The 54,517-nt window shown below is 72.5% G+C and carries 56 protein-coding genes, 4 tRNA genes and 1 pseudogene (1 of these 61 cut by a window edge); 33 read left to right on the top strand and 28 right to left on the bottom strand.

What is annotated here, in order from left to right; translation table 11 throughout:
• The 3 genes from ABD976_RS23980 to ABD976_RS23970 all read left to right on the top strand — a co-directional run.
• A protein-coding gene (locus ABD976_RS23980; RefSeq protein WP_345367000.1) for an oxidoreductase crosses the window boundary here: on the top strand, positions 1-898 show its 3' portion. 8 nt of this gene lie to the left of the window's left edge; 898 of the gene's 906 nt are visible here — the last part of the coding sequence; its start codon lies beyond the left edge, outside the window; its stop codon occupies positions 896-898.
• Between the two features lie 387 nt (positions 899-1,285).
• Positions 1,286-2,095 carry an SAM-dependent methyltransferase gene (locus tag ABD976_RS23975; protein ID WP_345366997.1) on the top strand — a complete coding sequence of 270 codons (810 nt, stop codon included), beginning with the start codon at positions 1,286-1,288 and terminating at the stop codon, positions 2,093-2,095.
• 37 nt (positions 2,096-2,132) lie between these two features.
• On the top strand, positions 2,133-4,283 hold the full coding sequence (locus tag ABD976_RS23970) for a putative bifunctional diguanylate cyclase/phosphodiesterase (protein ID WP_345366995.1): 2,151 nt from the start codon (positions 2,133-2,135) through the stop codon (positions 4,281-4,283).
• 63 nt (positions 4,284-4,346) lie between these two features.
• Here ABD976_RS23970 and ABD976_RS23965 read toward each other — a convergent pair whose 3' ends face one another.
• Entirely contained in the window at positions 4,347-4,493 is a 147-nt protein-coding gene (locus ABD976_RS23965) for a hypothetical protein (RefSeq protein WP_345366993.1), read from the bottom strand.
• A 164-nt stretch (positions 4,494-4,657) separates the two neighbouring features.
• Here ABD976_RS23965 and ABD976_RS23960 point away from each other — a divergent pair, with 164 nt between their 5' ends.
• Both ABD976_RS23960 and ABD976_RS23955 read left to right on the top strand, forming a co-directional pair.
• Positions 4,658-5,407: a DddA-like double-stranded DNA deaminase toxin gene (locus tag ABD976_RS23960; protein WP_345366991.1), complete on the top strand. Its 750-nt coding sequence runs from the start codon at positions 4,658-4,660 to the stop codon at positions 5,405-5,407.
• Positions 5,404-5,868 (top strand): Imm1 family immunity protein, encoded by a 465-nt coding sequence (locus tag ABD976_RS23955; protein ID WP_345366989.1) that lies wholly within the window; start codon positions 5,404-5,406, stop codon positions 5,866-5,868. The genes ABD976_RS23960 and ABD976_RS23955 overlap by 4 nt, the downstream gene beginning before the upstream one ends.
• A gap of 129 nt (positions 5,869-5,997) precedes the next feature.
• Here ABD976_RS23955 and ABD976_RS23950 read toward each other — a convergent pair whose 3' ends face one another.
• Complete coding sequence (locus ABD976_RS23950) at positions 5,998-6,192, bottom strand: DUF397 domain-containing protein (RefSeq protein WP_345366987.1); 195 nt, start codon at positions 6,190-6,192, stop codon at positions 5,998-6,000.
• Positions 6,189-7,004 (bottom strand): helix-turn-helix domain-containing protein, encoded by an 816-nt coding sequence (locus ABD976_RS23945; protein ID WP_345366985.1) that lies wholly within the window; start codon positions 7,002-7,004, stop codon positions 6,189-6,191. The genes ABD976_RS23950 and ABD976_RS23945 overlap by 4 nt, the downstream gene beginning before the upstream one ends.
• A gap of 192 nt (positions 7,005-7,196) precedes the next feature.
• Between ABD976_RS23945 and ABD976_RS23940 the strand changes: the two genes are divergently transcribed.
• The 5 genes from ABD976_RS23940 (at position 7,197) to ABD976_RS23920 (ending at position 9,733) form a co-directional block, all read left to right on the top strand.
• Positions 7,197-7,457 carry an HC3 family zinc finger protein gene (locus ABD976_RS23940; RefSeq protein WP_345366983.1) on the top strand — a complete coding sequence of 87 codons (261 nt, stop codon included), beginning with the start codon at positions 7,197-7,199 and terminating at the stop codon, positions 7,455-7,457.
• A complete protein-coding gene (locus tag ABD976_RS23935) occupies positions 7,454-7,627 on the top strand; it encodes a hypothetical protein (RefSeq protein ID WP_345366981.1) in 174 nt (57 codons plus the stop codon). Before ABD976_RS23940 ends, ABD976_RS23935 begins: the two co-directional genes overlap by 4 nt.
• Positions 7,624-8,238 (top strand): hypothetical protein, encoded by a 615-nt coding sequence (locus ABD976_RS23930; RefSeq protein ID WP_345366979.1) that lies wholly within the window; start codon positions 7,624-7,626, stop codon positions 8,236-8,238. Before ABD976_RS23935 ends, ABD976_RS23930 begins: the two co-directional genes overlap by 4 nt.
• Positions 8,239-8,528: 290 nt before the next feature.
• Positions 8,529-9,278: a DddA-like double-stranded DNA deaminase toxin gene (locus ABD976_RS23925; RefSeq protein ID WP_345366977.1), complete on the top strand. Its 750-nt coding sequence runs from the start codon at positions 8,529-8,531 to the stop codon at positions 9,276-9,278.
• Complete coding sequence (locus ABD976_RS23920) at positions 9,275-9,733, top strand: Imm1 family immunity protein (protein WP_345366975.1); 459 nt, start codon at positions 9,275-9,277, stop codon at positions 9,731-9,733. Before ABD976_RS23925 ends, ABD976_RS23920 begins: the two co-directional genes overlap by 4 nt.
• An 85-nt stretch (positions 9,734-9,818) precedes the next feature.
• Here the strand turns inward: ABD976_RS23920 and ABD976_RS23915 are convergent, their stop codons facing one another.
• The gene (locus ABD976_RS23915; RefSeq protein WP_345367087.1) at positions 9,819-11,270 is read right to left on the bottom strand and encodes an LVIVD repeat-containing protein; all 1,452 of its coding nucleotides are present in this window, start codon (positions 11,268-11,270) and stop codon (positions 9,819-9,821) included.
• A gap of 156 nt (positions 11,271-11,426) precedes the next feature.
• On the opposite strand from ABD976_RS23915, the gene ABD976_RS23910 reads away from it, so the two are divergent.
• Positions 11,427-12,071 (top strand): DUF305 domain-containing protein, encoded by a 645-nt coding sequence (locus tag ABD976_RS23910; protein ID WP_345366973.1) that lies wholly within the window; start codon positions 11,427-11,429, stop codon positions 12,069-12,071.
• 228 nt (positions 12,072-12,299) lie between these two features.
• Here ABD976_RS23910 and ABD976_RS23905 read toward each other — a convergent pair whose 3' ends face one another.
• The 5 genes from ABD976_RS23905 to ABD976_RS23885 form a co-directional block, all read right to left on the bottom strand.
• The gene (locus ABD976_RS23905; protein ID WP_345366971.1) at positions 12,300-12,656 is read right to left on the bottom strand and encodes a GntR family transcriptional regulator; all 357 of its coding nucleotides are present in this window, start codon (positions 12,654-12,656) and stop codon (positions 12,300-12,302) included.
• Between the two features lie 2 nt (positions 12,657-12,658).
• Positions 12,659-13,645 (bottom strand): methylmalonyl Co-A mutase-associated GTPase MeaB, encoded by a 987-nt coding sequence (gene meaB / locus ABD976_RS23900; protein WP_345366969.1) that lies wholly within the window; start codon positions 13,643-13,645, stop codon positions 12,659-12,661.
• 7 nt (positions 13,646-13,652) lie between these two features.
• Positions 13,653-15,857, bottom strand: coding sequence for a methylmalonyl-CoA mutase (scpA, locus tag ABD976_RS23895; RefSeq protein ID WP_345366967.1), 2,205 nt, complete (start codon positions 15,855-15,857; stop codon positions 13,653-13,655).
• Positions 15,854-17,710: a methylmalonyl-CoA mutase family protein gene (locus ABD976_RS23890; RefSeq protein WP_345366965.1), complete on the bottom strand. Its 1,857-nt coding sequence runs from the start codon at positions 17,708-17,710 to the stop codon at positions 15,854-15,856. The genes scpA and ABD976_RS23890 overlap by 4 nt, the downstream gene beginning before the upstream one ends.
• A 359-nt stretch (positions 17,711-18,069) precedes the next feature.
• Positions 18,070-18,270: a hypothetical protein gene (locus ABD976_RS23885; RefSeq protein WP_345366963.1), complete on the bottom strand. Its 201-nt coding sequence runs from the start codon at positions 18,268-18,270 to the stop codon at positions 18,070-18,072.
• A gap of 491 nt (positions 18,271-18,761) precedes the next feature.
• Between ABD976_RS23885 and ABD976_RS23880 the strand changes: the two genes are divergently transcribed.
• Together ABD976_RS23880 and ABD976_RS23875 are read left to right on the top strand one after the other, a co-directional pair.
• Positions 18,762-21,287, top strand: a complete 2,526-nt coding sequence (locus ABD976_RS23880) for a DEAD/DEAH box helicase (RefSeq protein WP_345366961.1) — start codon at positions 18,762-18,764, stop codon at positions 21,285-21,287.
• Positions 21,288-21,398: 111 nt separating this feature from the next.
• Positions 21,399-21,812 carry a universal stress protein gene (locus ABD976_RS23875; RefSeq protein ID WP_345366959.1) on the top strand — a complete coding sequence of 138 codons (414 nt, stop codon included), beginning with the start codon at positions 21,399-21,401 and terminating at the stop codon, positions 21,810-21,812.
• Positions 21,813-21,970: 158 nt separating this feature from the next.
• On the opposite strand, the gene ABD976_RS23870 is transcribed toward ABD976_RS23875, so the two are convergent.
• Complete coding sequence (locus ABD976_RS23870; RefSeq protein ID WP_345366957.1) at positions 21,971-22,519, bottom strand: hypothetical protein; 549 nt, start codon at positions 22,517-22,519, stop codon at positions 21,971-21,973.
• Positions 22,520-23,160: 641 nt separating this feature from the next.
• Positions 23,161-23,931: a cupin domain-containing protein gene (locus ABD976_RS23865; protein WP_345366955.1), complete on the bottom strand. Its 771-nt coding sequence runs from the start codon at positions 23,929-23,931 to the stop codon at positions 23,161-23,163.
• Between the two features lie 119 nt (positions 23,932-24,050).
• On the opposite strand from ABD976_RS23865, the gene ABD976_RS23860 reads away from it, so the two are divergent.
• A complete protein-coding gene (locus ABD976_RS23860; RefSeq protein WP_345367085.1) occupies positions 24,051-25,019 on the top strand; it encodes a D-2-hydroxyacid dehydrogenase family protein in 969 nt (322 codons plus the stop codon).
• 103 nt (positions 25,020-25,122) lie between these two features.
• Positions 25,123-26,430, top strand: a complete 1,308-nt coding sequence (locus ABD976_RS23855; protein ID WP_345366953.1) for an MFS transporter — start codon at positions 25,123-25,125, stop codon at positions 26,428-26,430.
• Positions 26,431-26,536: 106 nt separating this feature from the next.
• Here the strand turns inward: ABD976_RS23855 and ABD976_RS23850 are convergent, their stop codons facing one another.
• Entirely contained in the window at positions 26,537-27,583 is a 1,047-nt protein-coding gene (locus ABD976_RS23850; protein WP_345366951.1) for an LLM class F420-dependent oxidoreductase, read from the bottom strand.
• A 227-nt stretch (positions 27,584-27,810) separates the two neighbouring features.
• Here ABD976_RS23850 and ABD976_RS23845 point away from each other — a divergent pair, with 227 nt between their 5' ends.
• Positions 27,811-28,788 carry a Ppx/GppA phosphatase family protein gene (locus ABD976_RS23845; protein ID WP_345366949.1) on the top strand — a complete coding sequence of 326 codons (978 nt, stop codon included), beginning with the start codon at positions 27,811-27,813 and terminating at the stop codon, positions 28,786-28,788.
• Between the two features lie 124 nt (positions 28,789-28,912).
• On the opposite strand, the gene ABD976_RS23840 is transcribed toward ABD976_RS23845, so the two are convergent.
• Complete coding sequence (locus ABD976_RS23840; RefSeq protein WP_345366947.1) at positions 28,913-30,106, bottom strand: FAD-dependent oxidoreductase; 1,194 nt, start codon at positions 30,104-30,106, stop codon at positions 28,913-28,915.
• Positions 30,107-30,207: 101 nt separating this feature from the next.
• Here ABD976_RS23840 and ABD976_RS23835 point away from each other — a divergent pair, with 101 nt between their 5' ends.
• The 4 genes from ABD976_RS23835 to ABD976_RS23820 all read left to right on the top strand — a co-directional run bounded on the left by ABD976_RS23835 (position 30,208) and on the right by ABD976_RS23820 (position 33,772).
• Positions 30,208-30,771 (top strand): TetR/AcrR family transcriptional regulator, encoded by a 564-nt coding sequence (locus tag ABD976_RS23835; protein ID WP_345366945.1) that lies wholly within the window; start codon positions 30,208-30,210, stop codon positions 30,769-30,771.
• Positions 30,768-32,306 carry an MFS transporter gene (locus ABD976_RS23830; protein WP_345366943.1) on the top strand — a complete coding sequence of 513 codons (1,539 nt, stop codon included), beginning with the start codon at positions 30,768-30,770 and terminating at the stop codon, positions 32,304-32,306. Before ABD976_RS23835 ends, ABD976_RS23830 begins: the two co-directional genes overlap by 4 nt.
• 359 nt (positions 32,307-32,665) lie before the next feature.
• Complete coding sequence (locus ABD976_RS23825) at positions 32,666-33,055, top strand: phage holin family protein (protein WP_345366941.1); 390 nt, start codon at positions 32,666-32,668, stop codon at positions 33,053-33,055.
• 3 nt (positions 33,056-33,058) lie between these two features.
• The gene (locus tag ABD976_RS23820) at positions 33,059-33,772 is read left to right on the top strand and encodes an ESX secretion-associated protein EspG (RefSeq protein ID WP_345366939.1); all 714 of its coding nucleotides are present in this window, start codon (positions 33,059-33,061) and stop codon (positions 33,770-33,772) included.
• A 77-nt stretch (positions 33,773-33,849) separates the two neighbouring features.
• Here the strand turns inward: ABD976_RS23820 and ABD976_RS23815 are convergent, their stop codons facing one another.
• The 3 genes from ABD976_RS23815 to ABD976_RS23805 all read right to left on the bottom strand — a co-directional run bounded on the left by ABD976_RS23815 (position 33,850) and on the right by ABD976_RS23805 (position 36,566).
• Positions 33,850-34,344, bottom strand: coding sequence for a hemerythrin domain-containing protein (locus ABD976_RS23815; protein WP_345366937.1), 495 nt, complete (start codon positions 34,342-34,344; stop codon positions 33,850-33,852).
• 75 nt (positions 34,345-34,419) lie between these two features.
• Positions 34,420-35,760, bottom strand: a complete 1,341-nt coding sequence (locus ABD976_RS23810) for a diacylglycerol/lipid kinase family protein (RefSeq protein WP_345366935.1) — start codon at positions 35,758-35,760, stop codon at positions 34,420-34,422.
• Positions 35,761-35,822: 62 nt separating this feature from the next.
• Positions 35,823-36,566, bottom strand: a complete 744-nt coding sequence (locus ABD976_RS23805) for a phosphatase PAP2 family protein (protein ID WP_345366933.1) — start codon at positions 36,564-36,566, stop codon at positions 35,823-35,825.
• Positions 36,567-36,958: 392 nt separating this feature from the next.
• Between ABD976_RS23805 and ABD976_RS23800 the strand changes: the two genes are divergently transcribed.
• Complete coding sequence (locus ABD976_RS23800; RefSeq protein WP_345366931.1) at positions 36,959-38,185, top strand: PP2C family protein-serine/threonine phosphatase; 1,227 nt, start codon at positions 36,959-36,961, stop codon at positions 38,183-38,185.
• Positions 38,186-38,197: 12 nt separating this feature from the next.
• Here the strand turns inward: ABD976_RS23800 and ABD976_RS23795 are convergent, their stop codons facing one another.
• A complete protein-coding gene (locus ABD976_RS23795) occupies positions 38,198-38,626 on the bottom strand; it encodes an ATP-binding protein (protein ID WP_345366929.1) in 429 nt (142 codons plus the stop codon).
• 118 nt (positions 38,627-38,744) lie between these two features.
• On the bottom strand, positions 38,745-39,125 hold the full coding sequence (locus tag ABD976_RS23790) for an STAS domain-containing protein (protein WP_345366927.1): 381 nt from the start codon (positions 39,123-39,125) through the stop codon (positions 38,745-38,747).
• 184 nt (positions 39,126-39,309) lie between these two features.
• On the opposite strand from ABD976_RS23790, the gene ABD976_RS23785 reads away from it, so the two are divergent.
• The gene (locus ABD976_RS23785) at positions 39,310-40,467 is read left to right on the top strand and encodes a 5,10-methylene-tetrahydrofolate dehydrogenase (RefSeq protein ID WP_345366925.1); all 1,158 of its coding nucleotides are present in this window, start codon (positions 39,310-39,312) and stop codon (positions 40,465-40,467) included.
• Here ABD976_RS23785 and ABD976_RS23780 read toward each other — a convergent pair.
• A complete protein-coding gene (locus ABD976_RS23780; protein ID WP_345366923.1) occupies positions 40,464-40,844 on the bottom strand; it encodes an STAS domain-containing protein in 381 nt (126 codons plus the stop codon). The genes ABD976_RS23785 and ABD976_RS23780 overlap by 4 nt on opposite strands.
• A 183-nt stretch (positions 40,845-41,027) precedes the next feature.
• Here ABD976_RS23780 and ABD976_RS23775 point away from each other — a divergent pair, with 183 nt between their 5' ends.
• Positions 41,028-41,348 (top strand): hypothetical protein, encoded by a 321-nt coding sequence (locus tag ABD976_RS23775; RefSeq protein WP_345366921.1) that lies wholly within the window; start codon positions 41,028-41,030, stop codon positions 41,346-41,348.
• A 51-nt stretch (positions 41,349-41,399) separates the two neighbouring features.
• On the opposite strand, the gene ABD976_RS23770 is transcribed toward ABD976_RS23775, so the two are convergent.
• Together ABD976_RS23770 and ABD976_RS23765 are read right to left on the bottom strand one after the other, a co-directional pair.
• Positions 41,400-41,879 (bottom strand): STAS domain-containing protein, encoded by a 480-nt coding sequence (locus tag ABD976_RS23770; protein ID WP_345366919.1) that lies wholly within the window; start codon positions 41,877-41,879, stop codon positions 41,400-41,402.
• Positions 41,880-42,290: 411 nt separating this feature from the next.
• Complete coding sequence (locus ABD976_RS23765; protein WP_345366917.1) at positions 42,291-42,551, bottom strand: GlsB/YeaQ/YmgE family stress response membrane protein; 261 nt, start codon at positions 42,549-42,551, stop codon at positions 42,291-42,293.
• Positions 42,552-42,873: 322 nt separating this feature from the next.
• Between ABD976_RS23765 and ABD976_RS23760 the strand changes: the two genes are divergently transcribed.
• The gene (locus ABD976_RS23760) at positions 42,874-43,284 is read left to right on the top strand and encodes an ATP-binding protein (protein ID WP_345366915.1); all 411 of its coding nucleotides are present in this window, start codon (positions 42,874-42,876) and stop codon (positions 43,282-43,284) included.
• Positions 43,281-44,042: a SigB/SigF/SigG family RNA polymerase sigma factor gene (locus ABD976_RS23755; protein ID WP_345366913.1), complete on the top strand. Its 762-nt coding sequence runs from the start codon at positions 43,281-43,283 to the stop codon at positions 44,040-44,042. The genes ABD976_RS23760 and ABD976_RS23755 overlap by 4 nt, the downstream gene beginning before the upstream one ends.
• Before the next feature lie 33 nt (positions 44,043-44,075).
• Here the strand turns inward: ABD976_RS23755 and ABD976_RS23750 are convergent, their stop codons facing one another.
• Positions 44,076-44,582 carry a MarR family transcriptional regulator gene (locus tag ABD976_RS23750; RefSeq protein ID WP_345366911.1) on the bottom strand — a complete coding sequence of 169 codons (507 nt, stop codon included), beginning with the start codon at positions 44,580-44,582 and terminating at the stop codon, positions 44,076-44,078.
• Between the two features lie 469 nt (positions 44,583-45,051).
• Here ABD976_RS23750 and ABD976_RS23745 point away from each other — a divergent pair, with 469 nt between their 5' ends.
• The 4 genes from ABD976_RS23745 to ABD976_RS23730 are packed head-to-tail and all read left to right on the top strand — an operon-like array spanning position 45,052 to position 48,669.
• Positions 45,052-47,259, top strand: coding sequence for a sensor histidine kinase (locus ABD976_RS23745; protein WP_345366909.1), 2,208 nt, complete (start codon positions 45,052-45,054; stop codon positions 47,257-47,259).
• Positions 47,260-47,272: 13 nt separating this feature from the next.
• On the top strand, positions 47,273-47,704 hold the full coding sequence (locus tag ABD976_RS23740; RefSeq protein ID WP_345366907.1) for a roadblock/LC7 domain-containing protein: 432 nt from the start codon (positions 47,273-47,275) through the stop codon (positions 47,702-47,704).
• A gap of 10 nt (positions 47,705-47,714) precedes the next feature.
• The gene (locus tag ABD976_RS23735; protein WP_345366905.1) at positions 47,715-48,089 is read left to right on the top strand and encodes a DUF742 domain-containing protein; all 375 of its coding nucleotides are present in this window, start codon (positions 47,715-47,717) and stop codon (positions 48,087-48,089) included.
• Complete coding sequence (locus ABD976_RS23730) at positions 48,070-48,669, top strand: GTP-binding protein (protein WP_369775044.1); 600 nt, start codon at positions 48,070-48,072, stop codon at positions 48,667-48,669. The genes ABD976_RS23735 and ABD976_RS23730 overlap by 20 nt, the downstream gene beginning before the upstream one ends.
• Positions 48,670-48,839: 170 nt before the next feature.
• On the opposite strand, the gene ABD976_RS23725 is transcribed toward ABD976_RS23730, so the two are convergent.
• From ABD976_RS23725 to ABD976_RS23715, 3 genes are all read right to left on the bottom strand, one after another.
• Positions 48,840-50,027, bottom strand: coding sequence for a DUF418 domain-containing protein (locus ABD976_RS23725; protein ID WP_345366901.1), 1,188 nt, complete (start codon positions 50,025-50,027; stop codon positions 48,840-48,842).
• 267 nt (positions 50,028-50,294) lie between these two features.
• A tRNA-Val gene (locus ABD976_RS23720) sits at positions 50,295-50,366 on the bottom strand.
• A gap of 48 nt (positions 50,367-50,414) precedes the next feature.
• Positions 50,415-50,939: a TIGR02611 family protein gene (locus tag ABD976_RS23715; protein ID WP_345366899.1), complete on the bottom strand. Its 525-nt coding sequence runs from the start codon at positions 50,937-50,939 to the stop codon at positions 50,415-50,417.
• 819 nt (positions 50,940-51,758) lie between these two features.
• On the opposite strand from ABD976_RS23715, the gene ABD976_RS23710 reads away from it, so the two are divergent.
• The 4 genes from ABD976_RS23710 to ABD976_RS23695 all read left to right on the top strand — a co-directional run bounded on the left by ABD976_RS23710 (position 51,759) and on the right by ABD976_RS23695 (position 52,581).
• Entirely contained in the window at positions 51,759-52,184 is a 426-nt protein-coding gene (locus ABD976_RS23710) for an SsgA family sporulation/cell division regulator (protein ID WP_345366897.1), read from the top strand.
• A 134-nt stretch (positions 52,185-52,318) separates the two neighbouring features.
• A tRNA-Gly gene (locus tag ABD976_RS23705) sits at positions 52,319-52,391 on the top strand.
• Positions 52,392-52,433: 42 nt separating this feature from the next.
• A tRNA-Cys gene (locus ABD976_RS23700) sits at positions 52,434-52,505 on the top strand.
• A 1-nt stretch (position 52,506) separates the two neighbouring features.
• A tRNA-Val gene (locus tag ABD976_RS23695) sits at positions 52,507-52,581 on the top strand.
• A 116-nt stretch (positions 52,582-52,697) separates the two neighbouring features.
• Here the strand turns inward: ABD976_RS23695 and ABD976_RS23690 are convergent.
• The 3 genes and pseudogenes from ABD976_RS23690 to ABD976_RS23680 all read right to left on the bottom strand — a co-directional run.
• The gene (locus ABD976_RS23690) at positions 52,698-53,816 is read right to left on the bottom strand and encodes a tyrosine-type recombinase/integrase (RefSeq protein WP_345366895.1); all 1,119 of its coding nucleotides are present in this window, start codon (positions 53,814-53,816) and stop codon (positions 52,698-52,700) included.
• A 125-nt stretch (positions 53,817-53,941) separates the two neighbouring features.
• On the bottom strand, positions 53,942-54,316 hold the full coding sequence (locus ABD976_RS23685) for a helix-turn-helix domain-containing protein (RefSeq protein WP_345366893.1): 375 nt from the start codon (positions 54,314-54,316) through the stop codon (positions 53,942-53,944).
• Positions 54,313-54,517: pseudogene (locus tag ABD976_RS23680) on the bottom strand (TRM11 family SAM-dependent methyltransferase); the annotation flags it as partial. The pseudogene ABD976_RS23680 and the gene ABD976_RS23685, both read right to left, overlap by 4 nt.

Raw genomic sequence — 54,517 nt, 5'->3', positions numbered from 1 at the left:
TTTCGCGCCGCGCCCCGGTGGCACCTTCCCGCTCTCGGCCCAGGTCACGGTCAACCGCGTCGGGTTCGGCGCGATGCAGCTCGCCGGTCCCGGCGTGTTCGGCCCGCCCGCCGACCGCGACCGGGCCATCGGCGTGCTGCGCCGCGCCGTCGAGCTCGGCATCGACCACATCGACACCAGCGACTTCTACGGCCCGTGGGTGGTCAACGAGCTGATCGCCGAGGCGCTGCACCCGTACCGGGACGTCGTGGTGGCCACCAAGATCGGCGCCTACCGCGACCACCGGGGCGGGTGGCTGCCCAGCGGGCACCCGGACTCGCTGCGCGCGCAGGTGCACGACAACCTGCGCCGGCTGCGGGTGGACTCGCTCGACCTGGTCTACCTGCGGCACATGGGGGACGGGTCCGGCTACGGGCTGGCCGACCAGCTCGGCGCGCTGGCGGAGCTGCGCGAGCAGGGGCTCGTGCGCCTCATCGGACTGTCCAACGTGGAGGTCGAGCACCTGGAGCAGGCGCGGGAGATCACCCCGATCTCGGCGGTGCAGAACCGCTACAACGTGGTGGACCGCGGTTGTGCCGCGCTGCTGGACCGCACCACCGAGCTGGAGCTGGCCTTCGTCCCGTTCTTCCCGCTGGGCTCGGGCTTCACCGCCAGCCAGGCGCGCGATCACGCGGTGCTGCGCGCGGTCGCCGAGCGGGTCGGCGCGACCCCGGCGCAGGTGGCCCTGGCGTGGCTGCTGCACCACGCGGCCAACGTGCTGCTCATCCCGGGCACGTCCACGCCCGAGCACCTGGAGGAGAACACCGCTGCGGGCCGGGTGGAGCTGTCGCCCGAGGACATCGAGGAGCTCGGCGCGATCGTGGCCGAGGGCGAGTCGCTGGAGGGCGAAGCGCACTGAGCCCCCGTTTCGGCTCGCCTTGCGTGGCGGTGCCGGTGGCGGAACCTCAGCGGCCTTCTCGCTCCGGGAGCCGCTCCTGATGTACCAAGCACGTACACGGCGTCGCGGCTGTCCTCGCGAGAAGACCGCTGAGCGGTCACGTCCGAGCACGGGCGGCGGTGCGAGCGCCGTAGGTGGCCGCAAGCGGCTACCGCCGCTTCGAGGCACGCGCTGAGCCCCCGTTCCGGCTCGTCGGCGGTGCCGGGACTCGTGATCCTCGGTAACACTTCCGGAACCCGATCGACGATCGATACGGTGGGTCGCGGCCCGGCTACTGGTCGTCCGGTCGCGCACCGTGACGCAGTAGGGTGGAGCGACACGCGACGGCCGGACTTCCGAGGGGTGACCGTGACCGAACAGGCGACGTGGGTGCCGAGCGGCGTGGACGAGGAGATGCCCAGCGCCGCCCGGTTGTACGACTACCTGCTCGGCGGTGCGCACAACTTCGCGGCGGACCGGGAGCTGGCCGAGCGGTTCCTGGCCGCGCTGCCCAGCGCCCGCGACGTCGCCCGGCTGAACCGGGCGTTCCTGCGCCGCGCGGTGGTCTTCCTGGCGCAGCAGGGCGTGCGGCAGTTCCTCGACGTCGGTTCCGGCATCCCCACCGTGGGCAACGTGCACGAGATCGCCCAGGAGATCGCGCCGGACTCCCGGGTCGTCTACGTCGACTACGAGTCGGTGGCCGTGGCGCACAGCCAGCTCCTGCTCGCCGACGACCCCCGGTCGACGATCGTGCAGGCCGACCTGCGCGATCCGGACGCGGTGCTGGACGATCCGGAGACCCGCCGGTTGCTGGACTTCGACCGGCCGATCGGGCTGATCATGGCCGGGGCGCTGCACTTCGTGCCGCTGGAGGCCGACGCGCCCGGCATCCTCGCGCGGTTCCGGGACCGGCTGGTGCCGGGCAGCTACCTCGCCCTGTCCCACTTCACCGCGGACATCAGCCCGGCGGAGATGGCCGAGGTGGTGTCGGTGATGAGCCGCAGCGCGGACCCGATCCACCCCCGCAGCCGCGCGGAGTTCCTGGCGCTGTTCGACGGGTTCGACCTGGTGGAGCCGGGCGTGGTGGGCACCGCGCTGTGGCGGCCGGAGCGACCGGAGCGGGCCGGGGCCGAGCCGGGCGGCTCGCAGATCTACGCCGGTGTCGGGCGCAGGAGGTGAGCGGCACCGCACCGGCGCGGCGCGGCGCCCGGGTGCGATGACCGCGCACCCGCCGGAGGTGCTGCGACCGCAGCGGTACGACGAGCTGTGGCGCGCCGAGGTCGCCGAGCGCTGGGCCGACGAGCTCAGCACCGCCTCCTACCTCCCGCTGGCCCGCGAGACGATCGATCGCTGCCTGCGGGACCTGGTCGAGGACGTGGTCGCCGCGCTGGACGAGCCGTCCCGGATCCAGGAGGCCGGGCGGGCCGTCGGCAGGCGGCTGGTGGAGATGCACGCGCGCGGGCAGGACAGCCTCGCGGTGAGCCTGCGGCTGATCCGCGAGGCGCTGCTGGGCGAGGGCGCCGCCGATGCGGTGCACGACGTCCTCGGGCTGCTCACCGCGATCGCCGTGGAGTACGCGCGGGCCGACCGGGCGAGCACCTTCGAGCAGCAGGAGAACCTGAAGCGGGCGCTGCTGCGCTCGAAGCTGCGCGCCGACCGGGAACTGGCGGCCAGCGAGGCGCAGCTCTCCGAGGTGTTCCTGACGACCCCGATCGGCGTCGCGATCTGCGCGCTCGACGGCCGGTTCGTCGAGGTCAACAGCGCATTCGAGGAGACCCTCGGCTACCGGGGCGAGGAGCTCGACGGGCGCACCATCCACGACCTGTTCCACCCCGACGACGCGGAGTTCCTCGCCGCCGCCTACGCGGAGCTGGTGGAGGGCGGCGAGGCCCGGCGGCTGACCGACCGCAAGCGGCTGCTGCGCGCCAACGGCGAGGAGGCCTCGGCCTACCTGGCGGTGTCGGTGCTGCGCGGTCCCGACGGTGCTCCGGCGAAGCTGGTCACGATGGTGGAGGACATCACCGAGCTGCACGCGTTGCAGGAGCGGTTCCACTACCAGGCGCTGCACGACGCGCTGACCGGGTTGCCGAACCGCCAGTACTTCCGGACCCGGCTGGAGGCCGCGCTGGCCGGGTTCCCGCCGGATGCCGCGCTCGCCCTCTACCACCTCGCGCTGGAGGGCTTCGAGCTGATCAACGACGGTCTCGGGCACGAGGTCGGCGACCAGGTGATCCGGCTGGTGGCGCGCCGGCTCTCCGAGCTGGTCGAGGGCGAGGAGGCCCTGGTGGCCCGCTTCGGCGGCACCGAGTTCGCGATCCTGGTGCGGCAGGGGTCCGCGACGCCGACGGTCCCCGAGTTCGCGGCGCTGATCAACGAGGTGCTCGCCGAGCCGTTCAGCACCGAGACCTACGGGATCGCGGCCTCGGCCAGCATCGGCGTGGTGCAGCGGGCGGTGCGCGACGGCGACGCGACGAACATGCTGTGGGCGGCCGACGTCGCGCTGCGCCGGGCGGAGGCGGCGGGCACCCGGCAGTGGGCGCTGTTCGACCCGGACCGGGCGCCCGAGGAGCGCACCGAGGCCCGGCTGGCCGCGGTGATGCCCGGCGGCCTGGAGACAGGCGAGTTCGACGTGGTGTACCGGCCGCTGGTCGCGCTGGCCACCGGCGGCGTGGTGGCGCTGGAGACCGAGCTGCTGTGGGACACCGCGGGCGACGGCGCCATCGGGCACGCCGAGTGCCTGCGGCTGGCCGAGCGCTCCGGGGTCACGCTGTCGCTGCGCGACTGGATGCTGGTCACGGCGTGGGAGCAGCTCGACGACTGGCACTCGACGGGCCACCCGGTGCGGCTGGCGCTGGCGCTGAGCGAGAACCAGACCCGCGACCCCGACCTCGTCGTGGTGATCCGCCGCGCCCTCGCCCAGCGCGCGCTCGACCCCCGGTGGCTGCGGCTGCTGGTGCCGATGTCGGCGCTGCTCGGCGAGCGGTGCGAGGAGGCCCGGGACAACGTCCACCACCTGAACCGGATGGGCGTGCGGTCGTCGGTGCACGGCTTCCGGGGCTCGCCCGAGGAGCTGCACCACCTGCGGGCGCTGCCGGTGGACGTCGTCCGGCTGGACGACCACCTGGTGCGCCTGGTCCACGAGGCCGAGTCGCCGGACGCCCCGGAGATCCGGGCGCTGCACGCGATCGTGCCGCTGATCGAGGCGGTCGGTGCCCGGCTCTGCGTCGACGGCATCCGGACCGAGGAGCAGGCGGCGCGCTGGCGCGAGCTGGGCTGCGCGGTCGGGGCGGGCGAGCTGTTCAGCCGCCCGGTGCATGCCTTCGACGTGCCGGACCTGCTCGGCAGGATGCCCGTCGAACCGGACTGATGGCTCGCGGGCGCGAAGAACCCCCGCCCGGATCGCCGGACGGGGGTTCTTCGCGTTCGTGGTTCAGCCGTCGTAGCGGCCGGCCTCGAAGTCGCCGAGGAACGCCGACCACTGGGGGCCGGTGGTGGTGAAGTACCCGGCGGCGCCCCGACCGGCGCCCCGGGCGCCGGTCGGCCATCCACCCCCAGGCGTGGCTCGCTGATCCGCCACCCCGCGAGAGGAGCTGAGACCGGCCAGGCAGGAGACCGTGACGCAGGACCCGGACCAATGGCAGCGGCGCGGGGTGCAGGCAGATACCCGATATCGACGGTGGCCGCTGTTCGCCATTCGTGGCCGGAGCAGCGGCTACCGTGCTCCTGGGGAGAGGACACCACGTGTCGGCGATCGAGGACTTGGCCCGCAGGCTCGGGGCGATCGAGGGGATGCTCGGCCGCGCCCGCGAGGCGCTGCTGATGGCGCAGGACCGGCACGCCGAGGCCGAAGCGCCGCTGTGGCTGCTCGACGGCACCCACGATCCCGAGGCGCTCGACGCGCTACAGAACTACGCGGCCGGCGGCGCGGAGATGCTGCGCGCGTGGCAGTTGCTCACGCCCGTGATCGACGCCGTCACCGCCTACCGCGCCGGCCTCGAAGTCACCGAGGCCGTCGAGCGGACACCGCCGAGCGCCTCGCACCCGTCGACCACGGGGAAGGTGCCGACCGATGCCGCCCGCGACCGGTCATGGATCGACGCCGTCCGCGAGCGGCTTCCCGAGCGGCCGGGCGGCCGGGGGCAGACCACGGGCATCGTCTTCGACCGCGACGGCAACGAGCACCGCCTCGTCAGCGGCATCGAAGACGTGTCCGAGCGGGCAAGGCTGATCTTGCACAACTCGGACAGCTTCACCCCCTACAGCGATGCGGGGCCGCCGTCGATGGTTACCCATGTCGAGACCAAGTACGCCACCATGATGCGCGAGAGCGGGCAGACCTACGGCGTGATCGTGCTCAACAACGCGGTGTGCAACCTGAAAACGGGGTGCGGCGCGTCGGCGCGCGCCATCCTGCCCCGCGGCTCCACCCTCGTCATCTGGGAGCCCGGAGCCACGTCGCCCGTCGAGATCCACGGAGAGGCCAGGCCATGACAGCGATCGACACCACGACCGTGATCACGGTCGTGTTCCACCACATCTTCCGCTACGCGCGCACGCCCGGCGAGGTTGAGGCACTGGTCGGTGAGATCGTCGAGGCCCCGCCGCAGGTAACGTGCGAAATCTACGTGTGGGACCGGCCGTGCGTGTCATTCCGCGAGCCGACCGGCCCGGCATTCCCGGACGGACGCCTGCGGGTCACCAGCGAACCCGGCCTCGGGTGGGGTGCGTTGAACTACGTCCACCGCACCCGGGAGGACGGCGCGCTGGTCGACTCCTTCAACCCTGCTGCGGACGAAACCACGCCGGTCGTGCCATTCGACGACGAGGGCGGCATCGACTTCCCCCGCTCGGCATCGCTGCCGCTGGACCAGGTGCGCGAGGCCGTCGCCGAGTACGCCCGGACGGGGGCGCGGCCGACGTGCGTGCAGTGGCAGCCCGGCTACTGGTACTAGACCAGCGGAACGACGAACGCGCCCCGTGCCGTGGACCGAGGCGGCCGGTTCCCGGCTCTGCGTCGATGGTCCGCGGGCGCGAGGAACCCCCGCCCGGATCGCCGGACGGGGGTTCGTCGTGTTCGTGGTTCAGCCTTCGTAGCGGCCGGTCTTGATGGCGCCGAGGAACGCCGACCACTGGGGGCCGGTGGTGGTGAAGTACCCGGCGGCCCGGTCCTTGGTGTCGCGGACGGCGGCACCCTCGGCGACCCGGCCGACCTCGACGCAGGCGGTGTGGTTGCTCGACCGGCTGGACTTCCGCCAGCCTGCGGGCTGCTGTGTCACGGTAGGCTCTCCTCGTACTCAGTTATTTTCGCGGCGATGAGCTTGGTTGTCTGGTCCGGGCTCATCGCCGTTTCACGTAGCGTATCGACGACTTGCCTGTAGGTGTCGATCGCGGATTCTGCTGTGATGAAGCTTGCGGACGCAACGTGTTCGAGATGCAGGATCGGCGAGGCGCGCGAGAACTCGAACATGAGGAACTGCCCGGAATGCGCGGGAGTCCAGCGTCCGAGGTCGGCGGGAATGACTCGAATGGTGACGTTCGGCAGGCGTCCGAGCTGCTCCAGGTGCCGGAGCTGGTCCGCCATCACGGACGCGGGTGCGATCGCGTCGTCGAGAACGCGCTCCATGAGGATGGCCTCGAACGTCGGCCCATCGCGACGGCTGAGGATTTCGCGCCGGGCGGTCCGCATTCCAACGCGCGCCTCGCGCTCGCCGATCGGGTGATCGACCATGACTGCGCGTGCGAAGTCCGCGGTCTGCGCCAATCCAGGGATCAGCAGCGGTGCCACCTCGATGATCGCTGACGCTGTTCGCTCGTACTCGATCAGCGTCACAAGTTCCTGATGAATTCCCGGTGTTCCGGCGCGCAACCAATCTGACTGGTCGGCTTCGCGAGCGAGGGCGGCGAGGCGCTCACGTTCGTCGGTCGACAGCCCGAGTGCGACGGCAATCGCGGCCACGTCTTCGGCGGTAGCTGTCCGCGTTCCGCGTTCGATCCGGGTCACGAACGTGTGGTCAACGCCGAGCCGTCGCCCCACTTCGCGGACGCTGATCCGTTGCTCCTCGCGGGCTTTCCGCAGTTCAGCGCCCAACGTACGGGCGCGTGGGCTCCCGGGCCGTGTTCCGCTCATGCCCCAGACCATAGCGCCACGGATGGGGTGTGGAGATCACTCCAAAGGAGCCTTGCTTGGCCTGGGGCTGCCCCATCATTCTGGGGCAGCCCCATACGGAATGGGGCGACCCGGATGCAGATCGTCACTATAGGGCACCGAGAGGCGGCGGGTATGACTTCCGGACACGAACAGCACCCGTTCAAATGGACGCCGGGCGCGGAGAAGCGGCACGCGACGTTGGCCGAGAACCGCGACCACGGCACCGAAGTCGAGACGCTGTGCGGCACGACGATCGTCGTCGATCGCGGCGAGCTGGCGTGGTTCTGGTTCACGTGCGAGCCCTGCAACGTCGCGGCACACGAGATCGCGGGCGTGCCGATGCCAGGCGACCGCCCGGTCACCGTCGAGGGCGAAACGGTAGGTGCGCGGTGAGCCGGGGCGCGTTCCGGCCGCACATGGCTCAGCGGCCGGGGGAGACCCCGGAGGAGCACCGGGCGCGGCTCACGCGGAGCTGCTACCGGTGCGGCGAGGAAATCGACGACCTCGACGAGCTGTCGGCCCACGAGGACACGCACGGCTCGGCGCCGAGGGCGCGGTCGTGAGCGCCCGGGCGTGGCTGGTCGTCGGCCTGGTGCTCGGTGTCGTCGCGTTCCTGGGCGGTCCGGTGGCGGGCGTGGGCTGGCTGGTGGTCGTGGGCGTGCTGGGGGTCGCCCGGCGGGTGGGGCCGGTCGAGCGGCACCGCGCCAGCAGGTGCGGCGAGGCGGTGCCCGCTGAGCGGTTGGCCGGGCAGCGCCCGGAACCGGTGGTTCCGGTGCGGAGCTCGGGCGGTGCCCGTTGGGCGGTCTCGTCGCGGGAGACGCGGGTACATCTGAGCCGCGGCGGTGGTGCGGCGGTGTGCGAGCACCCGTTGCGCGGGGTGTGGTTGCACGCTGACGACCTGGACGGGGTGATCTGCCCGGGTGAGCACGTGCCGTGCAGCTCGTGCGTGGCGATCGACGGCACGCCGCGCCGGTTCGCCCAAGCGCTCCGGGTCTCGGGCCCGCCTGCACCGGCCGAGGCGCCGTTCCGGGCGGTTTCCGCCTCGATGCAGGAAACCCGACCGCTGCCCCGGTTGATCGAGGCGTACGCCGAAGCCGCGACACGAGCGGTCCCCGGCAGCACCTATCTGCCGGGGACCGGCGACGAGCGTACCCGCCCCGGCCGCTGCGCGTAGCGCGGCACCTGCTCGGATCACCGCTGGATGCCCCGTCCCCAGCGGTGAGCCGCGGCCGACCGGCCCCACCGGCGCCCCGGGCGCCGGTCGGCCATCCACCCCAGACGCGGCTCGCTGATCGGCCACCCCGCGAGAGGAGGTGAGACCGGCCAGGCAGGAGACCGTGATGCAGGACCCGGACCAGTGGCAGCGGCGCGGGGTGCAGGCAGATACCCGATATCGACGGTGGCCGCTGTTCACCATTCGTGGCCGGAGCAGCGGCTACCGTGCTCCTGGGGAGAGGACACCACGTGTCGGCGATCGAGGACTTGGCCCGCAGGCTCGGGGCGATCGAGGGGATGCTCGGCCGCGCCCGCGAGGCGCTGCTGATGGCGCAGGACCGGCACGCCGAGGCCGAAGCGCCGCTGTGGCTGCTCGACGGCACCCACGATCCCGAGGCGCTCGACGCGCTGCAGAACTACGCGGTCGGCGGCGCGGAGATGCTGCGGGCGTGGCAGTTGCTCGCGCACGTGATCGACGCCGTCACCGCCTACCGCGCCGGCCTCGAAGTCACCGAGGCCGTCGAGCGGACACCGCCGAGCGCGTCGCACCCGTCGACCACGGGGAAGGTGCCGACCGATGCCGCCCGCGACCGGTCATGGATCGACGCCGTCCGCGAGCGGCTTCCAAAGCGCGACGGCGGAATCGGCCAGACGAGCGGGATCGTGTACGACCGTGATGGCCATGAGATTCGGATCATCAGCGGGCGCGAGGAGATCTCCGAGCGGGTGCGGCTCGGCCTGCACAACTCCGACGTGTTCCCGCCGATCGACGACCGCGGCGGCCCTGGCGTCATGCTGCACGTCGAAGCGAAGTACGCCCAAAGGATGAAGGAAACAGGGCAGACCTACGGGGTAGCCGTCCTGAACAATGGCATGTGCACAGGTGACTACAACTGTCAAGCGGCGGTCGCCGCGATCCTGCCTCTCGGGTCGGTGCTGGCAGTGTGGGAGCCCGGCCGAGACCAGCCCATCGAAATCCACGGGAAGGCCAGACCATGACTACGACGATCATGCCCGTGGTGACGGGCATCCTCGGCAGGGAGTTCCGCTACGCCCGGGAACCGGGGGAGGTTGCCGAACTGGTCGAGGCCATCATCAACGAGGCGCCGATTCAGTTCGCACAGGTGTACGTGTGGGATCGGCCGTGCAGGCAGAGCCACGACGGCAGCGTCCATGAATTCCCGCGGGGGCGGCTGCGGATCACTGCCTACCGTGATCGGGGCTGGGGCGCGTTGAACTACATGCATCCGGGCGCGCCGGACGGTCGCCTGGTGGATTCGTACAACCCGGATGCGCCCAACCATGCGCCCGCGCTCATCTTCGACCCGGAGGGGGCCGACTTCCCGCCTTCGGCGTCGCTGCCGCTGGACCAGGTGCGCGAGGCCGTCGCCGAGTACGCCCGGACGGGGGCGCGGCCGACGTGCGTGCAGTGGCAGCCCGGCTACTGGTACTAGGCCGCACGGCACCGGCCGGTGACTGGTCCACTTCGGACGGACGAACGGCCCCGCCGGGGTGGCGGGGCCGTTCGTCGTCAGCGGATCAGCGGCCGTAGACCGGTTGGGTCTGCGGGTTGAACTCCTCGAAGCGGACCTTCTTGGCCGGGTTGGTCCGGTGGTCCCGGATGTCCAGCACGTCCAGTCCTTCCTGGATGCCGCTGGAGTAGATGTGGCCGTTGTAGTAGTACGCCGACCACGAACCGGCGAGCTGCAACGCGCCCTCGTCGAAGGTCGTGCGGTCGAAGAAGCCGATCTCGTGCGGGTTCTCGGAGTCGGTGAAGTCCCACACCGACACGCCGCCCTGGTACCAGGCCTGGACCATGATGTCGCGGCCCTCGACCGGGATCAGCGAACCGTTGTGCGCCACGCAGTTCTCGGTGTCGGCCTGGTGGCGCGGGATCTTGTAGTAGGAGCGGAACTCCAGCTTCGCGTCCGCACCGCTGCCGACGATGTCGTAGACGCCGTTGGCGCCGCGCTGCGGGCCGGTCTCCGCGTTGCAGGTCGCCGCCGCGCCACCACCGAGCTCGTCGGTGAACACGACCTTGCTGCCGTCGTTGTTGAAGGTGGCGCTGTGCCAGAACGCGAAGTTCTCGTCGTCGCGGACCTGGTTGATCACCCGCGGCGCGGTCCGGTCGCTGATGTCGAACAGCACGCCGTCACCCATGCAGGCACCGGCGGCGAGGTCCTTCTCCGGGAACACCGTGATGTCGTGGCAGCCGGAGGTCTGGCTGACCGTGGGCGTGCCCGGGTTCCCGCCGTCCGGGAACAGCACCGGCGCGTCGACCAGCACCGGGTTCGCCGGGTCGGCCAGCGGGACCTCGACGATCGAGATCTTGTCGTGCGGCGGCTGGCACTTCGGGAACTTCTCGCTCGGCCCGTAGGACGAGATGTAGAGGTACACCGACTCGCCGGCCTTGTCCGGCACGAGCGTGTGGGTGTGCGAACCGCAGGCGGTGGGGATGGAGGAGACGTAGCGCGGCTTCGCCGGGTCGCTGACGTCGAAGACCTTCATGCCCTCCCAGCCGTTCGGATCGGCCGAGTCGGTCGCCTCGCTGGTGCAGGTGTCGTTGCTGCGCGGGTAGTCGGTGGAGACGAACAGCAGGTCGCCCGAGATGGACACGTCGCCCTGACCGCCGGGGCACAGCACCTGGCTGACGATCCGCGGCTTCTTCGGGTGCTTGATGTCGTAGACGACGAAGCCGTCGTAGTTGCCGACGAATGCGTGATCGCCCTGGAAGGCGATGTCGGTGCCCACCGCGTCGACGGTGTCGAACGGCGCCTGCTTCGGCAGGTGCGCCACCTGCTCGATGTTGTCACTGCTGATCACGTCGCGGGAGGCCGATGCCTGCGCGGACACCGGCTGGTTCGCGGCGACCTCCGGTCCGTCGCTCGGCGGGGTCGCCGCCGACGGCGTGGCCAGGGCCATGCCCAGCACGAGCGGTGCGATCCCGATCAGGACCCCTGCCGCCCGCCTGCTCTTGGAACTCGGATTCAACGACACCCACCCCACATTCGCCAGGTCCAGCGCTTCCCGGTGTCGGGGCGAGCGCGAACAGCGGTACCCACGTACCACCGCCGATCAGTATCCTGTCCCGCGTTCGTGGGCCCAATCGGCTGGTTGGGCGCTTTTCCCGGTCGCGAGGAGTATCCGATGCCCCTTCGGTCCGTGCTCGGCACCGCCGCGCTGGCGCTCGCCCTCACCGGCTGCGCCGCCGCGGAGCCCGAACCGCAGCCCGCCCCGGTCGTGCTGCCCGGGGCACCCGGTGACCGGCCCGAGGTCGTCACCGGCGCGGAGGTGCCCGCCCGGACCGAGCCGCGCCCGGTCGCGGTGGAGGCCGACTACCTGCGGGACATGATCGCCCACCACGGCCAGGCGCTGGAGATGACCGCGCTGGCCCCGGAACGCGCCGCGCACCCGCAGGTCCGCGCCCTGGCCGAACGCATCGGTGGGGCCCAGGGCCCGGAGATCGACGCGATGCGGGGCTGGCTCGCGACCCACTCCCTCCCGGAACACCCCACCGGCGAAACCCACGGCCACGGCCACGAAGGCCACACCGCCATGCCGGGCATGGCCACCCCCGAGCAGCTCGCCGCGCTGGCCGCCGCGCACGGCGCCGAGTTCGACCGCCTGTTCCTGGACCTCATGATCGCCCACCACGAAGGCGCCGTGACGATGGCGACCGACCTGCTCGCCGAGGGGCGCGACCCCCAGGTGCACGCGATGGCCCAGGACGTCCTGGTCACCCAGCGCGACGAAATCGCCACCATGCAACGCCTCCGCCACGAGCTCCCCTGACCACCTCCCCACCCGTCCCACGATGTGAACTGAGTGAGGGGCACCCTGTACCAAGTGACGGGGTACAGGGTGCCCCTCACTCAAAACCCGTCCGGGTGACTTTGCGGGGTGAGGGGCCCCCTTGCCCCAGTAACTTGGACAAGGGTGCCCCTCACTCAGCTCACGAACAGGTGTCCCCGGGTTGGGTGTCGCCTAGGTTCGGTGTCCCGGCTCGGGAGCGGTGGGGCGTCAGGTGTCGAGGGCTGCTCGGACGATGTCGAGGGCCTGGTCGCGGTCGAAGCCGAGGTCGCGGGCGGTGCGGGCGTAGGCCGCCGCTGCCTCGGCCGCGCGGGCGCGGCTGCGGTCGCCGGTGGCGGCGACGAAGGTGCCCGCCCGGCCCCGGGTCTCGATCAGCCCGGCGCGCTCCAGCTCCCGGTAGGCCTTGGCCGCGGTGTTCGCGGCGATGCCGAGGTCGGCGGCCAGCGCCCGGACGGTGGGCAGCTTGGCGCCCACCGGCAGCGCGCCGTCGTTGATCTGCCCGGCGATGCCGGACCGGACCTGCTCGAACGGCGCCACGTCCGAGTCCGGGTCGACGCTGAGTCGCATGGTCACCCCTGGCGGAAGGCGTCGAGGAGCTGCTCGGCGGCCAGGCTCGCGGTGAGCTCGCCCGCGCGGACCCGCTCCTCGACGTCGTCGACGATGCCGCGCACCCGGGGGTGGCCGGTGAGTTCGGACATCAGTTGATCACGGACCAGCGCCCAGGTCCACTCGACCCGCTGGCGGCTGCGCTTGGCCGCCAGCTCGCCCGCCTCGTCCAGCGTCGCGCGGTGCTGCCCGACCTGCTCCCACACCGAGTCCAGCCCGTCGCCGGTCATCCCGCTGCACGTCAGCACCGGTGGCCGCCAGGCGGCGCTGACCGGGGTGAGCAGCCGCAGCGCACCGCGGAGCTCGCGGGCCGCCTTGCGGGCCTCGTCCCGGTGCGCGCCGTCGGCCTTGTTCACCGCGATGATGTCGGCCAGCTCCAGCACGCCCTTCTTGATGCCCTGGAGCTGATCGCCGGTGCGGGCCAAGGTCAGCAGCAGGAAGCAGTCGACCATGCCCGCCACGGTCACCTCGGACTGTCCGACGCCGACGGTCTCCACCAGCACGACGTCGAACCCCGCGGCCTCCATCAGCACGATCGTCTCGCGGGTCGCGCGGGCCACCCCGCCGAGCGTGCCCGCCGACGGGGACGGCCGGACGAAGGCGCCCGGGTCGGACGCCAGCGCGCCCATCCGGGTCTTGTCGCCGAGGATGCTGCCGCCGCTGCGGGTCGAGGACGGGTCGACGGCCAGCACCGCCACCCGGTGCCCGGCGGCGGTGAGCGTGGTGCCCAGGGCCTCGATGAACGTCGACTTGCCCACCCCGGGCACCCCGGTGATGCCCACCCGGTGCGCGCCTCCGCTGCGCGGCAGCAGCTCGACCAGGAGTTCGCGGGCCAGCGCCCGGTGGTCCGCGCGGGTCGACTCCACCAGGGTGATCGCCCGCGCCAGCGTGGTGCGGGACCCGGCGAGCACGCCGTCGGCGTACTGCCGGACGTCGGGGGTGCGGCCCATGCGGTCCTCAGCCGTCCAGCCGCTCGCGCAGCTCCGCCAGCAGGCCGATCGCGGCGTCGGCGATGACGGTGCCGGGCGGGAAGATCGCGCTGGCCCCGGCGTCGCGGAGCGCGTCGTGATCGGCCGGGGGGATGACCCCGCCGACGACGACCATGATGTCCTCGCGGTCCACCGCGCGCAGCTCCTCGCGGAGCGCGGGCACCAGGGTCAGGTGCCCGGCGGCGAGGCTGGACACCCCGACCACGTGCACGTCGGATTCGGCGGCCTGCCGGGCCACCTCGGCGGGGGTCTGGAACAGCGGCCCCACGTCGACGTCGAAGCCGAGGTCGGCGAAGGCGGTGGCGATCACCTTCTGCCCGCGGTCGTGGCCGTCCTGGCCCATCTTGGCGACCAGCAGGCGCGGTCGGCGGCCCTCGGCCTCGGCGAACTCCGCCACCTCGGCGCGGGCGCGGTCCAGCGAGTCGGAGGCGCCGGCTTCCTCCCGGTACACGCCGGTGATCGTACGGATCTGCCCGGAGTGGCGGCCGAAGACCTTCTCCAGCGCGTCGGAGATCTCCCCGACGGTGGCCTTCGCCCGCGCCGCGTCCACGGCCAGGGTCAGCAGGTTGTGCGCCAGGTCGTCGGGCCGCTCGTCGGACAGCGCGGCCTCGGCGGCACCGGTGAGCCTGCGCAGCGCGTCCTCGCACGCCCGGGGGTCGCGTTCGGCGCGCAACCGGCGCAGCTTGTCGAGCTGCTGGGCGCGGACGTCGGCGTTGTCGACCTTGAGCACCTCCAGGTCCTCGTCGCCGTCGAACCGGTACTTGTTGACGCCGATGAGCGGCTGGCGGCCGGAGTCGATGCGCGCCTGGGTGCGGGCGGCGGCCTCCTCGATGCGCAGCTTGGGGATGCCCGCGTCGATGGCCTGCGCCATGCCGCCCGCGTCCTCCACCTCGGTGAGGTGGGCCCAGGCGCGCTCGGCGAGGTCCTGGGTGAGCCGCTCCAGGTAGTAGCTGCCGCCCCACGGGTCGATCACCCGGGTGGTCCCGGACTCCTGCTGGAGCACGAGCTGGGTGTTGCGGGCGATGCGGGCGGAGAAGTCGGTGGGCAGGGCGAGCGCTTCGTCGAGGGCGTTGGTGTGCAGCGACTGGGTGTGGCCCTGGGTGGCGGCCATCGCCTCGACGCAGGTGCGCACCACGTTGTTGTAGACGTCCTGGGCGGTCAGCGACCAGCCGGAGGTCTGCGAGTGGGTGCGCAGCGACAGCGACTTCGGGTTCTCCGGCCCGAAGGTCTTGACCAGCTTGGCCCACAGCAACCGCGCGGCCCGCAGCTTGGCGACCTCCATCGCGAAGTTCATCCCGATGCCCCAGAAGAACGACAGCCGGGGCGCGAACGAGTCGATGTCCAGCCCGGCCTGCCGGCCCGCGCGCAGGTACTCCACCCCGTCGGCCAGGGTGTACGCCAGCTCCAGGTCGGCCGTGGCCCCCGCCTCCTGGATGTGGTAACCGGAGATGGAGATCGAGTTGAACTTCGGCATCCGCTGCGAGGTGTAGGCGAAGATGTCGGAGATGATCCGCATCGACGGCTGCGGCGGGTAGATGTAGGTGTTGCGGACCATGAACTCCTTGAGGATGTCGTTCTGGATGGTCCCGGCCAGCTTCTCCGGCGCCACCCCCTGCTCCTCGGCCGCCACGATGAACAGCGCCATCACCGGCAGCACCGCGCCGTTCATGGTCATCGACACGCTCATCCGGTCCAGCGGGATGCCGTCGAAGAGCTGCCGCATGTCCAGGATCGAGTCGATCGCCACCCCGGCCATGCCGACGTCGCCGCCGACCCTCGGGTGGTCGGAGTCGTAACCGCGGTGGGTGGCCAGGTCGAAGGCCACCGACAGGCCCTTCTGCCCGGCGGCCAGGTTGCGCCGGTAGAAGGCGTTGGACTCCTCGGCGGTGGAGAACCCGGCGTACTGGCGGATGGTCCACGGCTGGTTGACGTACATCGTCGGGTACGGCCCGCGCAGGAACGGCGGCAGCCCCGGGTAGGTGCGCAGGAAGTCCAGGCCCTCGACGTCCGCGGCGGTGTAGAGCGGCTTGATGCCGATGCCCTCGGGGGCCTCCCAGGTCAGCGCGTCGGCCTCCTTGCCGGTGGCGGCCAGCAGCGCCTCGTGCCACCGGCCGGACCCCTCCGGCGCGTCGGCGACCGGGTCCAGCGGGACCTCGGCGAAGTTCGGGATCATGCTTCCACTCCCAACCGGCGCTGCACCTCGTCGAGGACGGCCAGCGCGTCGCATCCGGCGAAGACGAACCCGTCGACGCCCTCCGGCGGCGGGTCACCGGGCCGACCCGCCAGCAGCACGTGCTCGGCGCCCGCCGCGCGCAGCGCCCGGGCGGTCTCCTCGGCGCGTTCGGCGTAGAGCGCGTCGCTGCCGCACAAGCACACCACCGGCGTCCCGGGGTAGGCGGCGACCACCTCGTCGGCGGTGCCGGTGGGTCCCGCCTCGGTCGCGCCCACCCCGCCGGCGGCGAGCAGGTTGCGGGTGAAGGCGGCGCGCGCGGTGTGCGCGGCCAGCGGGCCCAGGGTGGCCAGGAAGACCGACGGCCGACCGCCCGGGTGGGCGTCGGCGGCGTCCCGGAGCCGTTCGAACGGCTCGGCGTAGCGGTGCCGGGGCAGGCCGCCGGTGGGCCGCGCCGGGGCGGCGGCGCGCGGCAGCCGGGGCTCGTCGAGGTTCGGGAACTCGCTGACGCCGGTGAGCGGGTCGGTGCGGTGCGCCACGGCGCTGCGCCGCCGCTGCCAGGTGGCGTCGAGCCGGTCGGCGACCAGGCCCGAGCCCAGGGCGGCGGGCAGACCACCGGCGGCCTCGATCTCCTGGAACCACCGCCACCCGGCGCGGGCCAGCTCGTCGGTCAGCGACTCCACGTACCAGGACCCGCCCGCCGGGTCGATCACCTGCGCGAGGTGCGACTCCTCCAGCAGCAGCGACTGGGTGTTGCGCGCGACGCGCCGGGCCGTGGTGTCCGGCAGCCCGAGCGCGGCGTCGAAGGGCAGCGCGGTGACCGCCTGGGCGCCGCCGACCCCGGCGGCGAAGGCGGCGATCGTCGTGCGCAGCATGTTCACCCACGGGTCGCGCCGGGCGAGCATGGCCTCCGAGGTCACCGCGTGCTGCACCTGCCCGCGGGCCCCCTCCGGGACACCGCAGGTCCGGGTCACCTGCTCCCAGAGCCGCCGGGCGGCGCGCAGCTTGGCGATGGTGAGGAACTGGTCGGCGGTCGCGGCGAAGCGGAACTCCAGCTGCCCGGCCGCGGCCGCCACGTCCAGTCCCGCCTCGGTCAGCCAGCGCAGGTAGGTCGTCCCCGCGGCCAGCGCGCACCCGAGCTCCTGGGCGTCCGAGCCCCCGGCGTCGTGGAACGGCAGGCCGTCGGCGACCAGCGCCCGCAGCCCGGGGTGCTCGGTGCAGCGCGCGGCCAGCGCGGTGGCGGCCTCGCGGTCGCCCGCGGTCCCGGTCCTGGCCTGCTCGCCGAGCGGATCGGCGCCGAGGGTGGCGCGCAGCGCGCCGGTCGGCACCCCCTGCTCGGCGGCCGCGGCCAGCAGCGCCTCGGCGGCGCGGGCGGTGTCGGGGCCCGCGTCGAGCACCACGCTGATCATGTCCAGGTGGACGCCGTGCAGCACGTCGGCGAGGTCGTCCGCGGCCAGCCCGCCGGGGCCGAGCCGCAGCCACAGCGAGGACACCCCGCCGTCGAGGTCGGCGAGGACCTCGCGGTGGGTCTCGGCGGGGTCGGGGTGCGCGTGCAGCTGCCGGACCTCCCAGCCCGCGGTGGCGCCCTCCGGGCGGCTGCCGCGCACGAACGGCGCCAGCCCCGGAAGACCCGCGCCCGCCGGAGCGCTGGTGTAGAGCGGGTGGACCGGGATGCCGTCGTAGGTCGTGGAGTCCAGCACGTCCTCCGGCGCACCGGCGTGCTCGTCGTCGAGGAGCCCCGACCGCCGCAGCACCTTCGCGACCTGCTCCTGCCACTGCTCGCGGGAGGGGTCCGGGAATTCCGCGGCCAGCGCCAGGTCCGGGCCGCCGCCGCTCGACGTCGAGTGCGCCACCATGAGCACTGATGGTAAGCGGGCGGAGTCGGGGCGGAACCGGTCCAAGCTGTGAGCCATGTCGCAGGGGTGCCTAAGGGGGTGCTGCCAGCAGCAGCACCCACGAACCGCGGTGGTCCTCTTGCGTGGCGGTGCGGGTGGCGGAACCTCAGCGGCCTTCTCGCTCCGGGCGCCCTTCCTCATGTACCAACCACGTACACAGCGTCAGGGCGTCCTCGCGAGAAGACCGCTGAGAACCCGCGGCGGTGCAAGCTGCGTGCGTGGAGCAAAGCGGAAGCGGCTTCGCCGCTTGCCTGACGGCGGTGGCGCTGGCGGGTGCCTGACGATGCTGGCGTTCGCTACTGCCTGATGGTGGGACACCTTCATCCGCGATCCTGGCCTAGAAGTTGGTATACCCATCCTCCGCCTGCGGTGTAGTGCAGCTCGTAGTGGGTTTCGATCTTCGGGCCGTCGTGCAGGTGGATGTGCCGGAGCAGTCGTCCCGCGACGGCGTCGGTCTCCCGGAGGGACTGCTCCCGCCCGTCCAGCGGTCCCCCCACGAAGCGCACGCGATGGTTCGGCATCGCTCACCTCCCGGTGCTGGTCGTGGTCCCGGTGTTCGCCGGCGCGCCGCCACCGGACGCGCGGGGGTTTTCCGGCCATGAAGTGTAGAGGTTCGGAAAGCCGCTCGACAGTGCGGAAATCGGCTTGCCGAATGGGCGGTGCCGTGCTTTCGCGTCCGCTCTCGGCGGCGGATTGTGCCGATTCCCGAGCGGTTCCGCAAAAGCGCGAACGGCTTTCCGCCGCACGCCGCGGAGCAGCGCGAACAGCCGCTCCCGGGGTTGCTCCGGTGGAATGCGCGAACGCGGTGCCGTGATCCGTTTCCGGATGATTTCCGGTTGCCCGGTGATTGTGGTCGTACGGCGGTTCCGGTCGTGCGGGCCCGCGGAATGGCGCCCATTCGCGGCCGGGAGGGGCCGCGCGGAATTCCGGTTCCGCCGGGCGCGAACCGCGCGTGGCCCTGACCACCCCGGGTGGTCGGTGGCGGAGCTGACCGGGGACGATCGGGGGCACGATGAACCTCACCGAGCAGCTCCCGCCCACCGACCCCACTTCCGGCAGCGCCGATCCGGACGCGCTGCTGGAGGCCTTCACCGCCTGGACCGCCGAGCAGGGCATCGCGCTCTACCCGGCGCAGGAGGAAGCGCTGATGGAGGTCGTCACCGGCGCGAACGTCGTCCTCAGCACCCCGACCGGGTCCGGCAAGAGCCTGGTCGCGGCGGGGGCGCACTTCACCGCGCTGGCCTCGGGCGGTCGCAGCTTCTACACGGCGCCGATCAAGGCGCTGGTCTCGGAGAAGTTCTTCTCGCTGGTCGACGTCTTCGGCGCCGACAACGTCGGCATGATGACCGGGGACAGCAGCGTCAACGCCGACGCGCCGATCATCTGCTGCACCGCGGAGATCCTGGCCAACATCGCGCTGCGCGACGGGGCGGGCGCCGACGTCGACCAGGTCGTGATGGACGAGTTCCACTTCTACGCCGAGCCGGACCGGGGCTGGGCGTGGCAGGTCCCGCTGCTGGAGCTGCCGAAGGCGCAGTTCGTGCTCATGTCGGCCACGCTGGGCGACGTCAGCGGCTTCCAGGAGGACCTGACCCGGCGCACCGGCCGCGCCACGGCGGTGGTCACCTCCGCCGAGCGGCCGATCCCGCTGAGCTTCCGCTACGCCAAGACCGCGCTGCACGAGACCATCGAGGAGCTGCTGGGCGGGCAGCAGGCACCGGTCTACGTCGTGCACTTCAGCCAGGCCGCCGCGCTGGAGCAGGCCCAGTCCCTGATGAGCGTCAAGGTCGCCTCCCGGGAGCAGCGCGACCGGATCGCCGAGGCGATCGGCGACTTCCGGTTCACCGCCGGGTTCGGCAAGACGCTGTCCCGGCTGGTGCGGCACGGCATCGGGGTGCACCACGCGGGGATGCTGCCGAAGTACCGGCGGCTGGTCGAGCAGCTCGCGCAGGCCGGGCTGCTCAAGGTCATCTGCGGCACCGACACCCTCGGCGTGGGCATCAACGTGCCGATCCGGACGGTGGTGCTCACCGGGCTGACCAAGTACGACGGCGTGCGCACCCGGCACCTCAAGGCCCGCGAGTTCCACCAGATCGCCGGGCGGGCCGGGCGCGCGGGCTACGACACCGCCGGGTTCGTCGTGGTGCAGGCCCCCGAGCACGAGATCGAGAACGAGAAGGCGCTGGCCAAGGCCGCGGAGGACCCCAAGAAGAAGCGCAAGGTGGTCCGCAAGAAGCCGCCCGAGGGCACCGTGTCCTGGAGCGAGAAGACCTTCGAGAAGCTGGTCGAGGCCCAGCCGGAGCAGCTGACGTCGAGCTTCAAGGTCAGCCACTCGATGCTGCTCAACGTGATCAACCGGCCCGGTGACGCGTTCGCGGCGATGAAGCACCTGCTCACCGACAACCACGAGGACCGGCCCGCGCAGCGCAGGCACATCCTGCGCGCCATCGCGATCTACCGGGCGCTGCTGGCCGCCGACGTGGTGGAACGGCTCGACGAGCCCGACGAGCAGGGCAGGCGGGTGCGGCTCACCGTGGACCTGCAGTTCGACTTCGCGCTGAACCAGCCGCTGTCGCCGTTCGCGCTGGCCGCCATCGAGGTGCTCGACGTCGACTCCCCGGACTACCCGCTGGACCTGCTGTCGGTGATCGAGTCGACGCTCGACGACCCGCGCCAGGTGCTGTCCCAGCAGCAGTTCAAGGCCCGCGGCGAGGCCGTCGCGCGGATGAAGGCCGACGGCATCGAGTACGACGAGCGGATGGAGCTGCTGGAGGAGGTCACCCACCCCAAGCCGCTCGCCGAGCTCCTCGAAGCCGCCTACGAGACCTACCGCAAGGGCCACCCGTGGGTCGCCGAGCACGAGCTGTCGCCGAAGTCGGTGGCCCGCGACATGTACGAGCGGGCGATGAACTTCGTCGAGTTCGTCAACCACTACGGCCTGGCCCGCTCCGAGGGCCTGGTGCTGCGCTACCTCGCCGACGTCTACAAGGCGCTGCGGCACACGGTGCCCGACGACGCCAAGACCGAGGAGCTCACCGACATCATCGAGTGGCTGGGCGAGCTGGTCCGCCAGGTCGACTCCAGCCTGCTCGACGAGTGGGAGAAGCTGCGCAACCCGGACCTCGACGGCGAGTCCGTCGCGGTGGCGCCGCCGTCGGCGCCCGCCGGGGTGACCGCGAACCGGCGCGCGTTCCGGGTGCAGGTGCGCAACGCGCTGTTCCGGCGGGTCGAGCTGGCGGCGCGGCGCAACTACGCGGAACTCGGCGCCCTGGACGCCGATTCCGGGTGGGGCGCCGACGAGTGGGCCGACGCGCTGGAGGAGTACTTCGACGAGCACGACGAGATCGGCACCGGTGCCGACGCCCGGGGCCCGGCGCTGCTGATGATCACCGAGGAGCCGGGGCGCTGGGTGGTCCGGCAGATCTTCGACGACCCCGCCGGGGACCACGACTGGGGCATCAGCGCCGTGGTCGACCTGGCGGAGTCCGACGAGCTCGGCGCGGCGGCGCTGGAGGTCACCTCCGTCGACCAGCTCTGAGCCCGCTCCGCGCGAGCATCGGTGCAGGTGAGGGCGTCGGCCGGTGCGGTTCCCGAGCGGTTGTCCTAGGCTTTCGCGTGATCGACCGAGGTGTCGCGGAGGGAGTCGACCATGCCGAAGACCGTCATCGCCGGAGTGGATGGATCGGACGAGTCCGGCAACGCCCTGCGCTGGGCGGCCGACTACGTCGACCAGGTGGGCGGCGTGCTGCACGCGATCACCGTCTGGCACCAGCCGGTCCAGTTCGGCTACCGGCTGGCCACCCCGGACAGCGAGCTCAAGCAGCGCGCGCAGAGCACCCTCGACGCCGCCGTGCGCCCGGTCCGGGAGCAGTACCCGAACGTCGACATCAAGGGCCGGCTGATCCGCGGCGACGACGTCGACGAACTGGTGCGGCTCTCCGAGCAGGCCGATCTGATGGCGGTCGGCAACAAGGGGCACAGCGCCTTCACCAGCATGATGGTCGGTTCGGTGGCGATGCGGCTGGTGCAGCACGCGCACTGCCCGGTCATCGTGGTGCGCTGAGCCGGCGGCCGCGCGGGAAGGGCGTCCCGGCCTCGCTGAGCACCGGGATCCCGGCCGCCACCAGCGACACCACGCCGCGCATCCCGGGCCCAGGAGACCACCGCGGCCCACTGGCACGGCGGCGGAAACTCCTCGGCTGACCGGCGGGCGGGAGGGGTTCAGCCCCGCTTGATCCGCTCGTTCCACTCCCGGTTCAGCCGGTCCATCGCCGGGGAGCGGGTGCCGTCGTCGGCCTCGCCGGGCGTGCGCAGCGTCCCGCCGTCGTGGGCGGGCTCCTCCTCGGCGGACCAGGTCCGAGTGCCGCCGTCGTGGGCGGGCTCGTTCTCGGGGGTCCAGGTCCGGGTGCCGCCGTCCGGTGCGGGCCGGTCCTCGGCCGGTGCTCGGACGCCGCCGTCCCGGGCGGGCGGAGCGGGGGAGGGGCGCACGGGCGCCATCCGGGCTGCTTCCGGCGGCACCGTGGAGGTGCCGTCCCGGCGCAGCTCCGGTCCCGGCGCGGGGCGCGGCGCGGTCCGGGACCGCTGCCCGCCGCGGGCGAGGAACAGGCCCTGGAGCACCAGGAGCAGGACGCCGAACACGAGCGCGGCGATCGCCAGCCACAGCGCGAACGGCTGCTGACCGGTCCACCACAGCGCGGCGCCGACGCCGATCCCCGCGCCCGCGACCACCGCCAGCAGGTGGAACAGCAGATGAACCGCGTAGCCCTTCACGACCTGGTTACCTCCCTGAGCGCGCCCGGACGCCCCGGGCAGGCTCCGGTCGACACCAGCACGCACGCGTCCGCCTCGTCGTTGCCCGGCGTGCCCCGGATCACCCCGAAGCGCGACACCGGACGTGGAGCCTTCTTCCGATCGTACCGCCCGTCGAACGCGTTTTGCCTGATCGGGCAGTGGTGAGCCGAACACCGGCGGCTGTGCCGAGGAGTGTCACTGACACGGGTGAGTCAGCGGCGACACGCCGAGCACCCGACCGGGTGTGGCCCTACGGTGAACCGCGGGCGCTTCGACGCGCCGAGGGGCACATCACCTGACGGATCCAGCTTTCTCCAGCCTGCCATCGAGTTCAACGTGCGCCGCGGAGGTGGTGCCGGTGATCAATTCGCTGTCCGGTTTCGCAGTGGCCGCTTCGATCGGGATCAGCGCGATCCTGGTGTCCCTGCTCGGAATGTGCTGGGTGGAACGACGGCTGGTCGGGTCCGGCCGCGCCCGCCGCCGGATCCTGCCGAAGGTCCACCGGCCGGTCCGCGCGCCGCTTGCCGACCGCGCCGTGCTGCTGCTGCGCCCGCCGAGCCCGAGCTGGCAGCGCGGCGGTCCGGGGGCGATGCGCCGTCCCCGCCGATGGCGCGGGGTGCTCACAGCGCGCGGAAGTCGGCGAAGTCGAAACCGGGTGAGACCACGCAGCTGACCAGCGATTCCACCGTCGCCGAGGCGGTGGCCGACTGCCAGGTCCCGGCCGGGACCAGCACCTGCGGCCGCTGCCCGGCGCCGGCGCCGAGGACGGTGGTCTCCGGCTCGTCGTCCGGGCGCTGCCCGCGACCGCCCAGGTGCAGGGTCAGCGGCCCGCCGCGGTGCCACAGCCACAGCTCGTCGGAGGCCACCGCGTGCCAGCTCGATCGCTGGCCCGACGGCAGCAGGTAGTGGATCGCGGTGGCCGACGGGCGCCGCCCGCCCGGCGCGTCCACCTGGACCGGGCTCTCCCAGGTCCGCCGGTACCAGCCGCCCTCCGGGTGCGGCAGCAGGTCGAACTCCTCGGCGGTGCGGCTGCGCGTCTCCAGGGCGACGAACCCGCCCGCGGTGTCCCGCCGCGCGTACCGGACGTCGATCACCGCCGCCCGCTCCAGCGGGCCGTAGACGTGCGGGAACAGCGCGTCGCCGGGCACCCCGGGCAACGCCGGGCTGGCCTGCTCCCAGCGGACCGGGGCCGACAGCGCGTCGGCGTCGAGTTCGAGCGCGACCACCGGGCCCTCGACCTCCCGGTACAGCGCGTTGGCCACCGCCAGCGTGGTGTCCGGGTCCGGCGAGCAGTGCACGAAGCCCTCGTCGGCCAGGCTCGCGCTGCTGATCGGCGCGTCCCGGTCGGCGTGGAAGGTGCTCAGCGGGATCAGGTGCAGCAGGCTCGTCATGCCGACATCCTCTCCCGCGCCCCCGGCGCGGAACCAGGTCCTCGGCGCGCTCCGCGCAACCGCGTTGATCGACCGGATTACCATCGGCCGGGTCGTCGAGGAAGGAGAACGTCATGGCGGTGCGGGTCGCGGTGCTGGACGACTACCAGGACGTCGCGCGGTACTACGCGGACTGGGACGCGCTGGACGCCGAGGTCGAATTCGTGCACGAGCACATCGCCGACCCCGACGAGCTGGTGCGGCGGCTGGAGCCGTTCGAGGTCGTCGCCGCGATGCGCGAGCGGACCGCGTTCCCCCGGGCGGTGCTGGAGCGGTTGCCGAACCTCCGGTTGCTGGTCACCACGGGGATGCGCAACGCCTCGATCGACCTGCGGGCCGCCGAGGAGTGCGGGGTGGTGGTCTCCGGCACCGGCAGCGGGGCGGTGGCCGCCGACCGGTCCTGGGCGCCGACGGCCGAGCTGACCTGGGGGCTGATCTTCGCGGTCACCCGCAACATCGGCCTGGAGGACCGGGTGATCCGGGACGGCGGCTGGCAGCGCACGATCGGCGTCGAGGTCTCCGGCCGGACCCTCGGCGTGCTCGGGCTCGGTCGGCTCGGCGCCCAGGTCGCGCAGGTCGGCCGGGTCTTCGGGATGGACGTCATCGCCTGGAGCCAGAACCTCACCGACGAGGCCGCGGCGGCGGCCGGGGCGCGGCGGGTGACCAAGGAGGAGCTGTTCGAGCTCTCCGACGTGCTCACCGTCCACACCGTGCTGAGCAAGCGGACCCGCGGGCTGGTCGGTGCCGCCGAGCTGGCCCGGATGCGGCCGACCGCCTACCTGATCAACACCTCGCGCGGTCCGGTGGTGGACGAGGCGGCGTTGCGCCGGGCGTTGCACGAGGGACGGCTGGCCGGTGCCGGGATCGACGTCTTCGGCCAGGAGCCGCTGCCCGCCGACGACCCGTGGCGCGACACCCCGCGCACCGTGCTCACCCCGCACCTCGGCTACGTCACCGACGGGACGTACCGGTCGTTCTACGCCGAGACCGCGGAGGACATCGCCGCCTACCTGCGCGGGGAGCCGATCCGGGTGCTCACGGCGGGCTGAGCCCTCCGGAAAATCCGTTCTTGACGCGAGAGGAGACGCACATCACAGTCATACCAACCGGTCGGTCTGCGGTGATCGGCTAGGCGCAGCAGAGGGAGACCCCATGTCAGCGACTGCCCCGACGACGGCCCGAACACCCCGGAAGCTCAAGCTCGCGGCGCTGATCGCGAGTTCGATCGAGTGGTACGACTTCTTCATCTACGCCACGGCCGCGGCGCTGGTCTTCGGCCCGCTGTTCTTCCCGGAGGCGACGCCGCTGATCGGCGTGCTGCTGAGCTTCGCGACGTTCTGGGCGGGCTTCATCGCCCGGCCCATCGGCGGACTCGTCTTCGGCCACCTCGGCGACCGGATCGGCCGCAAACCCGCCGTGGTGACCTGCCTGGTGCTGATGGGCACCTCGACGTTCCTGATCGGCGTCCTGCCCGGCGCCGCGACGGTCGGCGTGGCGGCGCCGATCCTGCTCGTGGTGCTGCGGTTCCTCCAGGGCATCGCCGTCGGCGGGCAGTGGGGCGGGATCATCCTGCTGCTCACCGAGAACACCGACGGCGGCAGCCGCGGCCGGGCCGGGACCTTCGGGCAGATGGGCGTGCCGCTGGGCGTGATCCTCGGCAACGTGTCGTTCCTGGTCGTCGGCGCCCTGGTCACGCCGGAGGCCTTCGCGGCGTGGGGCTGGCGGATCCCGTTCCTGGCCAGCGCGGTGCTCGCCCCGGTGGTGCTCTACATCCAGCTCAAGGTCGAGGACACCCCGGTGTTCCAGGAGCTGCGGGACCGCGCCGCCGAGGCCGACCGCGAGGTGGTGAAGGCGCCGCTGGTGGAGGTGCTGCGCGAGCACAAGCGGACCGTGCTGCTCGGTTCCGGGCTGCTGTTCGCCACCAACTCGGTGTTCTACATCAGCATCTCGGGGCTGCTGGACTACGGCACCCGGGAGCTCGGCATGGCGCGCACCACGCTGCTGCTGGTCACGCTGCTGTCCTCGGCGGTCGGCGTGCTGGTGATCTACACCAGCGGGGCGCTGTCGGACCGCTTCGGCAGGCGCCCGATGATCCTCGCGGGCGCGCTGCTGCTGGCGCTGTGGGCGTTCCCGTTCTTCTGGCTGGTGGACACCGCGACGGTGGTCGGCGTCGCGCTCGCGGCGTGCGTCGGCAGCGTCGGGTCGAGCCTGACCTACGGTCCGCTGGCGGCCTACCTCAGCGAGCTGTTCGAGGCGCGGGTCCGCTACTCCGGGGCTTCGCTGGCCTACCAGCTCGCGGCGATCCTGGTCAGCGGCGGCACCCCGTTCATCATGACCGCGCTGCTGGCCGCGACCGGGAGCTCGGCGGCGGTGTCGGGCTTCCTGCTGCTGATGGCCCTGGTCACGCTGCTCTCGGCGTACCTGCTCCGCGAGACCGGGACCCGCACCCCGTCCCGGTGATCTCCGCCCAGGTGAGGGGCACCTGCATCCGACATGGCCGGATGGAGGTGCCCCTCACTCAGGACACTTCCGGGACCCAGCACACTTCCGGGTGAGAGTCGGGTGGTCAGGCGTCGACGGCGAGCTGCTTGACCTGCTCGATGAGGCGAGCGCGTTCGGCGGCGTCGCGGCCCAGCGCGTGCACGTTGAGCGTGGTGACGCCGGACTCCTTCAGCGCCGCGAGCCGCTCCTTGACGTGGCCCGGCGGGCCGATCAGCGAGGTGCGCTCCAGCAGCTCGCGCGGCACCTCGGCGGCGGCCTCGTCCTTCTTGCCGTCGAGGTAGAGCTCCTGGATCCGCTCGGCCTCGGCCTCGTAGCCGTAGCGGCGGGCCAGGTTGTTGTAGAAGTTCTTGCCCTTGGCGCCCATCCCGCCGATGTAGAGCGCCAGGTTCGGCCGGGCGGCGTCGAGCAGGTCGTCGAGCCCGTCGCCGATCGCCAGCGGCGCCTGCGCCACCACGTCGAGCTCCGGCAGCGAGGCGTCCCGCTTGGCCTTGCCCGCCGCCAGCGGCTCGCCCCACACCTCGTGCGCCTTCTCCGGCAGGTAGAAGATCGGCTCCCACGACTCGGCGATCTCGGCGACCATCGCGACGTTCTTCGGCCCGATGGCCGCGACCATCACCGGGATCCGCTCGCGCACCGGGTGGTTGATCAGCTTCAGCGGCTTGCCGAGGCCGGTGCCCTGCTCGGCGGGCAGCGGGATGGAGTAGTTCTTGCCCTCGTGCACCAGCTTCTCCCGCCGCCACACCTTGCGGCAGACCTCGACGATCTCGCGGGTGCGGCCCAGCGGCGCCTGGTAGGGCACGCCGTGGAAGCCCTCGATCACCTGCGGCCCGGACGCGCCGATGCCCAGGGTGAACCGGCCGTCGGAGACGAAGTCCAGCCCGGCGGCGGTCATCGCGGTGAGGCTGGGGGTGCGGGTGTAGATCTGCAGGATGCCGGAGGCGATCTCGAGCCGCTCGGTGCGCGCGGCGATGAACCCGAGCTGGCTCACCGCGTCGAACGAGTACGCCTCCGGGACGTAGACGATGTCGAGCCCGGCCTTCTCGTAGGTCGCCAGGTCGTCGACGGTCTCCTTGAAACCTCCGCTGTAGTTCAGCGGCATCCCGATGCGCATGGGCGGTCCTCTCGGCGTCGCGGCGGCGACGGCCTGCGGCGGCGTCGCCGGGGTGGATCAGAGGTTACCCGCGAGTCACCGGCCTGCGGGAGGGATGGTTGTGACGCGCATCTCAGTCAATTCGCGCGTTCGGCACCGAACTGCATGATTCGGGGACACCCTCGGCGGGTATGCCGAACGGACCCGTCGCACCCCCGGAGCGACGCAGGAGCACAGGTGGTTGCCGAATGAGGTTGGGATTGCTGGACATCGGCTCCACCGCCGCGCGCGTGGAGATCGTCGAGCTGGACAGATCCCGGATGCCCAAGGCGGACTGGAGCGTCAAGGCCAAGACCAAGCTGGCCGAGCACACCGGCGGAGACGGTGTGGTGACCGAGCGCGGCATCGAGCAGGCCGTGCGCGCGGTGCGGCGCTGCGTGCGGGCCGCCGCCGCGGAACAACCGGACGTGCTGGTCGCCTTCGGCACCTCCGCGGTGCGCGACGCGGTCAACGGGGCCGAGCTGCGCTGCCGGCTCGCCGAGGCGGCCGGGACGCGGATCGGCGTGCTCAGCCCCCGCGACGAGGCCGCGGTGACCTACTGCGCCGCCCGCCGCTGGCACGGCCGCCCGGGCAGCCTGATGACCACTGTGGACATCGGAGGGGGCACCATCGACGTCGCCGCGGGGACCGCCGACGAGCCCGACGACGTCGTCACCCTGCCGTGCGGCGCGGCCCGGCTCACCCGGCAGTACCTGCCCGACGACCCGCCCGCGCCGGAGCAGCTCGCCGAGCTGGACGCGGTGCTCGGCCAGCGGCTGCCCGCCGCGCTGCACCCGTTCGCCGGGCGCGACCTGGGGCACCCGCTGGCGCTGTCCTCGGTGCTGCGGCAGCTCGCGGTGCTCAGCGAGAGCACCGGCACCGACGTGGTGCGCCACCCGATCCGGTTGCGCCGGGACCGCCTGGCGCCGTGGATCGACCGGCTCGCCGTGCTGGACAAGGCGCAGCGGGCCGCGCTGCCCGGGGTGTCGCGCAGCCGCGCGCGGCGCATCCTCGCCGGGGCGGTGGTGGCCGAGCGGACCCTGCGCTGCATCGGCGTCGAGGAGCTGGAGATCTGCCCGTGGGGACTGCGCGAAGGGCTGGTGTTCCGGTTCGGCGAGGCCTACCGGGAGGGCTGGCCGGAACCCAGGGTGGCCGTCAAAGGCATGGCCTCGGCGCTGTTCGCCTGAGGTCTTCCTGTGTGGTGGTCCTTTTTCGGAGCGGTGCGGGTGGCGGAACCTCAGCGGCCGTCTTTCCCGGATCGGGGAGGACGGCCGCCAAGGGTGGTGCGTGCAGCGCCGCCGGAACGGCGGATCAGGGGGCGGCGCTCAGGAGTGCGCTCAGCGGTCGTTCGTCGGCCAGGTCCCAGTTGACGTCGAAGCGGTAGGAGTTCAGGGCCCGGGAGGGGTTGTCGTCGATGCGGTCGGGGTCCAGCTCGGCGTTGAACTCCTCCGCCGCCTGGTGGCGGTCGGCGTGCAGGTAGTAGAACGCGTCGATGTAGTGGTGCTCGCGCAGCATCTTGGCCACGTACATCCCGTCTTCCAGGGCCAGGGTGGTGCCCATGCCGGTCATGGGGTCGGCGGCGTGCACCGTGTCGCCGATGAGGGCGACCCGGCCCTGGGACCAGGCGGGCAGCGGGGGCAGGTGGAAGACCTGGGTGGGGGCGGTCCGGACGGAGGCCCTGATGATGTCGGCGAAGAACGGCGAGCGGTGGCGCAGGCCCTCCTCCAGCTCTTTGAGCAGCACCTGCCGGTCGGCCAGCTCGAAGTCCTTGGCGGGGAGCTTGCGGGCGGTGGTGCCCGAGAGCAGCCAGGTGATGTTGGCCGGGTCCAGGGCGTCGTCGCGGTAGGCCATGCAGGACAGGCCCTGGACGGTGTGCATGAACGCCGCTCCGCCGACGAGTTCCGCCGCGGGGGCCGCGGCCAGGGTCTCGGTGCGCGAGCGGCCGTAGACGTTCCATCCACCGGTGTAGGCGAGCCTTGCGTGCGGGAACAGCACCGAGCGGGTGGCCGAGCCGCGCCCGTCGGCGCCGATGAGCACATCGCCTTCGGCCCGGGAACCATCGGTGAAGACGGCCGTGACCGCGTCGGTTCCCTGTTCCAGGGTGTGCAGGCGCTTGTTGTAGGCGATCACCACGCCGCGGCGGCGTGCCTCGGCCAGCAGGATGTTCACGAAGGTCGAGCGGTCGATGCACACGGCCTGGGAAATCCCGCCTTCCTCGTGGTCCATGTCCGACGGCGGGTAGACGACCTCGTCGGCGGAGGAACCCTGAAGGGTGAAGTAGCGCAGGGGCATCGGCAAGGCGTGGCGGTTGACCTCGTCCAAGAGACCCATCCGGTCCAGGACGCGCTGGCCGTGGTTGCGGATGAGGTAGCTGGCGCCGACGTCGGCGTGCTCGGGGCGCGCCTCGTGGACGGTGGCCCGGATGCCCGCCATGTCCAGGCAGATGGCCGCGGTCAGGCCCGCGACCCCGGCTCCGACGACCAGCACGTGCTCGGTCCTGCTCATGGTTCTCCGTTCCGGGGCGCTGCGGCGCCCCCGAGGTGATCGGTTCGCTCCGTGGAACCTCGCTTGAGACAATAGCGTCTCACATGAGATATACTTGTCTCATGCCGGACGAACGGAAAACCATGCTGCTCACGGCAGCCGACTACCTGGGGAGGCGGCCCAACGCCACCCAGGACGAGATCGCCAAAGCCCTCGGGGTCAGCAGGGCCACCCTGCACCGGCACTTCGCCGGACGCGCGGAACTCCTGCGAGCCCTGTCGGACATGGCCGGGCAGGAACTGCACCAGGCGGTCCTCTCCGCCGCACCGGCGGAAGGCGACTGCGCCGCCGCGCTGGAGCGACTGGTGGCATCCTTCGAGCCCAGCGCCCCCTACCTGGCGCTGTTCTACACACTCAGCCAGGAAGAGGACGCGGACCAGATCCACCCGGCTTGGGAAGAGATCGACGCAGCCGTCCTCGGACTCTTCGAGCGCGGCCAGGCTTCGGGCGAGTTCACCTCCCGGCTGAGCGCGGCCTGGATGGCCGAGGCGTTCTACAGCCTCGTCGCCGGCGCGGTCTGGGCCATCCAGAGCGGCCGCTGCGCCCAGCGCGACTTCACCCGCATGGTCACGGAAATGGTGCTCCGCGGAGTGCACAACCCCGGGAAAGACGAACAGAGCACATGACCTCCACCTCCCACCGGGCGCCTCGCACGAACCTGCGGCGCTGGCTCGGCTTCAGCGTCCTGGTGCTGACCGTCCTGCTCGTGGTGATCGACGGCACCGTCCTGGCGATGGCGATCCCCTTCATCACCCGGGACCTGGCCGCCACCTCCACCCAGATGCTGTGGATCGGCGACATCTACTCCTTCGTCCTGGGCGGCCTGCTGGTGAGCATGGGCACCCTGGGCGACCGCATCGGCCGCAAGAAGCTCCTGCTCATCGGCGCGGGCCTGTTCGGGCTGGCCTCGGCGCTGGCCGCCTACGCCCCCACCGCCGAGATGCTGATCGTCGCCCGCGCCCTGCTCGGGGTGGCCGGGGCCACCCTGATGCCCTCCACCCTGTCGCTGATCCGGGCCCTGTTCCCCGACCCGGACCAGCGCCGCACCGCGATCGGCATCTGGACCGCGGCCACCGCCGGAGGCGGAGCCCTGGGCCCGCTCGTCGGCGGGGTGCTGCTGGAGCACTTCTGGTGGGGATCGGTCTTCCTCATCAACGTCCCCGTCATCGCCCTGATCCTGCCCGTCGGCGTGCTGCTGCTGCCCGAGGCCAAGAACCCCGATCCCGGCCCCTGGGACCTGCCCAGCGTCGGGCTGTCCATGGTCGGCATCATCGGCTTGGTCTACGCGGTCAAGGAGATCGCCGCCGACGGCTTCCACCCCGCCGCGGCCCTCGCCGCCGCTGTGGGCGCGGTGGCCCTGTGGCTGTTCGTGCGCCGGCAGAAGCGACTGCTCCGTCCGCTCATCGACATCGACCTGTTCCGCAACAAGGCCTTCTCCGGGGTGGTCGGCGCGAACCTGCTCTCGGTGCTCGGATCGGCCGGGCTGATCTACTTCCTCTCGCAGTACTTCCAGCTCGTGCAGGGCTACAACCCGCTCAAGGCCGGTCTGGCGGGGCTGCCCACCACCGCCGGGGTCATCGTCGTCAGCTTGCTGGCCGGGGCCCTGGTCGCACGCACCTCCTCGCGGGCGGTGCTCACCACCGGGCTGGTGCTGATGGGCGCGGCCCTGGCCCCGCTGGTCCTGCTGAGCCCGCAGACCGGGTACCCGCTCGTAGGGGCGTGCCTGCTGCTGAGCGGCATCGGCCTGTCCATGACGATGACCACCGCCAACGACATCGTTCTGTCCAGCGTGCGCAAGGAGGAGGTGGGGGCCGCGGCCTCGATCTCCGAGACCGGCTACGAGCTGGGCATGGCGTTGGGCATCGCCACCCTGGGCTCGGTGGTGATGGGTGTCTACCAGCGCTTCCAGGTCCCCGCGGGCACCCCGGCAGAGCTGTCCGCGATGGCCCACGACTCCCTGGCCGGAGCCGCGCGGGCCGCCGGGGAACTGCCCCCCTCGCAGGGGCACGAGCTGGTGACGGCGGCGCGGGAGGCCTTCACCTCCGGGCTCGCCTCGGCCGCCGGTGTGGGCGCCCTGCTGCTCCTGGCCGCGGCCGCGATGGCCTGGTCCCTGCTCAAGGACCTCGAGCCGGCCCCGAGCGACACCCCGGTCGACCACTGAACCCGCCACCGGCGACGACCGCTCTTGCAGGAGGACACCGTGCCCCGCCCTGGTGCTGACACCGGCTGAGGTCGCGCCAACCCAGGGCGGGCACCCACCCCGAGGCGGCGCTGCTGTACGTGGCGCCGGCCTTCGGGCCCCGGCTCCGGGTGGAGTTCGCCGAGGTCTGCCCCGACCTGGAGGTCACCACGGTCCCACTGGTCACTGACCGGGTGCGCACCAGTTCGGGGTGGTTCGGGTGCTGGGCCGTGCGGGTGGGGGTTGCTGCGCGGGTGGTGGTTCCCGCCGGGCCGGGCGCGGCATTCGATCGTGGGCCCCGGTAGCGTCGGCGGGAAGGACCGACGACGGGAGGACGTGCCGTGCTGATCCTGCTCCAGGTGTTGATCACGATGGTGTCGGTGTGGATCGCCACCGCGCTGCCCGGCATCACGCTGGGCGGCCGGGACACCCTCGCGCAGGTCCTCACGCTGCTCGTGGTGAGCCTGCTGTTCGGCATCGTCAACATCGTGATCAAGCCGATCGCCAAGACGCTGGGGTGCCTGCTGTACGTGCTCACCCTCGGGCTGTTCGGCCTGGTCGTCAACGCCCTGCTGTTCTGGCTGACCAGCTACCTCGCCGGCACGCTGAGCCTGCCCTTCCACGTCGACGGCTTCTGGTCGGCGTTCTGGGGCGCGCTGATCGTCACGATCGTCAGCAGCGTGCTGTCCGGGGTGGTGCGGCGGCGCGCCGAGCCGCGCGTCGAGCGCTGAGCCGTGCGGTGCGACGCGCCGGGGTTCCGGGCGCTGCTGCGGGAGCGCCCGGTCGGCGCGGACGTGACCGGGTTCCTGCTCGACGACCCGATGCCGGGTGCGGGCGCGGCGCCGGGCGGCGCCCGCTGGCGGCGGGTGCTCGCGGTGCTCGCCGAGGCCGCGGTGTTCGGCTTCCTGCGCTCGGCGGACCTGCGCGCGCTGGTCGCGGTCGCGCGCGGGGCGGCGGTGCGGATCCGGGTCCGCGCGGCGGAGGTCGTCGCCGACCGGGTGCGCCCGGACGCGCCGTGGCCCGCGCTGGTCGGCGCCCTGCCCGCCGCCGAACCCGCCACCGGCAGCGAGGTCACGGTGCCGACCGCGCTGCTCGCCGAGGCCCGGGAAGTGGCCGCCGCCCGCACCGACGCCGGGGCGGACTGGCTCGCCTACGAGCTGACCCGGCGGGACGTCCCGGCCGACGACGCCCGCGCGATCGGGGCCTTCCTGCACGGAGCCGACCGCGGCGCCGAGCTGTCCGTCGGGCTGCGCGAGTCCGGGGCGGTGCGCCGCGCGCCGTGGCGCATCGAGGTGCGGTGGGGTTCGGCGGGCCGGATCGCGGTGGTCCCCGAATCGCCGTCGGACACCTACAGCATGGTGGCCCCGGCCGGGCCCTACCTGCTCGGCAGGAGCCTGCAACGCCACCTCGACGACCTGTGGCAGCGGACCGGTCCGCTGCCCCGCTGATCCCGGAGGAGCCCGCGCTGCTGCGCGCCGAACCCCGCTACGACGTCCCCGGCTGACCGCACCGACCGGCGCCGAGCTCAGGAGCCGGCGCGGCGCACCAGCTCGCGCACCTGCTCGACCCCGCCGCAGCCGGAATCCAGCAACCGGGCGCGCATCCGGGCGAACTCCGCGCCCAGCGCGCCGCGCCGGTCGCGGGTGAGCCGCTCGCGGGCGTCGTTGAGCAGGGTGCGCTCCTCCTCGTCCAGGTGGTGCGTGATCGCCCCGCTGAGCTCCTCCAGGGCCTCGTCCCACCCGGAGCCGCCGGGCTCGCCCACCTCCAGCAGCGCGAGCAGCGCGCGGTGCCCCTCGTCGTGCTCCTCGGACCCGTGCTCGACCTCCTCGCCGTCGGCCGCGCCCAGCCGCCGCAGCGCGGGGTAGACCTGGGTCTCCTCGGCTTCGGCGTGCGCCACCAGCAGACCGGCCAGCTCGGCCAGCGCGGTGCGGCGATCACCCTCGGAACTGCGCAGCTCGCGGAACAGGTCCTCGAAGCGGCGGTGGTCGGCGAGGATGAGCTCGACGACGTCGGTGTCCACGGACGGCTCCTCTCCCGGGATGCGGCGGTTCCTCGATCGTCTGCGGTACCCGCCCGGCCGTGCCGCGAAACGCGCTCACGGCGAGTCGGGGCGGTAGACCCGCAGCGCCTCGTCCCGGGCCTCGAACTCGAACCGGGTGCCCGGGCGGCCGATCTCGCCGTCGTGGGCCACCGCGACCGGAGCGCCGTCCACCTCGACCAGCAGCCGCGGGGTCTCGTGCTGCACGTAGGCGTGGCTGCGCGCCAGCGCGCCGGTCAGCGCCGCCGCGATGAACCGGGCGCGGGAGAACGGGAGGTCGGCCCGCACGTACCGGATGTCGAGCAGCCCGTCGTCCAGGTGCGGGCGCCAGGACGGCGCGAACCCCTTGGGCTGGTAGCCGCTGCTGCCGACGAACAGCAGCCAGATCCGCCGCGGGACGCCGTCGATCCGCACCGGGATCGGCTCGGCCCGGGCCAGCACCCGCACCAGCGCGGCCGCCGCGGCCGGCCACTTCCCCCAGCGCGGAGCCCACTTCTCCCGCAACCGCACCAGGTCCGGGTAGCCGCCGAGGCTCGCGGTGTTGACGAACCAGTGCGCCGGTCCGTCGTCGATCCGGACGGTGCCGAGGTCCACGTGCACCGCCGACCCGTCCCGCAGCGCCCGGTCGGCGTCGCCCGGGCCGGTCACCCCGACGTCCCGGGCGAAGTGGTTGAGCGTGCCCGCGGGGACGACCACCAGCGGCAACCGCCGGGTGGCCGCCACCGAGGCCGCCGCCGCGACCGTGCCGTCCCCGCCGGCCACCCCGATCGCCCGCACCGGGTGCGGGCTCGCGTCCAGCGCGCGGTGCAGCAGCAGCGCCAGGTCCTCGCCCGGGGCCGGGCTCACCGCGGTCGCCTCCGGCCACAGCTCGGCCAGCCCACCGGTCTGGTCGCGGAGCCCGGCGGCGGCGTTGACCAGCAGCAGCAGCCCGCGCCCGGACTCCAGCGCGGCGACCTGCTCCACCGGCCGGGCGTAGCCGGGCCGCGACGGCCGCACCGGCCACCAGTGCCGGGTGACCAGCGCCGCGGCGACCCCGACCGCCGCACCGAGGACCGGCCGCTGCCCGGGGCGCGTCCGCGCGCAGACCCAGCCCGCCGCGACCGGGGCCAGCACCGCGCCCCAGTCGGACTCCATCGTCGCCGCGGTGGCGAACGCGGCGGCGCTCGCGGTCGGCGCCGCGCTCCGCAGCGGTCGCACCCACCGGGTCACCGCACCGGCGCCGGCGAGCGCGACGGCACCGCGCAGCCCGACCCGCCTGGTCCGCCCCTTGCGCAACGCCAGGCAGGCCGCGGCGGCCCACCACAGCAGGCGGTGCTCGGCGATCGCCGCCGCCCGGTCGGGGGACGGCGCGCGCACCCGGTCGTCGGTGGCCTCGGTCCGCAGCCGGGTGCGTCGCATGCCCGGACGGTATACCGGCGCCGAACGCCCGCGACGGCCGCGCCGGGCCGTCATCCGCTCCGTCATCCGCCGGGGGAGCGCACCGCGCGTCCCCACCGCCACAGGCTCGCCAGCACCAGGCACCAGCTCGTCCCCAGCGCCCAGCCCGCCAGCACGTCGGTGGCCGCGTGCACCCCGAGCACCACCCGGGACAGGCCCACCGCGAGGACCACCAGGACCGCGCCGATCACCAGCACCGACCACAGGGCGGCGTGCCGGTCCCGTGTCGGATCGCGGCGGCTGCGGTCGCGCAGCAGCAGCGCGCTGACCACCGCCAGCAGCAGGTAGACCGCGGCGGAGTGCGCGGAGTGGCCGGACGGGAACCCGAAGCCGGTCTCCTCGACCACCGCCGCGGCCGGGTTCGGGCGCGGCCGGGAGATGCCGTTCTTCAGCACGCCGACCAGCACCCCGATGCCCGCCGAGGCGATCGCCACCAGCACCGGCGGCACCCAGGTCCGGAACCGCACGGCCAGCAGCAGCGCCGCCGCGAGCCCGAGCGGGACCACCACCAGCGTGTCCCCGGCCCAGGTCAGCACGGCGAACACCCCGGCCAGACCGGCGTCGCGCACCGTCTCCCCGAAGCGGGTGAACCGGGCGTCGAGCCAGGTCCCGGGGTGCTCGTGGAACTCGGCGGCGATCGTCCCGAACAGCCAGAAGCCGAGCGCGGCCAGCAGCAGGCCGGTCAGCGGCCAGGGCCGGACGCGGCCGCGCGGACCGGGCGGTGCGCCGCGCGCGATCGGCTGCTGGTGGGAGTCCGGCTGCGGCACGGGCGGCTCCTCTCCTCGGCGGACGGGTGCCGGTTGAGTACCCACCGAGCATCCCGTTCCCGGCCACCCGAACGGCTGGTGGGTCCTGGGTGGCCCGTGCCCCGTTCGAGGGCTGTGTGGCCGGGAGCCGAAGTCGGTACGCTGTGGGCAGGGTTGAGCAGTCAGCCTCTGATCATGAGTTCACCCGCTGAGGTGACAACGGCCCGTCGACCGACGCCGGACAGCGCCGGTGCGCCGGTCGCGGGGTCATCCGTCGGCGGCTCGGTACCATGGCGAGGCTGCGCCGAGCTCGGCCGACAGTGAGGAGTCTTCCGCCCGTGAGCGCGACAGCGACGAGCACTGGTCGTCCGTCTACCGGGCGTGCGCCCGGAACGGATCCCGAGACCGCCCGGATGGCGGCGGTGGCGCGCTACGACATCCTGGACACGCCCGCCGACGGGTCGTTCGACCGCATCGCCAAGCTCGCCGCCCGGATGCTGGGCACGCCGATGGCCTCGGTGTCCTTCGTGGACCGCGACCGGATCTGGGCGAAGGCGTCCCACGGCCTCGACGGGGCCGTGGAGACCCCGCGCAGCCCGGGGCTGTGCGCCACCGCGATCCTGCAGGACGAGCCCTACGCGATCAGCGACGCCCGCACCGATCCCCGGGCCGCCGAGCACCCGCTGGTCCGCTCCGCGCCGCACATCCGCTTCTACGCCGCGGCCCCGATCACCACCGCCGACGGCTTCCGGCTGGGCGTGGTCAGCGTGTTCGACACCGAGCCGCGCCAGGTCACCGAAGCCGAGCTGGACACGCTGCGCGACCTCGCCGCGGTCGTGATGGACGAGCTGGAGCTGCGGCTGTCGGCGATGGCCCGGCTGCGCACCGAGCGCCAACTCCGCGAGCACTTCGAGGGCTTCGCCACCACCCTGCAGCGCACCCTGCTCCCGCCGTCGCTGCCGAAGGTGCCCGGGCTGGAGCTGGCCGCGCACTACCACGCGGTCTCGCCCAGCGACGTGACCGGCGACTTCTACGACGTCTTCTCCCTCGGCGACGGCCGGTGGGCGTTCTTCCTCGGCGACGTCACCGGGCACGGCGTCGCCGCCGCCACCGCGACCTCGCTGACCCGCTACACGCTGCGCGCCGCCGCGCTGCACAGCCCGGACGCCGAGAGCGCGCTGGCCGAGCTCAACACGGCGCTGCTGAACGACCCGAACGTGCCGCAGCACTGCACGGTGCTGCTGGGCATCCTGCAACCGCTGCCGGGCGGCGGGTTCGACGTGACCCTCGCCGGGGGCGGGCACCCACCGGCCATGCTGCTGCGCCCGGACCGGCACCCGCGCGTGCAGGAGATCGACCTGCTCGGCGGGATGCTGCTCGGCGCCTTCGGCGACGCGCACTTCGAGAGCCGCCGGCTGCGCCTGGCGCCGGGGGAATCGCTGCTGCTCTACACCGACGGCCTCACCGAGGCGCGACCGGGCGGGGAGTTCTTCGACGAGCGCAGGCTGGCCGACTTCCTCACCGACCACGTCGGGACCGGCGCCGGTGCGCTGATGGACGAACTGGTGGACCTGATCAACGGGTTCGCGCCCGCGCCGGAGGACGACGTGGCGCTCGTCGCGCTCAGCGTGCCGCGCTGAACTCCCGCTCGCTCAGCTGGTGAGCCGGAAGGCCATCCGCACCGTCGTGCCGCGCTCGCCGTGGCGCACCTCGGCCTCGTCGGCCAGGCTCCGGATCAGCAGCAGCCCGCGGCCCCGGAACTGATCGTCGTTGTGGCCCGGCGGGCGCCAGCGGCCGTCGTCGGAGATCGTCACGTCGACCGTGCCGGCGCGCGAGACGGCCCGCACCGCCACGGAACCCGTCACCCCGGCGGGGTGGGCGTGCTCGGCGGAATTGGCCAGCGCCTCGTTGGCGGCCAGGGCCAGGGCCTCCACCCGCTCCTCGGACATGCCCGCACCGGTCGCCCACGCCGCGAGCTCGCGGCGCAGCGTGCGGATCCGGGTCGGCTCGGCGGGAATCGCCGGGCGGTGGAAGTCGCCCGCCCGCGATGGTGCGGTCTCTTCGTCTTCCCGGGTGGCCATGCTGGGCCGTCCTCTCCTGCCTCGCCTGCACGCAACAGATGGGACTTACCCGCTCGGCGGTCTGAACCAACACTTCCCGGCGGAAAAGGGTCCAGCATCACCGAGCGGGGTCTTCCGGTCACCCGGCGAGGGCCTCCGCGCGCGTCTCGAACACCGGCATCTTGCGGTCCAGACCGGTGGCCTGGATCGGCCGCAGCGCGGCGCGGCCCTGCGCGACGATCCGCAGCCCGACGTCCAGTCCGGTCGCGCGCTCGTGCGCGGCGACCAGCACGGACAGCCCGGCGGAGGCGAACAGCGAGACCTCCGAGAGGTCGATCACGAGCAGCCGCGGCCCGTCGTCCAGCGCGGAGTCGACGGCCTCCCGGAGGCGGGGCGAGCTCAGCATGTCGATCTCGCCGGAGACGAGGACCGAGGCCGCGTCGCCCTGCCACTCGACGTCCACCGCCACGTCCGCGGCAGGCTCCGGATCTGCGTGCGTAGAGAAGTCAGCGGAACTCACGTTCGCCACTATGGCACATCGCGATGCCGCCCGGCCAAGCTGCGCATCGGCGCCCCGACCGGCGGTGATGCCGCTGTGCCCGGTGTCTCGGCCGGTGCGGGTGTGGGACGGCGCCGCCCTGGGTAGATAGGGCTTTCGCGGCCGGACGGTCGCGGGACGACGAGTGCGAACGGGGGAGCAGCGGGTGGCGCAGGAACACCGGGCGGAGGGCGATCAGGACTCCCGCGGCCAGGAGCAGGTGCTCGGACTGGTCGCCGACCCCGACATGCCCACCCAGGTCGGCGCCCGCCTCTCCGAGGGCGTCACCCGCTGGCTGGAGGAGCGCACCGGGCTGGACTGGGTGGTGGAGGTGGTCTCCGAACCGGTGGCCGCCGGCGAGTCCAGCAGCGAACGCATCTTGGAGGGCGTGCGCCGGTACCGCGAGCAGCGCGGCTGGCGGTTCGCGGTGTACCTCACCGACCTCCCGCTGCTGCCGCCCGGCGGACCGCTGGTCGCCGACGTCAGCACCCGGTGGCACGCGGCGCTGATCTCGGTGCCCGCGCTGGGCAGCGTCCTGCCCTACCGGCGGATGCGGCGGGTGCTGACCCAGGTCGTCGCGGACCTGCTGCGCGGCGAGCAGGAGGAGCCCGACCAGGAGCAGCCCGGTCGCTGGCTGGCCGGCCGCACTTCCCCGGTGCGGCGCAGCGGCTCCACCGACACCCGGGTCGACGTCCGCTACACCGGGACCCGGGTGCGCGGCTGGTGGCGCCTGGTCACCGGGATGGTGTTCACCAACCGGCCGTGGCGGCTGCTGTGGGGCCTGTCCAGCGCGCTGGCGGCGGCGCTGGCGGCGGCCGGGTTCGGCCTGTTCACCTCGACGGTGTGGCAGGTCGGTGACGTGCTCAGCCCGTGGCGCGCGGCGGCCACCAGCGTCTTCGCGGTGGCCCTGATGACGACCTGGCTGATCGCCTCGCACGGGCTGTGGGAGCGCATCGGCGGGAGCGGGGGCGCGGGCCGCCGGGTGGCGCTGCTCTACAACACCTCCACGATCGCGACCCTGGTCGTCGGCGTCGGGCTGCTGTACGTGACCGTGTACGCGGTCAGCTTCGTCGCCGCGCTCAACCTGCTCGACCAGCAGGTGCTCGCCAGCACCCTCGGGCACCCCAGCAGCATCGGCACCTACGCCCGGCTGGCCTGGATGGTGGCGTCGATGGCGCTGATCGCCGGGGCCCTGGGCTCCGGGCTGGAGTCCGATGCCGCGGTGCGCCAGGCCGCCTACGGCTACCGGGAGCGGCAGCGCCGGAAGCGCAAGGCCGAGGAGAAGGAGGCGGCGGAGGACACCCAGCGGGGCGCCGCGGACTAGGACCCGGCGCGCAGCGCCGCCTCGCGGCTGTCGAACAGGGCGATCTTGCGGTCCAGCGCGGTCATCCGGAACGGCCGCTCGGTGGTGCGGTGCGTCGACACCACGCGGATCGAGGTCCGGTCGCCCGCGCTCTGGTAGGCCGCGACGACGGCGGACAGACCGGCGGAGGCGAACAGGTCCGTGCCGCTCAGGTCGATGAGGAGCACGGCGGGGGAGCGCTCCAACACCTCGAGGAGCCGTTCCTGGAGCCGCGGCGCGGTGAGCATGTCGACCTCGCCGGAGACGACGACGATCGCGGTGCGGTCGTCCCACTCCACTGCGAGGCCGAACTCGGGGGCGTCGGGCGGGGTCGCTTCGGTCGGATTCGTCGTGGACACCGGCTCACCCTGTCAGGACACCGCCGGGCGATCAACGCTCGAACGGGCCGGTGCACGGGTTTCGCCCGCCTGCGGGCAACGAACCTCGGGAAACGCGATCGGGTGGGATTCTGCACGGTTGGGAGCCGTCCGGACGGGGTACGCAGCGTTCGTACGCACTCGAGGACCACGACGGGAGCGGTGATGAACGAGGCGGTACCCGGAATCGAACAGCTCACCCTCTGGCGCACGGTGCTCGACGCGCTGGGGCAGCTCAGCTCGGCGTGGGAGACCGTGCACAGCAGCGTCGAGCAGACCGGGGAGCCGCTGGAGGTCCCCGAGGAGGTCGCCGCGGCGCTCGCCCGGGCGGGCACCCGCGGCGCGGAGGCGCTGTCCGGGGTGGCGGAAGCCCTGGCCGCCTCCGCCGGCGGCGCCGCGTTCGCCGACCTGGCCGACGACCAGCAGCGGACCCGCGACGGCTGGCAGCGCGCCACGCACGGTCTCACCGGCGACGGGCAGGAGTAGCCGCGCGCCCCGCGTCCCCGGGGTTCGACCTCCGGGGGCGCGGGGCGGGTCTCACGACATCGCGGCGGGCCTGCGCTGCTCCGGTGCCGTCGCGATCCCGGAACCCAGCGCGCCCTGCGAACCCAGGGCGATTCCCAGGGCGGCGCCGACCGTCGGGTGGCATTCCAGCAGCACGTCGACGCCCGCGTCGGCCAGCGCCCGCCGGGTGGCGTCGTCGGCCACCACGACGCGCAGCGCGATGCCGTGGTCCTGGGTGTGCATGTACGAACGGGTCACGAACTGGATGCCCGGCACGTCCATCGACCGCACCCCGGTGAGGTCGAGGACGATGACCTCGACCGTCGCGTCCAGCAGCGGCCACAGCGCGGTGTCCAGCTCGTCGGTGGTGGTGGCGTCGATCTCGCCGTCCACGGTGACCACCAGCGCGTCGGCCCTGGGCACGGCCACGCGGAGCCGCCTCGGCCCCGGGGTCCGGGCGGGCGCGGTGCGTCCCGCGGCGTCGACCTCGGGTGCTGGGTGCTGCGCGGTCATGCTGGGCGTCCTCTCTCGTGCCTGCGGGGGGCGGTCGGCGCCGGTGCGCCACCTGTCCGTCCCGCGGCATCCGGCGTAGTGCGGTGCGCAAGGGTGATACCCGAACCGGCGGAAGTCAAACCAGCGATTTTCACCCGGTGCGCTCGTCCGAACACGCGCCGCCGACCGGCCGCACGGGCTTCCGGCGAACGGCTCAACGCACCGCGGTTCCGTTGCCCGAGGGCGAGCACTTCGCCCAGAACCCCTGCGGCCCCGCCATTGCGGCGCCGCGGCCGGACGCGGGCCGGGCCGACCGGGCGCGCGGGGCCGGTGCGCGTCGGCCGGGGTCCGGGGCGAGGCGGAGGAGGAGCGGAGAACCACCCGTTCGGGGGCCGGTCCGGACCGGCCGGACCGGCCCCCAGGGTCCCGGTGTCAGGCCCGCCTGCGGACCGCCAAGCGGTAGATCAGCAGGAGGATCAGGGAGCCGATCACGGCCCACACGAAGCTCACCACGTTGAACCCGGTGACCCCGCCGCCGCCGAACACGGAGCTGCCGAGCCAGCCGCCGAGCAGACCGCCCACCACGCCGATGACGATCGTCACGATGATCCCGCCGGGATCCTTGCCGGGCATGAGGAACTTCGCGATCGCACCGGCGATGAGCCCGAACACGATCCAGCTGAGGATGCCCACTGCGCTGCCCTCCGTTCCGTGCGCACGGGTCGTTCTCCTTCGTGCGGCTGGGTACCCGTTCCGGGGCCCGCCATGCGTGCGGCGCTCGTGGCCGGGATCACGCGGGAGCGGCCGGATCCGCCGACCGCCGGGCGCCGCGATTCCGGTGCGGGGCGGGGAGGAACGGGCTTTTCGCGCCGTGGTCGGCGGCTCGGTCGGATCGTCTACAGTGGCGATGCCCGGACGCGGCCGAGGCCGTGCCGGGCGAGTGCGCTCGACGTGGCCGGTACGCGATGAGGTCCGGACGCTGTGTCGGTCCGGATGCCGAGGGGAGGAGTGGCCAGTGTCGGAATCCGGAGGGGCCCGGTCGCTGGTGTTCGAGACGCGGGTGAGCGCGGTGGCCGAGATGATCCCGCCGCTGCGCAACGTCGCGGCCGATCTGGCGATGCGCAAGGACTTCGACCTCGACGGCATCGAGGACATCCGGATGGCCGTCGGCGAGGCCTGCGCCCTGCTCGTCCCGGTGTCCGCCGACGGCTACGTGAGCTGCGCGTTCAGCATCGCCGACAGCAGCCTGGCGGCGACCGTCTCGGCCCGCTCGACGGCCGAACCCTGGGCGGGCGAGGACGATTCGCTGAGCTGGCAGCTCCTGACCGTGCTGGCCAGTTCCGCGCAGCGCACCGTGGTCGCCGAGGGCGACGGCCATCGCGCGCGGCTCGAGCTGGTCCTCGACCGGGCGCAGGGCCAGGGGTGACGGTGCCCACCGACGGCCAGGACACCCTCGACCTGTTCCGCGAGCTCGCCGCCGCCGAGGACGAGGCGCGCAAGGAGCGGATCCGCGACCGGCTCGCCCGGGAGCACCTGGACCTGGCGGGGCGGCTGGCGTGGAAGTTCAGCAACTCCGGCGAGGCCCACGAAGACCTCGTGCAGGTCGCGCTGCTCGGCCTGACCAACGCGATCAACCGGTTCGACCCGGAGCAGGGCAACGACTTCCTGTCCTTCGCGATCCCCACGATCACCGGTGAGCTGCGCCGCTACCTGCGCGACCGGACCTGGTCGGTGCGGGTTCCCCGGCGGCTCAAGGAGCTGCACACCTCGATCAGCGCGGCGCGCTCCGAGCTGACCGCGAAGCTGTCCCGGGCGCCCCGGCCCAGCGAGATCGCCGAACACCTCGGGGTCGGGGTGGAGGAGGTCTACGAGGGCCTGGCCGCCGGGCAGAGCCGCTACGGCACCTCGCTGGACGGGATGCTGGAAGGCGACCCGCACGACCGCTTCGGCGCCGCCGACGACAACCTCGCGCAGGCCGAGCTGCGCGAGCTGCTGCGGCCGGTGCTCGACACGCTCGGCGAGCGGGAGCGCAAGATCATCCTGCTGCGCTTCGTGATCGGGATGAGCCAGACCGACATCGCGCGCCGCGTGGGCGTCTCCCAGATGCAGGTCTCGCGCCTGCTGACCAGGACGCTGAACGAGCTGCGCGGCAAGCTGGGCGACGACACCCCGCTGGACCTCTGACCCGCACCTCCGGACGCGCAACGGCCGGTCCGATCAGGCGAATTCCTCGTCGGGCGGGCCGAGTTCGGTCGCCGCCAGGTGGAAGGCGTTCAACCCGTCGAGCAGCGCGGTGCGCGAACGCGCCACCATCGCCAGCAGCACCTCGTCGAGGTCCGCGCGCCGGTCCCGGTGGAACCGGCGCAGCAACCGCCTGCCGTCCTGGGACAGCCGCAGCACCACTTCGCGCCGATCGCCCGGACTCGTGCCGCGCTCCAGCACACCGGCCGCCTGCAACCGATCGCAGAGGCGGCTGGCGACCGACGGCGTCGAACCGAGCTCGTCGGCCAAGCTGACCAGGTTGATCGTCCGATGCCGGTCTACGACCACCAGCGCCCGAAGCTGCGCCGCCGAGATCGTCGGCTTCAACCGCTCGGAACTGCGGCCCCAGACGACGACGAGCGCCCTGGCCGCGGCTTCGACCTCGGCCGGGAGTTCCGGGGGCAGTCGGTCAGCGTGGCGGGCCAGGGCGGAACTCCTTTCTGGTCGCACCGGTTTCGGCACCGACGGGCGAGTGTCCGCAAGGGACGCACCGGGATTCATCGTCTCACGTCAGCCCCGGGATGCGCCCGCGTCCGCGCGCTCGAGGACGGACCGGATCGCCGCGGCGTTCGCGGAAGTGCTGCGGGGCCTGCCGCTGTCCGCCCCCGGAACCGGTGCTCGACCGCGCGGCCACCGCGGGCGGAAACCGGCGAACATCGGGCACGTGCGGATCACGGACTGATCACGTCGTGCTAGGGTCCGGTCTCCAGTCTGGGTGGCTCCGGCGGAGCGGCCTCGGGGGCAGTGGTACCAAGTTCGGTCCGGGAATGAGGGTGCGGAGCACGGCCGCGCCGGGACGTCGGTCCCCGCGGGACGCCGGTGTCACCGCGGCGGACGGGAGCTCCCGTCGACCGCGCGGACGCGCCGCTCGTCGAACCGAACTGGGGCGGTCATCGCCCTTACCCGGTCGAGGCGACAGTTGCGGAGCGTTGTGGCGAGCAGTTCAGAAGAAGACGGCCGGACCCTCCGGTCCCGGCTCTCCCGCGTCGTCGTGGTGCCGTGCGTCGTCCTGCTCCTGCTGTGGGCGGTGTTCGCGGCGGTGCTGCTGCACGGGGCGCAGCAGCGGTGGAGCGCCGCAGGCGCCCTGGAAGCGACCACCGCCCCGCTGGTCAACAGCCTCGTCGCGGTGCACGCCGAGCGCAGGCTCGTGGTCGCGGGCGCCGATCCCGAGGCGCTGGCGTCGCAGCGCACCCTCACCGACCGGGCCGCGCGGGACATGCGCGACGCGCTGCGCGAGCACTCCCGGTCCGCCCCCGTCGCGGCGCGGGCCGCGGAACTGGACCGGGCCCTGGCCGGGCTGCCCGCCGCTCGCGCGCTCGTCGACTCCGGGCAGGCCCCGCCCGAGGCGCTGGCCGCGCACTGCGACAGCACCCTGGCCGCCGCGATCGACCTGCTCGCCGCCCAGGCCCGGACCTCGCCGGTCCCGCACGCCGCACTGGTCGCCAGCGAGGTGTTCGGCGCCGCGGACCGGATGTCGCGCGCCGCGGCGCTGGCGAGCACCGCGCTGGCCGAGGGCGGGTTCACCCCGGCGGCGCACCGGGAGTTCGCCGGGCTCGTCGGTGCCTACCACGCCGCGCTGGACTCCGGCGTCGGGCGCGCGGCGCCCGCGGCGTCCGAACTGCACCGACGGCTGGTGGCGGGACCCGCGTGGCGCTGGTGGGTCCCGGCGGAGGACGCGCTGGTCGGCTTCGCGCCGGGCGCTCCGGCCCCCGCCGTCGATCCGGTGCGGTGGCGCGCGCTCGGCGCGGAGGTGGCCGCGGACCTCGTCGCGGTCGCGGTGGAGCAGGCGCACGCCGCCACCGGGCTCGCGGTGGCCGACGCCGCCGGGCGGTGGTGGCGGGCCCTCGGCATCAGCGTCGCCGCGCTGCTGGCGGTGGTGGCCGGGATCGGGCTGGCCGTGCGCGGGGCCCGCCGCTTCGTCGACCGCGCGCTCGTCGACCGGCTGACCGGGCTCCGCGACGGTGCCCGGGAGCTGGCCGGGCAGCGGTTGCCGGACGTGGTGGCCAAGCTGGAGCACGGCGAGCGGGTCGACGTCGACGCCGAGCGCGGGCGGTTGGCGCACGGCCCGGACGAGATCGGGCAGATCGCCCAGTCCGTCGACTTCGCCCACCACGCGGCGGTGACGGCGCTGGTGCGGGAGAACCAGGCCAAGGACGGGCTCAACCGGGTCTTCCTCGGCATCGCGCACCGCAACCAGGGGCTCGTGCACCGCCAGCTCAAGGTGCTCGACCGGATGGAGCGGCACGAGGAGCAGCCGGAGCGGCTCGACGAGCTGTTCCAGCTCGACCACCTCATCACCCGTTCGCGCCGCAGCGCGGAGAACCTCATCATCCTGGCCGGGCAACGCCCCGGGCGGCGGTGGCGCAAACCGGTGCGCTTGGTCGACGTGCTGCGGGCGGCCGTCGCCGAGACCGAGCACTACTTCCGCATCCGGGTCAACCGGGCGCCCGAGGTGGCGTTGGCGGGCACCGCCGTCGGCGACGTGATCCACCTGCTCGCCGAGCTCATGGACAACGCGACCGCGTTCTCCTCGCCGCGCTCGTCGGTGCACGTGCGCTGCGGCTCGACCCCGCGCGGGCTGCTCGTGCAGGTGCACGACGAGGGGCCGGGGCTGGGGCAGACCGACCGGGAGGCGGCCAACGCGCTGCTCGCCGATCCGCCCGGGTTCGCCGAGATCACCCAGCGGGGTGAAACCCGGCTCGGCCTGTTCGTGGTGGCGACGCTCGCCGCGCGCCACCGGATCGGCGTCGACCTGCGCCCGGGGGAGCGGGCGGGCACCACGGCGTTCGTGCTGCTGCCCAAGGACCTGGTGGCCGCGGAACCGTTCACCGACCAGGACGGGGCGCCGTCCGGGGGTTCACCAGGCGATGTCGCGGTGGCGGTGCGGTCGGCGGAGCCGGAGGTCCGGTCGCGGCCGCGGTCGGTGCCGAGCGGGCACGGGCTGCCCGCGCTGCCGCGCCGCCGGCGGCAGCACAGCCTGGTGCCCGAACTGCGGGAGGCGCCCGCCGAACCGGTGGTCGAACTTACCGAGCGAAATGCATACTCCGCGGAGCGGACCCGTGGAAACATGGCCGCGTTCCAACGGGGTACCCGCCAGGCCCGCCACACCTCCGGCGGGCGACGGAGCGGTCGTCGATGAGGGGAAGAGCGCAGTGGGGAAGAACGAGGCCACCGGAGCCGGCGAGTCGTTGGGCTGGCTGCTGGATGACCTGATCGGACGCGTCGTGGGGACGCAGCACGCCGTCGTGCTCTCGGCGGACGGGTTGCTGACGGCCAAGTCCGCCGGATTGTCCACTGAGGACTCAGAACACCTGTCCGCGATGGCTTCGGCGTTCCAGAGCCTGGCGCGGGAGACCGGACGGCACTTCGAGGGCGGTGACGTCCGGCAGACCGTGGTGGAGATGGAGCACGCGTTCCTGTTCGTCACCGCGGCCGGTTCGGGTGCGTGCCTGGCGGTGCTGAGCACCGCGGACTCCGATATGGGCATGATCGCCTACGAGATGAACCTGCTGGTCGTGCGGGTCGGTGAGCACCTGAGCTCGGCGCCCCGGGAGACCACGGGAACCGGATCGCCGGGCCGCTGAAGGCGCTGGGATGCCGTGGGTCAGCGGCGAGTTCTGGGTCGACGAGGCGGCGGGTCCGCTGGTCCGCCCTTACGCGTGGACGCGGGGGCGGACCCGTCCGGGTCGTCCCGAATTGCACCTGGTCACCCAATTGGTCGCAGCGCGGCGGGAATGCGAACGCGTCGGGCTGTCCGCGGAGCACTGGGAGATCATGGAGCTGTGCAGGCAACCGTTGTCGGTCGCGGAGGTCGCCGCCTACCTGGACATCCCGCTCGTGGTGGTCAAGGTCCTGGTCAGCGATCTCCTCGAACGCGGGATCGTGGTCGCCGGCGCGGTTCCCCAAGTGACCGGAATGTTCGATCGGAAACTACTGCAGGCGGTGCTGGATGGTGTTCGCAAGCTCTGATCAGATGGCCGACGACGTCGCACCGAAGGCGCTGAAGATCGTCGTCGCCGGTGGCTTCGGCGTGGGCAAGACGACGTTGGTCGGGTCGGTGAGCGAGATCGCGCCGCTGCGCACCGAGGCGATGCTCACCGATGCCGGTACGGGCGTGGACGATCTGTCGGGCATCGAGCAGAAGAAGGGCACCACCGTCGCGCTGGACTTCGGGCGCATCACGATCACCCCGCAGATCGTGCTGTACCTGTTCGGCACCCCGGGTCAGGACCGCTTCTGGTTCATGTGGAACGAGCTCGCGCAGGGCGCGATCGGCGCGGTGGTGCTGGTGGACACCCGTCGGGTCGAGGCGAGCTTTCCGGCCGTGGACTTCTTCGAGCGCCGGGCGATGCCGTTCGTCGTGCTGCTCAACCGCTTCGACGGCGCTCCGCCGCACGGTGTCGAGGAGGTGCGCCAAGCGCTCGACCTCGACGCGTCGGTGCCGATCGTCGAGGGCGACGCCCGGCAGCGCGAATCGTCCAAGGCGACCCTGATCGCGCTGGTCAAGCATTCGCTGCAACGGCTCGACGGGGAGATGGTCTCGGCCTGAACCGCCGCGGGGACAGCGCCCGGGCGGGTCCGGCTCGACCTACCCGGGCGCTGTTCCTGTACTCCGGCGAATTCGGGGGCGAATCCGGGGGCGAGCGGGTCCGGGGGTGGCCGCAGCCGCACCGCCGAGTGCTGCCACCAGCCGCCCGGATCCGCCTCCGCGGGCAGTCCTCATCGCACGGCGCTGTCCGGTGAAGGCGCTGGTGCGGCGTCCCGGCGCAGCGGCACCACGCGCCACCAGGTCGAGCAACGCCACGCCCATTCCAGCGGGCCGTAGCGGAACCGGGACAACCACAGTCGGCTCCACACCAGTTGCAGCACGATGATCCCGCAGGCGAGCAGCAGCATCCGCACCCAGTGCCCGGAGTCCGCCACGCCGGTGAGGTGTCCGAGCGGGATGAACAGCAGCGTCGCGGTGAGGTAGTTGGTCAGCGCCATCCGGCCGAACGGTGCCAGCACGGCCGACAGCGCGGGGCCCACGCGGGTCCGCAGCAGCAACAGCAGGCCGGTCGAGTAGGCGGTGGCCAGGCACAGCCCGGCGATGGCGGAGGAGGCGCTGAACCCGGCCATCAGCGGTTCCTGCTCCTGCCACAGCAGTGCGGCGACGGAGGCGGCGGTGGCCAGCGCGAACAGGACCGCGATCGCTCGGCCGTGCCGGTGCAACGCCCAGGGCACCCCGGACTGGCCGAGCGCGAAGCCGAGCAGCAGCATCCCGGGCAGCAGCGAGATCCCACCGGAGGTCAGCACCATCGCCACGACCAGGAGCACCGCACTGGCCACCAGGTTCAGCCACCACGGCAGGTAGCTCAGCGGCAGCAGGACGACGAGGCCCACCAGCGCGTAGGGGAGCAGGGCTTCCCCGGGTTGCAGGACCTGGTGCAGCCAGCCGAGGACGCCGAGCACGAGCAGGCGGCGCAGCAGCAGGACCCGCGGGCGGCGCGCCTTCGGGCGGGCGCGCTCGAGGAAGATCGCGAAACCGATGCCGAACAGCACCGAGAAGATCGGGAAGAACCGCTGCTGCACGAACAGGTCGAGGAAGTGGCGGATCGACCACGGTTCCCCGGCCACCGCGGTCAGGTTCAGGACGGGCGGGATGTTGACGAAGAGGATGCCGGCGAGCGCCAGCCCCCGCAGCGCGTCCAGCGCTCCGACCCGGTCGCCGCCCGCGTTCCGGCCCGCGGTGGCCGCGCCGGACCGGTCGTCCCCTCCCGGCGGATCGGTCACCCGGGGCCACCGCTCACCGGGGCCGCCGGGATGGCCGGTGCCGCCGGGATGGCCGGGCGTGCCCACCTCGTGCAGCCGCGTCATCCCGGGCGGTCTCGGGAGTCCGACGGTGCGCGCGGCGTCCTCTGCTGCCATTGCTGCTCTCCAAGGCTCGGATCGGCGCGGAGGGTTTCCTCCGCCACAGCCGATCTTTCGCCCTCGGCCGCACCAGCACCTCGGCCCGGAAGCCGGTGCACCTCAGCCGAAAGGCCGACTCCGGACCGAAAAGACGAGCCGATCGGCCGACCCCGGCACCACCGCAGCCGAGAAGGAGCGCGGGCCGCTGACACCACGCACCTCGAACACGAAGAAGGGCCTGGCCGGAACTTCCCTGTGGAAGTCCTGACCAGGCCCTCTACCCGGTGGGCGATACTGGGATCGAACCAGTGACCTCTTCGGTGTGAACGAAGCGCTCTCCCGCTGAGCTAATCGCCCGGGTCCGCCGCCGTTCCCGGCGACGAAGAGAACATTACACGATCGTTCTCAGGGTCCGAACAGGGGGGAGGCCAGCCAGTGCCAGTGCAGGCCGAACCAGCCGCCGACCATGTTGAACAGGCCCAGCATCCACATGGTCGCGAGCACGATGAGGCCGGTGCAGCCCATCACCCCGAGCTTGGTGGCGAGGTGCTGGCGGGCCAGCCACCGGACCCAGCGGTGGTAGTGGCGCTTGGCGAAGGTGTTGCAGCGGTGCGCCCAGTGGAACTCGGTGGCGAGGATGCCGAGCCCGGCGAACACGATCAGCCAGCCGGGGCCCGGGTACGGCACCATCACCAGGCCGGCGATCAGCACGATGGCGCCCAGGGTGCCGAGCCCGACCCGGTAGGTCAGGTTCAGCGCGGGCCGGGTCCGCACCCGTTCCCGCCGGGCGTGCATCCAGGTGCGCGCGGCGTGCAGCCGTGCACGCCTCGGTCGCTGTTCGTCGATGGTCGGCTCCGTTCCGGCGCGGCTGGGGTCCGACTCGGCTGTGCTGCTCAGGGCTTCCACCTGTCCGGCTCGTCGACGGGACATCGTTCTGGTCGCTCAACGAACGGCGGTGCGGGTTTGCTCCGCCGTTCGCGTCCGCTGTGGGCAACGATACGGCCCATCGTCGTCGCCGACGTCCCGTCGTCGAGGGCCTGCTGCGATGTCTTGGCTGGTTGTCAACCGGGCGGACGGGTGCGGTTCACCGCGCGCCGGACCGGTTTGTGACATGAATCATGACGTTGTCTCGGGTTTTTCCCCGGAGTTGTCCGGATGATGTTCTCCGATCCAGGTCACCGAGGCTCGTGCCGCTCGCGCGCGTGGGCGCGGGCGTGGCAGTCGGTCACGGAGGGGCGATGGCTGCTTAACCCGTTCCGGGGAACGAGGGTGGTGAGCATCTCATCGGTGCACACCTGGCGGAAGCCCGGAGCGCCGCCGATCCCTTATTCTGAATCGGACGCTCGGCGTTGCCGACGAAGCGTGTATCCGGTGGTCAGCTGGGCGCGGAGGGGTTTTCGCCGAAGTGGAGCGGCCGATCTCCAGTCGGTCGCGCGCACAGTCCGCTTGATTACGGAAAGTGTCCACGTTCGTCACCGAACGGGCAGGGCCGCGCGAGCCAAGTGCCGGCCGACCGTACCGGGGCGCCGGGGGCGACGTCGTGATCGCCGGCGGACGGCCCGGCCCGGTGCGATCGCCGGAAGCGGGCTGCTGAACACGCAGTGCGTCCGCCCGATCGCCCAACGAATTCGGTCCTGCCCTGTACGGGTGATGTATCGGAGAGTTGCGAGCGTGCCGGCCCGCGAAGGCGTCACAACTGTGTTGCTCGGTCCGATAGCCAGGCCGGGAGGGAGCTGAAAGGGGAGGACAATGCGCAACGATCACGTGACACTCCGTTCGACCGCGGTGTTCGATCTGCTGGCGCCGCAGGCGCCCGCCGTGCCGGTCCAGGTCGAGCTGCGCTACGACACCACGGATCCCTACGCGGTGGTCGCCGCGTTCCGCACCGGTCGCGCCGGTTGGGTCGAGTGGGTGTTCGCCCGCGACCTGCTCGCCGACGGCCTGATCGCGTACGCGGGCGAAGGCGACGTCACCATCCGCCCGGCCGCCGACGACCCGGAGGTCGTGGCCGTCGAGCTCAGCTCGCCGTCCGGGCACGCCGTCTTCGAGGCCTCCGCGCAGGAGCTGGCCGACTTCCTCGACCGCACCTACGACGTGGTGGTCCCCGGCAACGAGAACCTGTGGGTCGACGTGGACGAGGCGCTGACCCGGCTGCTGCCGCACGACCTGGGCTGACCAGGTCGTACGCGGCTCGACGCGTCGTCGCCGACCCCCGGTGAGATCGGGTTCGGCGGCGTGGGCTAAAGTTCATCGTGCAACGCGGCGGCGAACCCGGGAGCTGCTCCCGGCGGATCGGCGCCGACGTGCAGGCGGATGTAGCGCAGCTGGTAGCGCATCACCTTGCCAAGGTGAGGGTCGCGGGTTCGAATCCCGTCATCCGCTCTGGAACTCTGAAGCCCGTGCCCTGGCGCGGGAGCGGAGCACGGCGGAGTGGCCGAGTGGCTTAGGCAAGGGCCTGCAAAGCCCTGTACGCGGGTTCGATTCCCGCCTCCGCCTCGCGCGATTAGCTCAGTGGGAGAGCGCTACCTTGACACGGTAGAGGTCACTGGTTCAATCCCAGTATCGCGCACCAAGTATATACCCTGGTGAGAGCCCCAGCCGACGATCTTAGTTGGTTGGGGCTCCTACTGTTTTGGGAGCGCTGTGGGAGCAGTTGATCTTGACTTACTGTGTTCACGGCATCTGTGTTCACCCCTGGCTGTTGGTGTCCCGGGAGGGAAGTGAACGCTTCCAGCGGCGCTCCAGGGTGGTGGTCAGGTGGTCGATCATGGGTGGGGTGACGTGGGAGTAGATGCCCTCGACCCCGGCCATGCGGTGACCGAGCCGCTGGTGTTGGAGTGCTTTGTCGACGCGGTCTTCGTTGAGCCAGGTCTTGTGGGTGTGGCGTAGCTCGTGGAAGGTCAGCCCGGCCTGGAGGGCGGCCCAGCCCCGTTGCTTGTGTCCGGCAACGGCGGGTTGCCAGATGCGGCTGCGGAAGTTGCCCCGCCGCAGCAGCCCGTCGTTGGGCCCGGTGAAGACGTGGTCGTGGAACTGGCTCGCGGCGTGTTCGCGGAGGAGCCCGGCCAGGAACGGGGGCAGGTGCAGGGTGCGGGCGCTGGCGGGGGTTTTGGGCGGGCCGAGTTCGAGTCGGCCGCCGATCTCGTGGAGCGCTCCCTTGTCCTTGTCGATCGTGATGGTGGCGGCGCCGTCGAGGGTGACGTTGTGCCATTGCAGCCCCGCCAGTTCGCCCCACCGCATGCCGGTGTAGGCGGCGGTGATGATCAGGGTCCGGTAGTCCGGGTCGCAGCGGTCAGCGATACGGCGCACCACGCTGGCGGTGGCGGTGTCCTTGGGTGCTGAGGGGTCGAGGTTGAGCTTGAGGCGTCGGCAGGGGTTCTTGCTGATGTAGCCCTCGTCGTCCGCCTCGGACAGGATCATCGACAGGATGGTGACGATGTCGGCGACGGTGGCGTCGCTGAGGCGGCGGCGCAGACCCTTCACCCAGTGCTTGATCTTGATGTGGGTGATGTCGGACAGGGGCATGTCGGCGAACTTCGGCACGATGTGGTTGTTGAGGTGTGACCGGTACTTCGCCCAGGTGTTCTCGGCGACGTCGTGGGCATCGGTCCAGATCTCGACCCACTCGCCGAACGTGGTGTGCGCATTGCGCGGGTCGCTGAACGTGCCGCGTCGGGTTTCGTATTCGATGTCTGCGGCGCGGTCGCGAGCGCTGTCGGGGTGGGTGTAGCCGGGTTCGCTGGCGATGCTGCCGTCGGAGCGGTGGTAGCGCACGCGCCATCCTGCGCCGTGCTTTTCAACCCAAGCCATGCGGCATCTCCTTGTAATAATGGGGTTCGCCCGGAATTTCCCGGGCGAACCCCATTGACGCTCAACTTCAGGAAGAGCGGAACCGGTATGTGGTCACGGATGAAGAGAAATTTTCCGGCGGCGCGTCACGAGCGATGGCTCGGGAGTCGGTGTCCGGAGTAGTGTCTCTCTTCGTTCCTGTTCGAGATGCGTCCGGTTTGCAGGATCTCCCGCAGGTCGTCCTCGCTGAACCGAAGGTGCTTGCCGATAAAGGTGCATGAAATGCTGCGAGAGCTTGCCTTGCGGCGCAACCAGGATTCTTTGACCGCGAGACGCTCGGCTGCCTGCGCTGGCGTATACAACTGCACGTCCGCGGGGAGGGAAGACTGCGCATTGCCGGTCTCCGGCGCAGAGCCTCCCGCTCGATCTCGTGTGGTCATGATGGTTCCCGTCTGCTCGCTTTTCCGGGATCGGCGAATTGTTGCGAGTGTGGTGCTTGTCGGGCACGCCGCTTCTGTCATGTCGCTGAGGGTGTGCGGAAGATGATGATGTCTTCGTGTGCGATGAGGTGGAGGGGTAGTCCTGCGTTGCGTTGTTTGCGGATGAAGTCGCGTTGGAAGAAGGAGCCGCGTGCGATGAGTTCGGTGTCGGTGGCGCGGGCGAGCAGGGCGACGCAGCGTTCTGCGGGGATGAGTCCGGCGCGTTGTCCGCAGGCGATGATC

The sequence above is a fragment of the Saccharopolyspora cebuensis genome (assembly GCF_039542665.1).
Taxonomy (GTDB): domain Bacteria; phylum Actinomycetota; class Actinomycetes; order Mycobacteriales; family Pseudonocardiaceae; genus Saccharopolyspora; species Saccharopolyspora cebuensis.
Note: the sequence above shows the minus strand (reverse complement) of the source record. Positions and strands in the feature narration are given on the sequence as shown.

Excerpts from the sequence above, each read along its gene's own strand:
- ABD976_RS23690 (WP_345366895.1), bottom strand. The coding sequence starts at position 53,816 with ATGGCTTGGGTTGAAAAGCACGGCGCAGGATGGCGCGTGCGCTACCAC.
- ABD976_RS23800 (WP_345366931.1), top strand. The coding sequence starts at position 36,959 with ATGGCGGCGGTGGCGCGCTACGACATCCTGGACACGCCCGCCGACGGG.
- ABD976_RS23875 (WP_345366959.1), top strand. The coding sequence starts at position 21,399 with ATGCCGAAGACCGTCATCGCCGGAGTGGATGGATCGGACGAGTCCGGC.
- ABD976_RS23880 (WP_345366961.1), top strand. The coding sequence starts at position 18,762 with ATGAACCTCACCGAGCAGCTCCCGCCCACCGACCCCACTTCCGGCAGC.
- ABD976_RS23940 (WP_345366983.1), top strand. The coding sequence starts at position 7,197 with ATGACTTCCGGACACGAACAGCACCCGTTCAAATGGACGCCGGGCGCG.
- ABD976_RS23715 (WP_345366899.1), bottom strand. The coding sequence starts at position 50,939 with ATGTCCCGTCGACGAGCCGGACAGGTGGAAGCCCTGAGCAGCACAGCC.
- ABD976_RS23920 (WP_345366975.1), top strand. The coding sequence starts at position 9,275 with ATGACTACGACGATCATGCCCGTGGTGACGGGCATCCTCGGCAGGGAG.
- ABD976_RS23855 (WP_345366953.1), top strand. The coding sequence starts at position 25,123 with ATGTCAGCGACTGCCCCGACGACGGCCCGAACACCCCGGAAGCTCAAG.
- ABD976_RS23955 (WP_345366989.1), top strand. The coding sequence starts at position 5,404 with ATGACAGCGATCGACACCACGACCGTGATCACGGTCGTGTTCCACCAC.
- ABD976_RS23885 (WP_345366963.1), bottom strand. The coding sequence starts at position 18,270 with ATGCCGAACCATCGCGTGCGCTTCGTGGGGGGACCGCTGGACGGGCGG.
- ABD976_RS23775 (WP_345366921.1), top strand. The coding sequence starts at position 41,028 with ATGAACGAGGCGGTACCCGGAATCGAACAGCTCACCCTCTGGCGCACG.
- ABD976_RS23710 (WP_345366897.1), top strand. The coding sequence starts at position 51,759 with ATGCGCAACGATCACGTGACACTCCGTTCGACCGCGGTGTTCGATCTG.
- scpA (WP_345366967.1), bottom strand. The coding sequence starts at position 15,857 with ATGATCCCGAACTTCGCCGAGGTCCCGCTGGACCCGGTCGCCGACGCG.
- ABD976_RS23730 (WP_369775044.1), top strand. The coding sequence starts at position 48,070 with ATGGTGTTCGCAAGCTCTGATCAGATGGCCGACGACGTCGCACCGAAG.
- ABD976_RS23835 (WP_345366945.1), top strand. The coding sequence starts at position 30,208 with ATGCCGGACGAACGGAAAACCATGCTGCTCACGGCAGCCGACTACCTG.
- ABD976_RS23865 (WP_345366955.1), bottom strand. The coding sequence starts at position 23,931 with ATGACGAGCCTGCTGCACCTGATCCCGCTGAGCACCTTCCACGCCGAC.
- ABD976_RS23840 (WP_345366947.1), bottom strand. The coding sequence starts at position 30,106 with ATGAGCAGGACCGAGCACGTGCTGGTCGTCGGAGCCGGGGTCGCGGGC.
- ABD976_RS23810 (WP_345366935.1), bottom strand. The coding sequence starts at position 35,760 with ATGCGACGCACCCGGCTGCGGACCGAGGCCACCGACGACCGGGTGCGC.
- ABD976_RS23890 (WP_345366965.1), bottom strand. The coding sequence starts at position 17,710 with ATGGTGGCGCACTCGACGTCGAGCGGCGGCGGCCCGGACCTGGCGCTG.
- ABD976_RS23850 (WP_345366951.1), bottom strand. The coding sequence starts at position 27,583 with ATGCGCATCGGGATGCCGCTGAACTACAGCGGAGGTTTCAAGGAGACC.
- ABD976_RS23830 (WP_345366943.1), top strand. The coding sequence starts at position 30,768 with ATGACCTCCACCTCCCACCGGGCGCCTCGCACGAACCTGCGGCGCTGG.
- ABD976_RS23910 (WP_345366973.1), top strand. The coding sequence starts at position 11,427 with ATGCCCCTTCGGTCCGTGCTCGGCACCGCCGCGCTGGCGCTCGCCCTC.
- ABD976_RS23770 (WP_345366919.1), bottom strand. The coding sequence starts at position 41,879 with ATGACCGCGCAGCACCCAGCACCCGAGGTCGACGCCGCGGGACGCACC.
- meaB (WP_345366969.1), bottom strand. The coding sequence starts at position 13,645 with ATGGGCCGCACCCCCGACGTCCGGCAGTACGCCGACGGCGTGCTCGCC.
- ABD976_RS23735 (WP_345366905.1), top strand. The coding sequence starts at position 47,715 with ATGCCGTGGGTCAGCGGCGAGTTCTGGGTCGACGAGGCGGCGGGTCCG.
- ABD976_RS23725 (WP_345366901.1), bottom strand. The coding sequence starts at position 50,027 with ATGGCAGCAGAGGACGCCGCGCGCACCGTCGGACTCCCGAGACCGCCC.
- ABD976_RS23845 (WP_345366949.1), top strand. The coding sequence starts at position 27,811 with ATGAGGTTGGGATTGCTGGACATCGGCTCCACCGCCGCGCGCGTGGAG.
- ABD976_RS23795 (WP_345366929.1), bottom strand. The coding sequence starts at position 38,626 with ATGGCCACCCGGGAAGACGAAGAGACCGCACCATCGCGGGCGGGCGAC.
- ABD976_RS23685 (WP_345366893.1), bottom strand. The coding sequence starts at position 54,316 with ATGACAGAAGCGGCGTGCCCGACAAGCACCACACTCGCAACAATTCGC.
- ABD976_RS23970 (WP_345366995.1), top strand. The coding sequence starts at position 2,133 with ATGACCGCGCACCCGCCGGAGGTGCTGCGACCGCAGCGGTACGACGAG.
- ABD976_RS23905 (WP_345366971.1), bottom strand. The coding sequence starts at position 12,656 with ATGCGACTCAGCGTCGACCCGGACTCGGACGTGGCGCCGTTCGAGCAG.